63 protein-coding genes, 1 tRNA gene and 2 pseudogenes (2 of these 66 only partly in view) are annotated in these 53,317 nt (G+C 57.5%); 26 read left to right on the top strand and 40 right to left on the bottom strand.

Translation table 11 applies throughout. The annotated features are described in order from the left end of the window. Window positions 1–640 carry the 3' portion of a prolyl aminopeptidase gene (gene pip / locus AC1DNI_RS04725; protein ID WP_477691014.1) on the top strand. 311 nt of this gene lie to the left of the window's left edge, so only the last 640 of its 951 coding nucleotides appear in the window; its start codon lies beyond the left edge, outside the window; it ends in the stop codon at window positions 638–640. 35 nt (window positions 641–675) lie between these two features. Here the strand turns inward: pip and AC1DNI_RS04720 are convergent, their stop codons facing one another. Both AC1DNI_RS04720 and AC1DNI_RS04715 read right to left on the bottom strand, forming a co-directional pair. Next, the gene (locus tag AC1DNI_RS04720; RefSeq protein WP_477691013.1) at window positions 676–1,119 is read right to left on the bottom strand and encodes a VOC family protein; all 444 of its coding nucleotides are present in this window, start codon (window positions 1,117–1,119) and stop codon (window positions 676–678) included. 116 nt (window positions 1,120–1,235) lie between these two features. Beyond that, a complete protein-coding gene (locus tag AC1DNI_RS04715; RefSeq protein ID WP_153668172.1) occupies window positions 1,236–1,676 on the bottom strand; it encodes a hypothetical protein in 441 nt (146 codons plus the stop codon). A 133-nt stretch (window positions 1,677–1,809) separates the two neighbouring features. Here AC1DNI_RS04715 and AC1DNI_RS04710 point away from each other — a divergent pair, with 133 nt between their 5' ends. Both AC1DNI_RS04710 and AC1DNI_RS04705 read left to right on the top strand, forming a co-directional pair. Then, window positions 1,810–2,154: a DUF952 domain-containing protein gene (locus tag AC1DNI_RS04710; protein WP_477691012.1), complete on the top strand. Its 345-nt coding sequence runs from the start codon at window positions 1,810–1,812 to the stop codon at window positions 2,152–2,154. Continuing rightward, complete coding sequence (locus tag AC1DNI_RS04705) at window positions 2,151–3,239, top strand: quinone-dependent dihydroorotate dehydrogenase (RefSeq protein WP_477691011.1); 1,089 nt, start codon at window positions 2,151–2,153, stop codon at window positions 3,237–3,239. Before AC1DNI_RS04710 ends, AC1DNI_RS04705 begins: the two co-directional genes overlap by 4 nt. Before the next feature lie 14 nt (window positions 3,240–3,253). Here AC1DNI_RS04705 and AC1DNI_RS04700 read toward each other — a convergent pair whose 3' ends face one another. The 3 genes from AC1DNI_RS04700 to AC1DNI_RS04690 all read right to left on the bottom strand — a co-directional run bounded on the left by AC1DNI_RS04700 (window position 3,254) and on the right by AC1DNI_RS04690 (window position 5,567). Further along, a complete protein-coding gene (locus AC1DNI_RS04700; protein ID WP_477691010.1) occupies window positions 3,254–4,609 on the bottom strand; it encodes an MATE family efflux transporter in 1,356 nt (451 codons plus the stop codon). A 104-nt stretch (window positions 4,610–4,713) separates the two neighbouring features. Further along, a complete protein-coding gene (locus AC1DNI_RS04695) occupies window positions 4,714–5,211 on the bottom strand; it encodes a CAP domain-containing protein (RefSeq protein ID WP_477691009.1) in 498 nt (165 codons plus the stop codon). Window positions 5,212–5,300: 89 nt separating this feature from the next. Next, window positions 5,301–5,567 (bottom strand): DUF6460 domain-containing protein, encoded by a 267-nt coding sequence (locus tag AC1DNI_RS04690; protein ID WP_477691008.1) that lies wholly within the window; start codon window positions 5,565–5,567, stop codon window positions 5,301–5,303. 230 nt (window positions 5,568–5,797) lie between these two features. Between AC1DNI_RS04690 and AC1DNI_RS04685 the strand changes: the two genes are divergently transcribed. From AC1DNI_RS04685 to AC1DNI_RS04670, 4 genes and pseudogenes are all read left to right on the top strand, one after another. Further along, entirely contained in the window at window positions 5,798–7,462 is a 1,665-nt protein-coding gene (locus AC1DNI_RS04685; protein ID WP_477691480.1) for an arylsulfatase, read from the top strand. Window positions 7,463–7,649: 187 nt separating this feature from the next. Then, window positions 7,650–7,844 (top strand): annotated as a pseudogene (locus AC1DNI_RS04680) (ABC transporter permease); the annotation flags it as partial. Then, window positions 7,841–8,866, top strand: a complete 1,026-nt coding sequence (locus tag AC1DNI_RS04675) for a LacI family DNA-binding transcriptional regulator (protein ID WP_477691007.1) — start codon at window positions 7,841–7,843, stop codon at window positions 8,864–8,866. The pseudogene AC1DNI_RS04680 and the gene AC1DNI_RS04675, both read left to right, overlap by 4 nt. A gap of 265 nt (window positions 8,867–9,131) precedes the next feature. Beyond that, the gene (locus AC1DNI_RS04670; RefSeq protein ID WP_477691006.1) at window positions 9,132–10,697 is read left to right on the top strand and encodes an EAL domain-containing protein; all 1,566 of its coding nucleotides are present in this window, start codon (window positions 9,132–9,134) and stop codon (window positions 10,695–10,697) included. A 106-nt stretch (window positions 10,698–10,803) separates the two neighbouring features. Here AC1DNI_RS04670 and AC1DNI_RS04665 read toward each other — a convergent pair. Further along, a tRNA-OTHER gene (locus tag AC1DNI_RS04665) sits at window positions 10,804–10,894 on the bottom strand. 122 nt (window positions 10,895–11,016) lie between these two features. Here AC1DNI_RS04665 and AC1DNI_RS04660 point away from each other — a divergent pair. Then, the gene (locus AC1DNI_RS04660) at window positions 11,017–11,400 is read left to right on the top strand and encodes a hypothetical protein (protein ID WP_477691005.1); all 384 of its coding nucleotides are present in this window, start codon (window positions 11,017–11,019) and stop codon (window positions 11,398–11,400) included. After that, window positions 11,397–11,648, top strand: a complete 252-nt coding sequence (locus AC1DNI_RS04655) for a hypothetical protein (RefSeq protein ID WP_477691004.1) — start codon at window positions 11,397–11,399, stop codon at window positions 11,646–11,648. The genes AC1DNI_RS04660 and AC1DNI_RS04655 overlap by 4 nt, the downstream gene beginning before the upstream one ends. A 188-nt stretch (window positions 11,649–11,836) precedes the next feature. Here AC1DNI_RS04655 and msrB read toward each other — a convergent pair whose 3' ends face one another. Together msrB and AC1DNI_RS04645 are read right to left on the bottom strand one after the other, a co-directional pair. Further along, window positions 11,837–12,355, bottom strand: coding sequence for a peptide-methionine (R)-S-oxide reductase MsrB (gene msrB, locus AC1DNI_RS04650; RefSeq protein ID WP_477691003.1), 519 nt, complete (start codon window positions 12,353–12,355; stop codon window positions 11,837–11,839). Window positions 12,356–12,418: 63 nt separating this feature from the next. Beyond that, the gene (locus AC1DNI_RS04645) at window positions 12,419–13,609 is read right to left on the bottom strand and encodes an epoxide hydrolase family protein (protein WP_477691002.1); all 1,191 of its coding nucleotides are present in this window, start codon (window positions 13,607–13,609) and stop codon (window positions 12,419–12,421) included. A 413-nt stretch (window positions 13,610–14,022) separates the two neighbouring features. Here AC1DNI_RS04645 and AC1DNI_RS04640 point away from each other — a divergent pair, with 413 nt between their 5' ends. Then, a complete protein-coding gene (locus AC1DNI_RS04640; RefSeq protein WP_477691001.1) occupies window positions 14,023–14,286 on the top strand; it encodes a hypothetical protein in 264 nt (87 codons plus the stop codon). A gap of 213 nt (window positions 14,287–14,499) precedes the next feature. Here AC1DNI_RS04640 and AC1DNI_RS04635 read toward each other — a convergent pair whose 3' ends face one another. Further along, a complete protein-coding gene (locus tag AC1DNI_RS04635) occupies window positions 14,500–14,658 on the bottom strand; it encodes a hypothetical protein (protein ID WP_477691000.1) in 159 nt (52 codons plus the stop codon). A 93-nt stretch (window positions 14,659–14,751) separates the two neighbouring features. Beyond that, a complete protein-coding gene (locus AC1DNI_RS04630; protein ID WP_477690999.1) occupies window positions 14,752–15,471 on the bottom strand; it encodes a Crp/Fnr family transcriptional regulator in 720 nt (239 codons plus the stop codon). 258 nt (window positions 15,472–15,729) lie between these two features. Between AC1DNI_RS04630 and AC1DNI_RS04625 the strand changes: the two genes are divergently transcribed. From AC1DNI_RS04625 to AC1DNI_RS04580, 10 genes and pseudogenes are all read left to right on the top strand, one after another. Continuing rightward, entirely contained in the window at window positions 15,730–15,912 is a 183-nt protein-coding gene (locus AC1DNI_RS04625) for a hypothetical protein (RefSeq protein WP_477690998.1), read from the top strand. Beyond that, a complete protein-coding gene (locus AC1DNI_RS04620; protein WP_477690997.1) occupies window positions 15,894–16,118 on the top strand; it encodes a hypothetical protein in 225 nt (74 codons plus the stop codon). Before AC1DNI_RS04625 ends, AC1DNI_RS04620 begins: the two co-directional genes overlap by 19 nt. A 767-nt stretch (window positions 16,119–16,885) precedes the next feature. Then, window positions 16,886–17,555, top strand: a pseudogene (locus tag AC1DNI_RS04615) (SOS response-associated peptidase). A 461-nt stretch (window positions 17,556–18,016) separates the two neighbouring features. Beyond that, window positions 18,017–20,413: an FdhF/YdeP family oxidoreductase gene (locus AC1DNI_RS04610; protein ID WP_477690996.1), complete on the top strand. Its 2,397-nt coding sequence runs from the start codon at window positions 18,017–18,019 to the stop codon at window positions 20,411–20,413. Between the two features lie 21 nt (window positions 20,414–20,434). Next, window positions 20,435–21,031 (top strand): c-type cytochrome, encoded by a 597-nt coding sequence (locus tag AC1DNI_RS04605; protein WP_477690995.1) that lies wholly within the window; start codon window positions 20,435–20,437, stop codon window positions 21,029–21,031. Continuing rightward, window positions 21,028–22,017 (top strand): cytochrome c oxidase subunit II, encoded by a 990-nt coding sequence (coxB, locus tag AC1DNI_RS04600; RefSeq protein WP_477690994.1) that lies wholly within the window; start codon window positions 21,028–21,030, stop codon window positions 22,015–22,017. The genes AC1DNI_RS04605 and coxB overlap by 4 nt, the downstream gene beginning before the upstream one ends. Then, window positions 22,014–23,927 carry a cytochrome c oxidase subunit I gene (ctaD, locus tag AC1DNI_RS04595; RefSeq protein WP_477690993.1) on the top strand — a complete coding sequence of 638 codons (1,914 nt, stop codon included), beginning with the start codon at window positions 22,014–22,016 and terminating at the stop codon, window positions 23,925–23,927. The genes coxB and ctaD overlap by 4 nt, the downstream gene beginning before the upstream one ends. Then, on the top strand, window positions 23,924–24,526 hold the full coding sequence (locus tag AC1DNI_RS04590; protein ID WP_477690992.1) for a cytochrome c oxidase subunit 3: 603 nt from the start codon (window positions 23,924–23,926) through the stop codon (window positions 24,524–24,526). Before ctaD ends, AC1DNI_RS04590 begins: the two co-directional genes overlap by 4 nt. A gap of 313 nt (window positions 24,527–24,839) precedes the next feature. Next, window positions 24,840–25,697 (top strand): cytochrome c oxidase assembly protein, encoded by an 858-nt coding sequence (locus tag AC1DNI_RS04585; RefSeq protein ID WP_477690991.1) that lies wholly within the window; start codon window positions 24,840–24,842, stop codon window positions 25,695–25,697. Beyond that, window positions 25,690–26,106 (top strand): c-type cytochrome, encoded by a 417-nt coding sequence (locus tag AC1DNI_RS04580; RefSeq protein WP_477690990.1) that lies wholly within the window; start codon window positions 25,690–25,692, stop codon window positions 26,104–26,106. Before AC1DNI_RS04585 ends, AC1DNI_RS04580 begins: the two co-directional genes overlap by 8 nt. Before the next feature lie 2 nt (window positions 26,107–26,108). Here AC1DNI_RS04580 and AC1DNI_RS04575 read toward each other — a convergent pair whose 3' ends face one another. The 4 genes from AC1DNI_RS04575 to AC1DNI_RS04560 all read right to left on the bottom strand — a co-directional run bounded on the left by AC1DNI_RS04575 (window position 26,109) and on the right by AC1DNI_RS04560 (window position 28,480). Continuing rightward, window positions 26,109–27,020, bottom strand: coding sequence for a c-type cytochrome (locus AC1DNI_RS04575; protein WP_174207991.1), 912 nt, complete (start codon window positions 27,018–27,020; stop codon window positions 26,109–26,111). Between the two features lie 53 nt (window positions 27,021–27,073). Continuing rightward, a complete protein-coding gene (locus tag AC1DNI_RS04570; protein ID WP_174207992.1) occupies window positions 27,074–27,211 on the bottom strand; it encodes a hypothetical protein in 138 nt (45 codons plus the stop codon). 122 nt (window positions 27,212–27,333) lie between these two features. Further along, complete coding sequence (locus tag AC1DNI_RS04565) at window positions 27,334–27,906, bottom strand: sigma-70 family RNA polymerase sigma factor (protein WP_477690989.1); 573 nt, start codon at window positions 27,904–27,906, stop codon at window positions 27,334–27,336. 79 nt (window positions 27,907–27,985) lie between these two features. After that, window positions 27,986–28,480 carry a DUF892 family protein gene (locus AC1DNI_RS04560; protein WP_174207994.1) on the bottom strand — a complete coding sequence of 165 codons (495 nt, stop codon included), beginning with the start codon at window positions 28,478–28,480 and terminating at the stop codon, window positions 27,986–27,988. A 129-nt stretch (window positions 28,481–28,609) separates the two neighbouring features. Between AC1DNI_RS04560 and AC1DNI_RS04555 the strand changes: the two genes are divergently transcribed. Both AC1DNI_RS04555 and AC1DNI_RS04550 read left to right on the top strand, forming a co-directional pair. Further along, window positions 28,610–28,990 carry a low affinity iron permease family protein gene (locus tag AC1DNI_RS04555; protein WP_477691479.1) on the top strand — a complete coding sequence of 127 codons (381 nt, stop codon included), beginning with the start codon at window positions 28,610–28,612 and terminating at the stop codon, window positions 28,988–28,990. A 165-nt stretch (window positions 28,991–29,155) separates the two neighbouring features. Continuing rightward, the gene (locus tag AC1DNI_RS04550; protein ID WP_281358731.1) at window positions 29,156–29,281 is read left to right on the top strand and encodes a hypothetical protein; all 126 of its coding nucleotides are present in this window, start codon (window positions 29,156–29,158) and stop codon (window positions 29,279–29,281) included. Window positions 29,282–29,693: 412 nt separating this feature from the next. On the opposite strand, the gene AC1DNI_RS04545 is transcribed toward AC1DNI_RS04550, so the two are convergent. Next, complete coding sequence (locus AC1DNI_RS04545) at window positions 29,694–30,329, bottom strand: cysteine hydrolase family protein (protein ID WP_174207996.1); 636 nt, start codon at window positions 30,327–30,329, stop codon at window positions 29,694–29,696. A gap of 978 nt (window positions 30,330–31,307) precedes the next feature. Here AC1DNI_RS04545 and AC1DNI_RS04540 point away from each other — a divergent pair. The 4 genes from AC1DNI_RS04540 (at window position 31,308) to AC1DNI_RS04525 (ending at window position 33,141) form a co-directional block, all read left to right on the top strand. After that, complete coding sequence (locus AC1DNI_RS04540; protein WP_246272624.1) at window positions 31,308–31,814, top strand: helix-turn-helix domain-containing protein; 507 nt, start codon at window positions 31,308–31,310, stop codon at window positions 31,812–31,814. A 69-nt stretch (window positions 31,815–31,883) separates the two neighbouring features. Further along, window positions 31,884–32,147, top strand: coding sequence for a hypothetical protein (locus tag AC1DNI_RS04535; RefSeq protein WP_477690988.1), 264 nt, complete (start codon window positions 31,884–31,886; stop codon window positions 32,145–32,147). 537 nt (window positions 32,148–32,684) lie between these two features. Further along, a complete protein-coding gene (locus tag AC1DNI_RS04530; protein ID WP_174207998.1) occupies window positions 32,685–32,927 on the top strand; it encodes a hypothetical protein in 243 nt (80 codons plus the stop codon). Further along, window positions 32,917–33,141: a hypothetical protein gene (locus AC1DNI_RS04525; protein ID WP_174207999.1), complete on the top strand. Its 225-nt coding sequence runs from the start codon at window positions 32,917–32,919 to the stop codon at window positions 33,139–33,141. Before AC1DNI_RS04530 ends, AC1DNI_RS04525 begins: the two co-directional genes overlap by 11 nt. A gap of 298 nt (window positions 33,142–33,439) precedes the next feature. Here AC1DNI_RS04525 and AC1DNI_RS04520 read toward each other — a convergent pair whose 3' ends face one another. From AC1DNI_RS04520 to AC1DNI_RS04400, 25 genes are all read right to left on the bottom strand, one after another. Further along, a complete protein-coding gene (locus tag AC1DNI_RS04520; RefSeq protein WP_477690987.1) occupies window positions 33,440–33,808 on the bottom strand; it encodes a DUF1515 family protein in 369 nt (122 codons plus the stop codon). Between the two features lie 222 nt (window positions 33,809–34,030). Beyond that, complete coding sequence (locus tag AC1DNI_RS04515; protein ID WP_477690986.1) at window positions 34,031–34,390, bottom strand: hypothetical protein; 360 nt, start codon at window positions 34,388–34,390, stop codon at window positions 34,031–34,033. Next, the gene (locus tag AC1DNI_RS04510) at window positions 34,387–34,692 is read right to left on the bottom strand and encodes a hypothetical protein (protein WP_477690985.1); all 306 of its coding nucleotides are present in this window, start codon (window positions 34,690–34,692) and stop codon (window positions 34,387–34,389) included. The genes AC1DNI_RS04515 and AC1DNI_RS04510 overlap by 4 nt, the downstream gene beginning before the upstream one ends. A gap of 2 nt (window positions 34,693–34,694) precedes the next feature. Then, a complete protein-coding gene (locus AC1DNI_RS04505) occupies window positions 34,695–35,120 on the bottom strand; it encodes a M15 family metallopeptidase domain-containing protein (RefSeq protein WP_477690984.1) in 426 nt (141 codons plus the stop codon). A gap of 656 nt (window positions 35,121–35,776) precedes the next feature. Beyond that, window positions 35,777–36,232, bottom strand: a complete 456-nt coding sequence (locus tag AC1DNI_RS04500; RefSeq protein WP_477690983.1) for a hypothetical protein — start codon at window positions 36,230–36,232, stop codon at window positions 35,777–35,779. Beyond that, a complete protein-coding gene (locus AC1DNI_RS04495; RefSeq protein WP_477690982.1) occupies window positions 36,232–38,397 on the bottom strand; it encodes a hypothetical protein in 2,166 nt (721 codons plus the stop codon). Before AC1DNI_RS04495 ends, AC1DNI_RS04500 begins: the two co-directional genes overlap by 1 nt. After that, the gene (locus AC1DNI_RS04490; protein WP_477690981.1) at window positions 38,397–38,603 is read right to left on the bottom strand and encodes a hypothetical protein; all 207 of its coding nucleotides are present in this window, start codon (window positions 38,601–38,603) and stop codon (window positions 38,397–38,399) included. Before AC1DNI_RS04490 ends, AC1DNI_RS04495 begins: the two co-directional genes overlap by 1 nt. Before the next feature lie 15 nt (window positions 38,604–38,618). Then, window positions 38,619–41,609, bottom strand: coding sequence for a phage tail protein (locus AC1DNI_RS04485; RefSeq protein WP_477690980.1), 2,991 nt, complete (start codon window positions 41,607–41,609; stop codon window positions 38,619–38,621). Window positions 41,610–41,618: 9 nt separating this feature from the next. After that, window positions 41,619–42,056 (bottom strand): GNAT family N-acetyltransferase, encoded by a 438-nt coding sequence (locus tag AC1DNI_RS04480; protein ID WP_477690979.1) that lies wholly within the window; start codon window positions 42,054–42,056, stop codon window positions 41,619–41,621. Continuing rightward, window positions 42,053–42,730, bottom strand: coding sequence for a hypothetical protein (locus AC1DNI_RS04475; protein WP_477690978.1), 678 nt, complete (start codon window positions 42,728–42,730; stop codon window positions 42,053–42,055). The genes AC1DNI_RS04480 and AC1DNI_RS04475 overlap by 4 nt, the downstream gene beginning before the upstream one ends. After that, window positions 42,730–43,359 carry a hypothetical protein gene (locus tag AC1DNI_RS04470; protein WP_477690977.1) on the bottom strand — a complete coding sequence of 210 codons (630 nt, stop codon included), beginning with the start codon at window positions 43,357–43,359 and terminating at the stop codon, window positions 42,730–42,732. Before AC1DNI_RS04470 ends, AC1DNI_RS04475 begins: the two co-directional genes overlap by 1 nt. Then, the gene (locus tag AC1DNI_RS04465; protein ID WP_477690976.1) at window positions 43,359–45,428 is read right to left on the bottom strand and encodes a tape measure protein; all 2,070 of its coding nucleotides are present in this window, start codon (window positions 45,426–45,428) and stop codon (window positions 43,359–43,361) included. Before AC1DNI_RS04465 ends, AC1DNI_RS04470 begins: the two co-directional genes overlap by 1 nt. Further along, window positions 45,428–45,577, bottom strand: a complete 150-nt coding sequence (locus AC1DNI_RS04460) for a hypothetical protein (protein WP_153666398.1) — start codon at window positions 45,575–45,577, stop codon at window positions 45,428–45,430. Before AC1DNI_RS04460 ends, AC1DNI_RS04465 begins: the two co-directional genes overlap by 1 nt. A 32-nt stretch (window positions 45,578–45,609) precedes the next feature. Then, window positions 45,610–45,993, bottom strand: coding sequence for a gene transfer agent family protein (locus AC1DNI_RS04455; protein ID WP_477690975.1), 384 nt, complete (start codon window positions 45,991–45,993; stop codon window positions 45,610–45,612). Further along, the gene (locus AC1DNI_RS04450) at window positions 45,990–46,430 is read right to left on the bottom strand and encodes a phage tail tube protein (protein WP_477690974.1); all 441 of its coding nucleotides are present in this window, start codon (window positions 46,428–46,430) and stop codon (window positions 45,990–45,992) included. Before AC1DNI_RS04450 ends, AC1DNI_RS04455 begins: the two co-directional genes overlap by 4 nt. Before the next feature lie 22 nt (window positions 46,431–46,452). Next, window positions 46,453–46,857, bottom strand: coding sequence for a DUF3168 domain-containing protein (locus AC1DNI_RS04445; RefSeq protein WP_477690973.1), 405 nt, complete (start codon window positions 46,855–46,857; stop codon window positions 46,453–46,455). Next, window positions 46,854–47,264, bottom strand: coding sequence for an HK97-gp10 family putative phage morphogenesis protein (locus AC1DNI_RS04440; protein WP_477690972.1), 411 nt, complete (start codon window positions 47,262–47,264; stop codon window positions 46,854–46,856). Before AC1DNI_RS04440 ends, AC1DNI_RS04445 begins: the two co-directional genes overlap by 4 nt. Beyond that, window positions 47,264–47,611: a phage head completion protein gene (locus tag AC1DNI_RS04435; RefSeq protein ID WP_477690971.1), complete on the bottom strand. Its 348-nt coding sequence runs from the start codon at window positions 47,609–47,611 to the stop codon at window positions 47,264–47,266. Before AC1DNI_RS04435 ends, AC1DNI_RS04440 begins: the two co-directional genes overlap by 1 nt. Further along, a complete protein-coding gene (locus AC1DNI_RS04430) occupies window positions 47,595–47,777 on the bottom strand; it encodes a hypothetical protein (RefSeq protein ID WP_477690970.1) in 183 nt (60 codons plus the stop codon). Before AC1DNI_RS04430 ends, AC1DNI_RS04435 begins: the two co-directional genes overlap by 17 nt. Before the next feature lie 52 nt (window positions 47,778–47,829). Beyond that, window positions 47,830–48,129 carry a head-tail connector protein gene (locus AC1DNI_RS04425; protein WP_477690969.1) on the bottom strand — a complete coding sequence of 100 codons (300 nt, stop codon included), beginning with the start codon at window positions 48,127–48,129 and terminating at the stop codon, window positions 47,830–47,832. Next, a complete protein-coding gene (locus AC1DNI_RS04420) occupies window positions 48,129–49,205 on the bottom strand; it encodes a collagen-like domain-containing protein (RefSeq protein ID WP_477690968.1) in 1,077 nt (358 codons plus the stop codon). The genes AC1DNI_RS04425 and AC1DNI_RS04420 overlap by 1 nt, the downstream gene beginning before the upstream one ends. After that, window positions 49,205–50,557 carry a phage portal protein gene (locus tag AC1DNI_RS04415; RefSeq protein WP_477690967.1) on the bottom strand — a complete coding sequence of 451 codons (1,353 nt, stop codon included), beginning with the start codon at window positions 50,555–50,557 and terminating at the stop codon, window positions 49,205–49,207. Before AC1DNI_RS04415 ends, AC1DNI_RS04420 begins: the two co-directional genes overlap by 1 nt. 3 nt (window positions 50,558–50,560) lie before the next feature. Further along, window positions 50,561–50,851 carry a hypothetical protein gene (locus AC1DNI_RS04410; protein ID WP_477690966.1) on the bottom strand — a complete coding sequence of 97 codons (291 nt, stop codon included), beginning with the start codon at window positions 50,849–50,851 and terminating at the stop codon, window positions 50,561–50,563. 70 nt (window positions 50,852–50,921) lie between these two features. Continuing rightward, on the bottom strand, window positions 50,922–52,886 hold the full coding sequence (locus AC1DNI_RS04405) for a phage major capsid protein (protein WP_477690965.1): 1,965 nt from the start codon (window positions 52,884–52,886) through the stop codon (window positions 50,922–50,924). Window positions 52,887–52,898: 12 nt separating this feature from the next. Beyond that, window positions 52,899–53,317 carry the end of a terminase large subunit gene (locus tag AC1DNI_RS04400; RefSeq protein WP_477690964.1) on the bottom strand. 1,255 nt of this gene lie beyond the right edge of the window, so only the last 419 of its 1,674 coding nucleotides appear in the window; its start codon lies beyond the right edge, outside the window; its stop codon occupies window positions 52,899–52,901.

Raw genomic sequence — 53,317 nt, 5'->3', positions numbered from 1 at the left:
CAAATGGCAGGTCTTCGGCGGTTCGTGGGGTTCGACACTCGGCCTCGCCTACGCTCAGACACATCCGGACCGCGTCAGCGAATTGATATTGCGCGGTATTTTCATGATCCGCCGTTTCGAGATCGAATGGTTCTATTCGAACGGCGCGAGCATAATTTACCCCGATCGTTTCGAGGCCTACCAGGCGCATATACCGGAAGACGAGCGAGATGACATGATCGCTGCCTACTACCGGCGCCTGACCGATGCCGACCCGGCCGTTCAGTTGCAGGCAGCCAAACTATGGGCGCGCTGGGAGGGATCGGCCCTATCGCTGCTTCCGGATCCTGCGCGTGAAGAGGCGTTTTCCAACGATCATTTTGCCATCGCTTTCGCCCGTATCGAATGCCACTATTTCCAGAATCGCGGCTTTTTCGAAACGGACGATCATTTGCTGCGCAACGCACATCTGATCCGCGATATTCCGGGCGTCATCGTGCATGGGCGCTATGACATGTGCACGCCGCTGCTCAACGCCTGGCACCTGAAAAAGGTTTGGCCGGAAGCGGATTTGCGTATTGTCGAGGATGCAGGCCATGCCGTCAGCGAGCCCGGCATCGTCCACGAACTCATCCACGCGACGAAGCGGTTTGCTGCCTAGCTAACGACGGCCGGCCCCGCCATGGGGCCGGCACTTCAGGCGGCAAGGTGCTTCTGCCGCGATTTCAGCACCCACAAATGCCCGAACGGATCAACCAGCACGCCCGCCCGATCACCGCCATCGAGCGTTTCGGCGGCGTTGCGTATCCTGCCACCCTCGGCGAGGGCGTGGTGCAGCACGCGGTCCACATCATCGACATGAATATCGAGCATGACCGGCGTCGCTCCGATAGCATGGACCGAGCGCGGACCGCCGAGCGATGCGTCGGCATCGCGCTTCGGGTTGGCACCGACGATCATGAGGAACGATGCGCCCATGCGCATTTCCGCAGCGATAAGTTCGCCATTGTGCAGATAAGGCCGTCCGACAATTTTGGCGCCGAAGACGTTCTCATAGAAATCGAGCGCCTTCTGCTGGTCCCCATGACGTACAAAGAGCCTGATCGATACCTCTCCAATCAGTGTTGGCACTGCAGTCATCTCATCGCTCCCGGAAGAATAGTTGTGAGCGGGCAGTGTCCGACAAAAGCTTGAACATATCAAGAACGGCACCTGCCAAAAACCGGCCACTCCTGACAGATGGTTGTCAGGATGATTCAGGTTTTTTCCAAGGTGTCCGGCGCCGGCTTGTTGTCTTCGGGGCTGTAGCCGAACTCCTTGGCGATACCCATGAAACGGCGCATGAATTTTTCCATGTAGCCGAGGCTCTTTTCGAACTGCTCGTCCGAAGGCAGCGCGTCGCGCACAATCGGCGGAATCTTGCCCATGGCGGCCACAGTATCCTCAAGTTTGGCGACGCGGCCCTTCAAATCGGCTATGTCCTCTTCATAGGCCGTACGTTCCTCCGCAGCGACCTTGCAAACGAGTTGTGCCGATTGCTGTTGGCAGATCGACATCTCACCCGTCTTGTTGTTCATGCGCACGAAGCCGTCGGCAGTCTTCTCCAGCGTATAGCCCGGGCTCTCCTCGGCACGTGCCGGCTGGCCGACCAGCGGAGCAAGTGCAAGAACAATGAGCATTGTGCGAAAGGGTGCCATGACGGACCTCCATGTTTGCATGCAGCAAACCTATCGCAATAATACGCCGAAAATCTGAACCAGGCACAGAATTCGCTCAAACGTTCGACTCCGGACTTTGCGCGGACGGGTTTTGCGACTACTAAGAATTTCCATGACTCACCTGATATACAAGATTGCGCCGCGCACCCTTTGGCAGGCCGCCGAAGCAAAGGGTGTCTTTGACGGCGCGCCCATCGATCATGCGGACGGTTTCATTCATTTCTCGACAGCCGCCCAGGCCGTGGAGACGGCGACAAAGCATTTCGCCGGCCAGGACGACCTTCTGCTCATTGCGGTTGCGACCGACCGGCTTGGCGATGCGCTCAAGTACGAGGTTTCGCGCGGAGGCGATCTCTTTCCGCACCTTTATGCATCGCTGCCGCTCGACGCGGTCGAATGGGTAAAGCCTTTGCCCCTCGGGCCTGACGGGCATCAATTTCCGGAGATGCAACAATGAACAGGCTGTTCCAGGCGATCGGCAGGAAGGTCCTGTTCTCTTTCGATCCGGAAGATGCTCACGGGCTTTCGATCAAAGCGTTGAAAAGCGGCATCGTCCCCGGTTGCGCGCCTTTGAACGATCCGGCGCTGCGGGTCACCGTGGCAGGTCTCAGCTTTCCCAATCCTCTCGGCATGGCGGCAGGCTATGACAAGAATGCCGAAGTGCCGGACGCCCTGTTAAAGCTCGGATTCGGGTTCGCCGAGGTCGGAACGCTGACCCCCCTGCCGCAGTCCGGCAATCCCAAGCCGCGGATTTTCCGCCTTATCGAAGACCGCGCGGTGATAAACCGCCTCGGATTCAACAATGAAGGCCACGACCCGGCTTTCCAGCGGCTTACCGAACGGCGCAAGCATGCCGGCATTGTCGGCGTCAACATAGGCGCCAACAAGGATTCAACGGACCGGATTGCCGACTACGTTGCCGGGATCCGCAAGTTTCAGTCAGTCGCGAGCTATTTCACCGTCAACATTTCTTCGCCGAACACGCCGGGACTGCGCGATCTGCAGGCGCGCGAAAGCTTGCGCGAATTGCTTGGCAAGGTGCTCGAAGCGCGCGACGCGCAAAAGGGTGTGCACCGACCGGTCTTTCTGAAGATCGCGCCCGATCTTCCAGAGGCGAGCCTCGACGATATCGCGGCCGAGATCGCGCTTCACCCGCTCGACGGCTTGATAATTTCGAATACTACGCTGTCGCGAAGCGGCCTCGAAGGGACGAAAAATGCGCGCGAGACCGGAGGACTTTCTGGCGCTCCACTGTTCAATCGCTCGACGATCGTCCTTGCCAAGATGCGCCAGCGTGTCGGGTCCGATTTGCCGTTGATCGGCGTTGGCGGTGTTGACAGCGCGGCGACGGCGATTGCGAAAATACGTGCCGGCGCGGATCTCGTTCAGCTTTATACGAGCATGATTTATGCGGGGCCAGGACTTGCCGGGTACATCGTCAAGGACCTTTCGGCAAGATTGAAGCGTGACCGCATCACCACCATCGCTGCACTGCGCGATTGCGACGTCAACGAATGGGCAGGCGAACCGCTGCCGGCCTAGAGCGTGTCGCTAGCTTATTCGGCAAATTGCAGGCGCGCCCGGCTCGGCAGAATCGACAGGAGCGAGATGCCGCGCAGGCCAAGGAAAAGGTGGAGCGCTAGCCAGAGGCCATGATTGCCCAAGTAAACCGGCAAGACGTAGTAGGCGGCAAAATAGCCCGCGAGCGACAGTATCATCATGTTGCGCATATCGCGTGACCAGGTCGCCCCGATGAAGACGCCGTCCATGTGGAAGGCGAGAAGGCCGGTGACGGGCGCAAGGGCGGCCCAGGGCATATAGATCGCGGCCATCGATTGAACCTCTTCGGACTTGATCAGGAAAGCGACGATACTGTCGCCAAAGATCAGGAAAAAGAGTGCCATGACCGATGCGAGGATCATTCCCCAGAGGAACGAGAGCTTTACGCCCCGGTCGAAAGCGGGACGGTAATTCGCGCCGACGGCACGGCCGGAGATTTGTTCGGCAGCGGTGGTGACGCCGTCGATCAGATAGCCTGAAATCAGAAGGAAATTCATCAGTACCGCATTGGTCGCTAGCGTCACGGCGCCGGCCTGGGTGCCCGCCCGGGTGAAATAGGCGTAGGCGATCAGCAGGAAGAACGAGCGCAGCATGATGTCGCGATTGACCGCGAACATGCGGCGGATTTCATGCGCATCCAGAACGCGCTTGCGCGATGGATTGGCAATGCTTCGGAACTGCATGTAGATCATCGAAAGGCCGACGATCAGCGCCGACGTCTCGCCAAGAACCGTCCCCCAGGCGATGCCCTTGACGCCCCAACCCATGATAAGACCGAGCCAGATGGTCATAACGACATTGACGCCATTCAGCAGCAATTGCAGATAAAGGCCCTGCATGGCCTTGCCCTGCCCGAGCAGCAGTCCCAATACGACGAAGTTGCCGAGTGCCATGGGCGACGACAGGAGACGGATCGACACATAGGTCGACATGGCTTCGCTGACAGCCGGATCGGGATTCATGAAGCTGACGGTCGCCTGCAGGATCAGCGGGGTGGCCGCGATGAAGATCAAGCCGGCGACAACGGCAATGCCGAGAGCACGCCAGAATACCGCCTGCTGCTCGACATCGTCGTGGCGGCCCATGGCCTGCGCAACAAGGCCTGTCGTGCCAGCGCGCAGGAAGTTCATCGTCGAGAACAGGAAGTCGAAGACCAGGGCGCCAATGGCAAGGCCGCCAAGCAGATGCGGATTGCCGACCTGGCCGATGACGGCGGTATCGACGAGACCAAGCAGCGGCGTCGTCAACGATGCGAGCATGACCGGAATCGTGATTGCAAGCATCAACCGGTTCGTCACCTCGAAGGGGCGGACGACCTTGGAACCGGCAGACGAAGGCACATCGATATTCATGAAGGCACCGAGATTGCGAGCCTGAAAGGCTGTCCAAGCTCTATGCCACTGGTTCGCGGCGTTTACCAGTCATATCAAGGATGATGCATTCCAGCGCCCGTGGACTACACGCCGAGGACCAGCGCCCAATACCTTTCTGCACCCGATTCAGCGTAGGCAAGTCCGAAATGGCTGAATTGCGGGTCGAGCATATTGCGACGGTGCGGCGGTGAATTCATCCACTGCGCGAAGACCTGGTCCATATCCATCCGGCCCCTAGCGATATTTTCCGCAGCGGGACCGTGAATGCCCGCGCCGCGGATGCGCGAAGCAAAGTCCCGGTTCCAGCTCGTCGTGTGGCTCATGCGTCCGGCGCTCGCCATATAGCCCGCCTGCTGCAAGGCCGCCTGCTCCAATGCAGAAGACGGAGCAAGCGGACCGAGCCCCCTTGACGACCGTATTGCCCGCAGATTGGCGCTGCCTGAAGCCGAAACGCCCGCGCGCTTGCCGGTCAACCGCGGTTGCGGTGGCGTCGATTGGCACGCGGCAAGCGGCAGAAGCGCAGCGCCGGCGGCAAGGCCGAGAAAATGACGACGCGGCATTAGCAATTTTGTTTCGTCCATGGAGCTTTCCTCACGACGGGTTTAGCCGATATCGGTGAAATGTGGCTCCTTTGCGCCCCGGAAAGGCTCAACCACACTGTTTTGCAGTTTTAGCGACGATAGCTCAAAAGCCGCAACAGGATGAAGCACGGAATGACGACGACTGCGCCAAGCAGGAAATAGCCTGCGAAGCGTTCGATCGCGCCGAAGCCCAGATTCCAGATGCGGCGGAAGAAATTCTCGATGCCGTAGAGAATATCCATCGGAGACCAGTTGAATGCGCTCATGACCACACCGACGACAAGCGAAACGATGATGAGCTTTATGAGAACACGGGCGGGCGTATCGCCCAGGAAACGGTTCACTCCATCCGACATTTTTTCTCCGGTCTATCCTTGTCTGCGCTGGCAATGACATACGGCGATACGGGATAGCGTTCAAGGTGGTGAATAACCCGCGCTCTGCATCGCGTGTCGCGGTACGCAACCATAAGCATCCATCGGTTGTAACCGTTACGTACTTGGATTGCACCAGCCCGTGCGTCACGAATGTCCCGTCGAATTTCCGCATGTCCAGAACGAACATCCTCGAACAGGGAGCTACGGCGATGAGTAAACTCGGCGAGATCGACAATACCCCACCAGTCACAGACACAAGTCCCAACAATGTCAGCCGCCGCAATCTGCTCTTGGGAGGCACAGTCCTCGCGGCAACGTCCGTGCTGGCACCAGGAGGGTCTGTCTACCCGGCCCGTGCCCAGCAGGCTGCGGCGCCAAGCGGCAAGACCCCGAACATTCTTGTCATATTCGGCGACGATATCGGCATTCCGCAGATCAGCGCCTACACGATGGGCCTCATGGGCTACCGCACGCCCAACATCGACCGCATCGCTGCCGAGGGCGCGATCTTCACGGATTCGTACGGCCAGCAGAGCTGTACTGCCGGACGTGCGTCCTTCATCCTTGGCCAGGAACCCTTCCGCACCGGACTGTTGACAATAGGCATGCCGGGCGATCCCCATGGCATACAGGATTGGATGCCGACTATTGCCGACGTGCTGAAGACGCAAGGCTATGCAACGGGCCAATTTGGGAAGAACCATCTCGGCGACCACGACGAGCATTTGCCGACCAATCATGGCTTCGATGAGTTCTTCGGCAATCTCTACCACCTGAATGCCGAAGAGGAGCCGGAAGGCTATTTCTATCCAAAGGATCCGGAATTTCGCAAGAAATACGGTCCGCGCGGCGTGATCCACTCCTACGCCGACGGCAAGATCGAAGATACCGGCGCCCTGAACACGAAGCGCATGGAGACGATCGACGAGGAGTTCCTGTCGGCGGCCAAGGATTTCATCGACCGGCAGCACAAGGCCGACAAGCCGTTCTTCGTCTGGTTCAATTCCACGCGGATGCATGTCTTCACCCATCTCAAGAAAGAGTCGCTGGGCAAGACGGGAAAGGGCATTCATGCGGACGGCATGGTCGAGCATGACGGCATGGTCGGCGAATTGCTGCAGCAACTCGACGATCTCGGCATAACCGATAATACGATTGTCCTCTATACGACCGACAACGGCGCCGAAATCGCGCTATGGCCGGACGGCGCCATGACGCCGTTCCACGGCGAAAAGGGAACGACCTGGGAAGGCGGCTTCCGCATCCCCATGATGGTGCGCTGGCCGGGCGTCGTTAAGCCGGGAACGCAGGTCAACGATATAGTGACCTTGATGGACTGGATGCCGACATTGGCCGCGGCTGGCGGCATTCCCGACATCAAGGACAAAATGAAGGCCGGCTTCCAGGCTGGCTCGAAGAACTTCAAGGTGCATCTTGACGGCTACGACCTCACATCGCTGCTCAAGGGCGAGGCCAAGGAGCCTCCGCGTGATACCGTTTACTACTTCGACCAGGGCGGCAATCTCAACGCCATCCGCTGGAACGACTGGAAGCTCAGCTTTGCCATCGCCAGTCACGGCAATATCGCAACGGCCACGCGCGAAGTGCCGGCTTGGGCTCTCATCGCCAATCTGCGCATGGACCCCTACGAACGCGGGATGGATGAAGGCGGCGGCGCCACGGATTTCCTCGCGCGCAATATCTGGCTCCTCGTGCCCATCCAAGGGAAGATCAAGGAGTTCTTTGCCGATTTCGATCAGTTTCCGTCGCAACAGGGCAGTTCACTAAACGCAGGAGCGATCAACTACGGAACGCTCCGACAACAGGCGGCATTGCAACGCCTGAAGGAACTGGAAAGCTTGACGCCGCAATAGCAAGCAAAATGAGAAACGGGTTGTGCGATTGCGATGCGGCCGTGCAACCCGTCTTTTTCCAACTCTTCTCACCCAAGACATAAAATTTTGCTCTGCAGCAATGAAACGTTTCATATTGACAAGCTTGACGCGATATGGCCCATTTCCGTACAGAAATCGTTTTGCCGAGAATCCGGTGAAACGTTCCATCGGCGGGACGAGCCTCAGCGGCGGGCGCGGCAGCGTCGTTGGAACGCTGCTTGGCGCCTGCATTATCGGCGTTCTCGCCAATGGGCTTATTCTGCTTGGCCTCAGTGATTTTATGCGACAGATGATAACCGGATTTGTGATAATCCTCGCTGTGATACTGGACAAATACCGCGAAAGACTGACCAAAGCATGAGTGCACCCGACGCGCCCGACAGGACCAGACACAAGACGCATGCGAAAGTGGTGAACATCAAGGACGTTGCGGCACGCGCCAATGTTTCGGTCGGCACGGTGTCGCGCGTTCTTGCCAATAACGAGACCGTCGGCACGGCCCTGCGCGAGAAGGTCACCGAAGCTATTCGCGAACTCAACTTTCGACCGAGCGGCGTTGCGCGCGGCCTGCGCCGCAGCCGCACCGATATGATCGGCTTGGTCATCCCCGATATTACCAACCCGTTCTTTGCCGAGCTTGCCAAGCATGTCGAGGCGATCGCGTCCCGTTCGGGATTTTCGGTGCTGCTGTCGATTACCAATGAAGACCCCAGGATCGAGCTGAACCAGATCGAAAGCTTGTTGAAGAGCTATCCGACCGGGCTGATAGTGGTTCCGACCCAGTTTGGCGCTTCGGAGGGCTGGAAGAGCAATGTGGCAACTGTTGCGGTGGACCGGCGCTTTGCGGGCTATCCGCTGATCTCGGTCGATCATGCGGCCGGCGCCGGCCTTGCCGCTCGGCATCTTCTTGCCCTCGGCCACCGGCGCATCGCCTATATTGCCGGACCTCCAGAAGCGCCCGTTTCACGCGAGCGGCGCAACGGCTTCGTCGACGCCCTTGCCGCCGAGGGGGTGACGCCTGAAATTCTCGAGGGCTATTTCGACTATGCATCCGGCGAAACACTGGGCCGCATGCTGCTCGACCGGGCACCGGGCGAGCGCCCAACCGCCATTGCAACGGCCAGCGACCAGCAGGCGATCGGCCTGATGCGCGCCGCCAACGATCTCGACCTGAAAGTCCCGCAGGATATTTCCGTCGTCGGCTTCGACGATATTCCGCTGGCCGAACTCATCACGCCGCGCCTGACAACGATCCGCCAGCCCGTCGAACAGATTGCCGCGCGCGCCGTGGCCCTGACAACCGGCACCAGCCCGCTTCCCATCGACGACGAATTGCTGGAAGCATCACTGGTGGTGCGCAATTCGACGGCGGCGCGCGACTGACCGGCTATTCAGGATTGTTGGAGCGAGTGAAGGGAATCGAACCCTCCTATTAGCGGGCTAGTGGCGGCGGCATTCAGGAGAACGCTCAGTGAAGTGTGGAGCCCCCCTCCCGAAGAGCGTTGGGAACTGCTGGTTACCGGGAAGTGATAGGCGTATTAGTCTATCTCGGTCCTGACCGAGTAGATATGTCTCTCTACGGCGGCAAGCTAAATGGCTGGCGTGGTAGAGTGTTCACAAGATTGCTCAGCACTGTGATCGGATGGGCATGAAGTACATAGTTCGACTTCTTGACAAATCAGCCATCACCGCGTGCTTGCTTGCGGGCGCTGCGACAACCGCACTCGCGATGATGGGAGCGCGAAGTATCGCGCTTTCCCTCGCCCAATCCGATGTCGCCGAATATGCCGGCAATTTGCTCAAGAGGGCTGAGGGGATCGCCCTTGAGACAAACAACGCGCTTGCCGAAGCAAACCATGTTGAAGGTGAGCCATGCGGGTCAACTGACCTCGATAATATGAGAAGAATCGCTTTCACCGCACGCTATATCAAGGATGTCGGGAGGGTGAACGATCAGAAGCTTATGTGCTCGAGCTATCTGGGCGTCGTGACGCCGCCCTTCGTCAACCCGCCACCGGATATCATCACTGAGGATGGTCACAAAATTTGGGGGAACGCATCGCTCCGATTGGCAGATGGGGTTACTGCATTGGTGATCGAGGCCGGCAATGCAAATGTGGTGACCGATCCTTCCGCATTTTTGGATTTGGTTCGCTACCCCTTTCGCTACTCCGTCGCCATCATCGATCCCGAGAAGGGCCATGTATTCCGATCATGGGGCCAGCCCGTGGTCGATGAGAGTATCTTGGTGGCGCGTAAGGATACTTCTACTGACACTGCTACGGATATCATCCATATTGATTGTTCGAAGGTATACTTTCTTTGCAGTGTGGCGGCGTTAAACAAGCGCGAAGCCGTAGCGCGGCAATCAACGTTCATTCTTGGCTTTGGTGCTCTCGGATTTCTGCTCGGTGGATTTTTAACTCTGGTGGGTTTCCTGCTCTACCGAACGCAAAAGCCCTTGGCAGCGCGATTGAAGGATGCGTTGCGCTCGAATGAATTATCTTTGATGTTTCAACCCATTGTGGATTTACGGTCAGGGCGCATGGTTTCCGCTGAGGCGCTGGTGCGTTGGACAGATCGTCAGGGCAACAACATTCCACCCGACATTTTTGTGGCCGAAGCGGAGGCTCACGGAACGGCAGGCGAAATTACCACCTATGTACTTAGGGAGGTAGGCAGGACTGCCAAGCTTTTGCTCAGCGAGCATCGGGATTTCGTCATCACAGTCAACATCGTTGCGTCGGATCTGAGCGATCCCAACTTCTACGCGACACTCGACCAGACCATTAGCCTGTTTGGCATTCATCGAAATCAAATCGGACTGGAGTTGACCGAACGTTCCACCGCACACCTGGATATCGCCGTTCCAGCCATCGCACGGCTGCAACAATTGGGTCATCCTGTTTACCTCGATGATTTTGGTACCGGCTATTCCAGCCTCGCACACCTCCAGGAGCTCAAGGTCAATGTCATAAAGCTGGATCGAGCCTTTACGAACAGCGTAGGCACAGAGTCTGTGAAGGTCTCGATCGTTCCGCAAATCCTCGGAATGGCAAATTCACTAGGACTTGGAGTTGTCGTCGAGGGGATCGAAACTGAGGCGCAGTATAGCTTTTTTGCATCTGCGAGCCCCCGCTGTTGTGGACAAGGCTGGCTTATCTCCCGTCCAATGCCTTTCGACCGCTTGATTTCCTTCAAGGCCGATCATTGAACAGGGTTCAGAACAGGTACTCACTACCGCGATGGAGTGTCTTGCGGTCGGCTACCAGCGTAGAAACGGCATCGTAAAATATCAGTTAAGTCATTGAAAAGATTGGTGGAGCGGGTGAAGGGAATCGAACCCTCGTATTCAGCTTGGGAAGCTGGACCGGTATGTGCATATTCAACAACTTATACTGTAAAACCCGCCCGAACTGCCCATAATCACATCAACGACTTAGCGGACCAGCGTAAAACTTTTTGGTCGGCTATAAGGCTTATTGCGGACGTCGAACATTTGCAATTCCTAGTGCCGCGATTAGGCTAGCAGAATGCACATCACTTGGAAACGTACGGTCATCGGTGGTGATGAGTTGAACCACGACTTTTGCGCTGTAGTCGATGGTAACATCACTATCGCGCGCATCTTTCGAAGCCAGGATTCGAGCAGCCAGCCGGTTTGGTCTGCCAATATGCAGATTGGCAACGCCTCGAGCGAGGCTTGTTTGAGTCGCCAGGACGCAATCGGATGGGTCGAGCAGCGCTTCGCTCACTTTCTGACAACCGAAAAGGGCAAGACCGATCCGCAGGAGTGGCCGAGCGATCAACGTTCGATGCACCTGGGGTTTCTGCGCCAAAATAATCCGCAGGAATATGTAGTACTCCTCGAGGACCTTCGCAGCGGGCGGGTCGAGCGCATTCGCAGGAAGACATGAGCAAAAGTACCGACGAAAAAGAGGCCCTTCGCAAAGCGAAGAACGCCGAGAAGATGAGGGAGTGGCGTGCCAAAAATCCTCTCTCCGCCGAGCAGAGAGCGAAGGAAGCAGAGCGAGTAAAACAATGGCGGAAAGCTAACCCAGAGAAATATCGGGAGCAGCAAGACGCCTGGTATGCTAAGAATCGGGAGCGGGAATTGGCCCAGCAGCGTGCGAGAAGACGCCGTCCCCTGACGGATGCGCACTGACCCGATTTGCGGGCCAGTGCGCTTGTATGAAGCTAAGTATCGGTTCCACTTGCCGGTTAGCGCTTCCGTTTTTGGGCTGTACAGACGCATGGTCAGGTTGAAACCACCCGTAGGGGAGTTCGAAGCGCACCTTCGCTGCCTATCAAGCGCACCGGCTCAATCCGGACGTGCAAGCGAACGTTACATGATCAGCGTCGGTTTGAGTTGCCCAAGGCGATTTCAAGGATATCGGTCGGTTCACCTTCGGGAGCACCTCGGCTGAGTTTGTCGGGGAGCGGTTCCCCATTTGGGGTAAATTCAAGCGATCCTGAATTGATGCAAAACCGCTCGCCTGTCGGAGGCGGACCGTCCGGAAAGACATGCCCTTGGTGCGCTCCGCAACGGGCGCATACAATCTCCGTTCTGACCATGCCATAGCTAGTATCGCGAATGCGCCGGAGATGGTCTTGTGCGACCGGCGCCGTAAAACTGGGCCAGCCAGTACCACTTTCAAACTTCGCCACGGCTTTGAATAATGGTAGTCCGCACAAACGGCAGGTATACAGCCCCCCACGCTTCTCGTTGAGGAAAACACCGCAGAACGGGGACTCTTCACCATGTTCAAGCAGCAATTGCCGCTCTTCCTCGCTGAGATCTGCCGCTAACCCTCGCGCCTGCTCTTCAGTGGGAGGAGTCAAATCGAACCGCAGTTCGAGCGTGTCACGCATTTCATAGCTCCTTGCCGGTACTAATTGGACGACGCTCATGCAGCGTCGCCCAAAGACTAGATTTCAGCGCAGCGAACGGAACGCGGTCCAAAGGTCTTTCGTCAACAGCGTTGGCTGTTCCCAAGCGGCAAAGTGACCGCCCTTGTCGACCTTGTTGTAGTGGATCAGATTAGGATAAGCCTTTTCTGCCCAGCTGCGCGGCGTTTGGTAAAGTTCATCCGGGAATGCGGTCACGGCGACGGGCACCTTGACGCCCTTGGGGGTGAAGAACGGAAGTTTGTTCTCCCAATAGAGGCGAGCCGATGACACGCCGGTATTTGTCAGCCAGAACAATGTGCAGTTGTCGAGAACATCGTCAGGCGCAAGACCCTCGGACTTTCCGTCGAACGAGCGTGCAATCATCTCCAGACTGCGGGCATCGTGGTCGAGTAAAAACGTTGCCAGACCGATAGGCGAGTCCGCAAATGCGACCCCTGTTTGCGGCCGAGTTGCCATCCAAAATGCGTAGTAGACCTTTTTGTAGAAGGAAACGAGCTGTTCGTATGTGCTTTTCTCTTCGTCGGTAAGACCCGCTGGCGCCGGGGCCCCGCCGAAAGCTGCCCCGTTTATATCCTCAGGGACTGCACCGGGCATGTTGACATGGATGCCGACTAATTCCGGGGGAGCTCGCACACCGACCATTTCAGTGACGACTGCTCCCCAATCACCACCCTGCGCCACAAACTTTTTGTAGCCGAGACGCTTCATTAAAGTGATCCAAGCATCAGCGATCCGCTCTGGTCCCCAGCCGGTCGTAGTCGGCTTGCCGGAAAAGCCATAACCGGGCATTGACGGAATAACCACGTGGAAGGCATCCTCAGCACGCCCGCCGTATGCGGTTGGATCTGTCAGCGGCCCGATGATCTTCAATTGCTCCATGATGGATCCTGGCCATCCATGCGTCACAATTATAGGAAGGGCATTTTCGTGCTTGGAGCGAACATGGATGAAATGAATATCTAGCCCGTCGATCTCGGTGATATAGTTTGGCACAGCATTGAGCCGGGCCTCAGCCTTGCGCCAGTCATACTTGTCCCGCCAGTGTGCTAACAGCTGCTGGACGGTCTTGAGCGGCACACCTTGAGAAAAGTCGTTGACGGTTTCCTTCTCCGGTAGGCGAGCTTTGGATAAGCGATTACGTAAATCCGCGAGTGCCTCATCCGGAAAATTAACCTCAAACGGGCGAAGAGCTTCAACTACTGCTTGGTCTGCCATCGGTATGCTCCTGTTTGGTTAGGCCAAGACAAAGAGACATGTTCCTCACATACTGACCCCCGTAGCATCTCCTGTGCTCAGTGGACTTGGCCGTGAAGGTGCGCGCCGTGATGCTGAAGTCCGGTCTGAGCGGCGTAGGCGCCGCACTCTGGGCCCGAACAGGGGAAAGAGCAAATGAATTGTCTTCCAGCGGACATGCTTTAAGCTCAAACGCGATTGGCGGAGGTTTTTCAGCGAGCCAGGGTCGCTGGTCTGGGGTTTTAGCGCGTCCTCCGAATTAAGCCCCATTGTCCCTTGGCGGACAGAGCCTTGACGGAAATTGGCGATAGTATTTTCATTCTTTGGTCACCGGAGTTTTCAATAGGCGAGCCTGCTTTGAACGCTGTCGCCTTAAGAGCGCGGGAGGACATCATATGCGTCGTCTCAGGAAACTTTTCTATTCAAGCGAAGACTGGAATTTGATGCAGCGTGCCCACATGAAGGCGTCGAGCCGATTGAAACGCTGTCCAAGATCGCATCAGGATGCCAACCGTCTGGCTCGCCGAGTTATGACCCTGTTTGATGAGGGGCTGCGGGATGAGGATGCGATTGCGTCAGCGGCGGCATTTCAGGAGGGCTTGGTCACAGACATCCTGACCAATAGAGCGAAGGGCAGTTATCATGTCCCGTCGGTTTGATAACAAGCTCGAATGTCCAAGCTGTAAGACCATTTATCTCTTGCTTCCTGACATCAGGGATCGCAGTACGCCAATCCATTGCAGCTCCTGTGGACTGTTTCTGGCGACTTGGGGGGAACTTGAAAACGATTTTGCCCGTCAGGGTGGACAAGATGGTATATTTTATATGCGAGACGGCGAAATCATTCGCATCGAGACGCCAGCCAATCGAAATCAACCTTCGGAGGAATCGACAGGTGGCTCGGCCTGATCCTGGTGCTGATGCTCAGCTTCGGCCACATCCAATTGTTCGAGCAGCGACGCAAAATCTGCATTCGATTGAAGTGTAAACCGCGTGACCATTGCTGCTTGGAAGGTTGGCTTTTCCAGCATTTCGCGAAGGTCCGCATGCTCATGCCTCCGCGCAGTCATTCAAAAAATCCTTCCTCAATGTCTGCTAACAGACAATAAAGGAAGATGTTCCGACTATTCGGACCTTGGATCCACAAAAATGCGCTTGTAAGCTGCCTCCGGCCCGCCATAATAACCTTCGGATTGCTGGGTGAGACCATGCCTGTCGGTAATCGTCACCTTACCTCTCGAAACACGAATGTAGCCTTTGCCTTCGAGCACATGAAGAATCTCGGTCACCCAGGGACGCCGCACCCCTAGCATGACGGCCATGAATTCGTGCGTTAGATAAAGGTCATGGCCGGTGCTGCGATCGTGGACCATCAGCAACCAACGCGCCAGTTTGGTTTCAGCATTCGCTTGAGCGTTGACAAGCGAGGTCGCTGCCGCTTGTACAATGAAACACTCTACGAACCTCAGGAGATGCGCTCTTAACGTCGGCCGCTTCGCCATAGCTTCCTGAAGAAAATCGGCTGATATAGCGTAGCCAGAACCTGGAAGCTGCATATAGGTCCAGTGTGCCGCCACCTTGAGGCCGAGCAGGAGGGACGTGCCTGTCACGCCCTCAAAGCCGGTCAGACCGATTTCGATATCGCGCCCTTTGGGGCTCTTTGCTACAGTTGAGGCAATCCCAGTTTCAAGAAACACCGCCTCCTTGATGGGTTTGCCCGCCTTCTCGAGCTCCTCCCGCAATTCAAAATCGCGGAGCGTGAAATGCGGCAGAAGCGAATGGAAGTCGTCCGGCGACAGACTGTTGAGCAGCTTATTGCGCAGCGCCATTTGAACGACGGTCATACTGTTCCTTCCTGCGCGGAACAAATGGCTCGTCCATCGCTTTTGAGAGAACAATCAATAACCGATTGGCAGGCAACGACAATGCATTGTCCTCCAGCAGACAAACCGGTAGAAATAGCCGACAATGTCTTGGTTTAAGAGCCTGCGCGCAGAGACGACAGTATGGAAGCTACAGCAAGATTTCGCAGGCTTTCCAGTTGGGATAGTATACCCAATGATGCGGTGCGTATACGCGTTTTAACGAATGGCGACGGAAGGGTGGCCGAGGTAGAGTGGCCGGAAAATGATCTGACCGTGGCGGGCGATTATTTTTACCCGACTTATGTTCCTTTGGCGATTGAACGGGCAGTTGACGTGAAGGAGCATTACGGCTTCAGCGAGATCGTCGTCATTGTCGATGATCTGCAACTCTGGGACGAGGAGTGGGGCGAGCTTACGTAGCCGAGGTTTTCCGACTACCAAGTTTTCTACGACTATTCACCACGCTTCTTAAGCGCGATCGCGAGGCGGCGCTGGCGCTGACCGATCCGATATTGCGCGACCAAGCACTCGATGATGCCGTGACGACGTTGGAAGCAAATTTCGGTCGAACGCTGACAGACGATCAGGTTGATGAGGTCAACGCACTTTTGGATGCAAGGCGCTAGCGCCCCTGGCCCGTGCACTGGGTGGAATACGAAGGTTCCGAGTCACCCCAAGATCACGCCGAACCTAGTATATCGATTATACTGACCGCTACCCCCAAAAGCCGGCGGTCGGCCTTCCTCGGAGGAGAACGAAACGGCAGCCCTTCGGCGTTTCCCTCCTCCTCTTTTTGAGCGTCTGGTTAGCGGTTGGTTGGAACGGGAAAAATCACAGCGAGACCCGTTCGGACAATGGCAGATCGGCCGCATAACGCTTCATAAATAATTCTATTGAAACGGAATCCGCAATTTGGCGCCTATATTTCCGTCCATGGCTTACGAGGATTACAAGACATTCCAGTGAGTTCAGTGTTCGCGCAGCAATAGGCCCACAAGGCATACCGGTTGTGGATCATCGCGCCGATCGTGTCGTTATCGCTCTTCACTCCTTCACCGGTCGCCAGATGATCCGCTTTTGATCTGTGCTTGACTGATCTTCGTAGGGCATCACTTCGCAGTCGCTGGAATCGCAGTCGCGACAGCGAAAGGTCAGATTCCGGAACGTCTTCCCGTGGCCGTGTACGGCGGCTAGGTCTGAGGAAGTGAAGGTCGCAACCTTATCGCATTTCCGGCAGGTCACTCGCACGAACATGCCGTGACGGGCCGCCTGCCCTAGATTCTTGATTGTCCTTGTCATGAGAACGAAATGAGAACATATTCCCACTGCAAGTCAAGGACGATGCAGCCTTACCCCACTTGCACACCGCGGTTTGTCAACTATCTTGGATCAAATGTGCAATCTCTATAACGCCACGACGACGTTCGAAGCCATGCGGCAACTCTTCCTGCCCATCCACGACCTTACCAACCGCTTGACGCCGCAGATCGATATTTTCCCCGACTACCACGCGCCGATCGGCCGCACGAACGCCGACGGTAAGCGCGAGCTTGCCCTCGCCCGTTGGGGTATGCCGACGCCCCGGCAATACCTGAAATCCGAGGTCGATAGCGGGGTGACCAACATTCGCAACCCGACGTCCTCACACTGGCGCCGGTGGATTGGTCCCGAAAACCGTTGCGTCGTTCCGGCGACCAGCTTTTCGGAATATGGCGAGGTCGCCGATCCCGCTACCAAGAAAAAGCCTGTTCATTGGTTTGCGCTCAACGAGGAAAGCCGCTCTTCTGGTTCGCCGGCATCTGGACGAGCTGGTACAGCGTCCGCAAGAAGAAGGAAGGCCCGGTACAGGCCGATATCTTTGCTTTCCTGACTACGGATGCCAACAGCGTCGTTGCCCATTCACCCAAAGGCAATGCCGGTTATTCTCACCACCACTGATGAAATCGACGTCTGGATGAATGCTCCCGCCGAGGAGGCGCTTACTGCAGCGTCCGCTGCCCGACGAGCAGTTGATCCTGCTGCCCCAACCGGCTGCCGAAGCAGCGCAGCCGTCATTGCTGTAATTGCAGGACCTGGAAGCCCAAATGTTCCCCATCGGTTAGAATTTAGCTGTGTGACCACCCTGCTTGCCTTTACAAAACGGCTTTCGTCGTAGTGCGAAAACATCACGGTTGCTCGAGAATTGCGACTTCGCATAGGGAAGCTCACCGCCCTTTTCCCACACCCGGTAGAGACTTGGCTGCCCCGTCTCCCCGACTGGTGGGAACATTCTAACCTGAACATGGTTCTCAATCGACTGACGTCTGATCGTCAGCAGGGGCTCGACCGGACCAAACGGGTAGGCAGCCGCTCGAGCCCCAATTATGACGAGCGGTATGAACGAGGGCGAGTTCGATGATAGAGCATCTCCTCATACCAGCGTCATTCCTGGCGCGGGTTGGAACATGTTGCGACATTGAAGGTTATCGTGTGCCGAGGAGCCGCCAGCGGGATGGTTCACCTCGTCGTATCGCGTGAGGCATCCATGACATCAAAGAGGCGTTCTGCCAAAATCAAAGCTTATTCTGGCCCCGCCGGTGGATGGGGCTCTGCGAAATCCGTCGCCGAGATCACCCTGAAAGAGCATGTCGCTCTGCGCGGGCCTAAGCTACTGTCGACGCAAAACAAGCCGGAAGGCTATATGTGTGTGAGTTGCGCCTGGGCAAAACCTGCGAAAACCCATCCGCTTGAATTCTGCGAGAATGGCGCGAAGGCCACGGCCTGGGAAGTGACAACGCGACGTGCGGATCGAGAATTCTTCGACAAATATACACTTAAAGCACTCGAACGCTGGTCGGATCACGACCTTGAGGAACGGGGTCGGTTGACTCATCCGATGCGCTGGGACGAGGCCATGGATAAATATGTCCCGGTGGCCTGGGCCGAAGCGTTCGCAGAGATCGGTCGGGAACTGCGCGCCCTCGACCCGCATCAAGTCGATTTCTACACGTCCGGCCGAGCATCGCTCGAAACCAGTTACATGTATCAGCTATTCGCCCGTATGTACGGCAGCAATAATTTGCCCGACAGTTCGAACATGTGTCACGAGAGCTCTTCGGTGGCGTTGCCTGAAAGCATCGGCGCGTCGGTCGGCACCGCCGTTCTGTCGGACTTCCAGAATACCGACTGCATCTTCTACATCGCTCAGAATGTCGGAACGTCGTCGCCGCGCCTTCTCCACGATCTGCAGGACGCAGTCGATCGCGGCGTCAAGATCGTAACCTTCAATCTGTTGCGGGAACGCGGCCTCGAACGCTTCGTCAACCCGCAGTCGCCGGCGCAGATGGTCACCGGCAAGGAAACCTTGATCTCCTCCGAATATTATCAGGTCAAAAACGGCGGTGATATCGCGGCCCTATTCGGCGTCTGCAAGGGGCTCATCGAAGCCGACGATGCCTTGAAAGCCTCTCATCAAAGCCGTGTCGCTGGCGACGATGGGAGCCCAAAAGATCCGGAAAACGCTGCGATGGTCGCCTTTGCCGCCTCGATGGCCGCGGCCGACAAGAAGCATGTTCTCGATCACGACTTCATCAAGGAGCACACCACCAGTTTCGAGGAATTCGCCGACGCCGCACGCGGCCATCGGTGGGAGGAACTGGAGCGAATTTCGGGCCTCAGCCGGGATCAGATGACGCAAGCAGCGGCCACCTACGCGAAATCCGATGCTGTCATGATGGTCTATGGCATGGGCCTGACGCAACAGCTCATGGGCGTCCAAAACGTCCACATGGTCTGCAATCTGGCACTGTTGCGCGGCAATATCGGCAAACCGGGCGCCAACATCTGTGCCGTCCGCGGTCACTCCAACGTCCAGGGACAGCGGACCGTCGGCATCACCGAGAAGCCAGGCCTGGCGCCCCTCGACAAGCTCTCTGAACTCTATGGCTTCGAACCGCCCCGATGGACGGGCCGCTCAACGGTCGAGACGTGTGAGGCGATCATGAGCGGGCAATCGCGAGCCTTCATCAGTCTCGGCGGCAACTTCCTGAGAGCCGTCCCCGACACCACCGCTATGGAAGACGGGTGGCGCAAGATGCGCCTGAGCGTGCAGATCGCCACCAAGCTCAATCGCAGCCATGTCGTCCATGGCGAAATTGCCTATCTGCTGCCCTGTCTTGGCCGCATCGAAGTGGATGAGCAGGCAAGCGGTCCGCAGGCCGTGTCGATTGAGAGTTCCATCGCCCATTTCCATGGCTCCCAGGGCAAAACGAAACCGGCAAGCCCGGAGCTTCTATCCGAGCCGGCAATCGTCGCCGGCATCGCAAAGGCGACGCTCGGCGAAACGAAGGTGCCCTGGGATAGTTGGGTGGGGAACTACGCGGAGATCCGTGATGCGATCGAGCAAACCTATCCGGAGACGTTCAAGGATTTCAACAAGCGCTTGTTTACGCCGGGCGGATTTGTCAGGCCGCTTCCGGCGCGTGAACGTAAGTGGGTGACGAAGAGCGGCAAGGCGAATTTCCTGACGCCGGAAAAACTGTTTCCCGAATTTTCGACAGCGAAGAGCACTGACGTCCTCCATTTGGCGACGCTGCGATCCAACGACCAATTCAACACCACGATCTATGGGTACAGCGATCGCTTTCGCGGAGTGGAGGGTGCGCGGAAGATCGTCTTCATGAACCCGGAAGATATCGGCCGATTGGGCTTCGCAGATGGTGAGAGCGTCGATCTAACCACCGCAATCGATGCGCACAAAGTTCGCAAAGTCACGGCCTTGAGGATCGTCCAATACGATATTCCCAAGGGCTGCTGCGGCGCGTATTATCCGGAGACGAACCCGCTGTTTCCGCTGGCTCACCATGATCCTAAGTCAAAAACGCCATCTTATAAGCTCCTCCCGGTACGTCTCAGCCGATCGGTAGAAATTCCGCGTGAGTGAAGGGGGCCGAATGAGCGCATGATGTTCGAAGGGATAAACGATGCAAAATGGCCGCTTCTGGCAACCTTTGTTCTGCTCGTTGTAGCGGGCGCGTTTCTTGGCTGGGCTCGGCAGCCGCGGGCACTCCGCACCGATCCACCTATTGCGGCCGATCTTGACCGGTTTCGGCTGATGCCCAATGGCATCAGCGGAGCGCCGCCTGAAAGCTATTTTGCTGAAGGGAAACTCTACGAAAGCGATGCTTATAATCTTAGCCAGGGCCAGCGCCTCTATGACTGGTTTGGATGTCCGTCGTGTCACAGAGACGGACGTGGCAACGTAGGTCCTTCCTTCCTCGATGGCTGGTGGCTTTACGGCCCTGAGATGGTGTCCATTGTCGCGTCAATCCGCGACGGTCGCCCGCACGGCATGCCGGCCTTTCGTGACCGGATGACGATCGAGCAGATCTGGCAACTGGCCGGCTATGTCCAGACCATCGGCGCCTATTCGGCCAAGGTAGGGGCGACGGGTCGCAAGGACGACCGTCAGACGCGACCGGCTGAGAACCGGGCGCCAGCAAGAATCCTATTCGATGAAGGACCGGTCGGCGTCCACCCGGACCAGGGGCCCTCCCCTTGAGAACCGCGCTCGCTCTTCTGCTGTCGATCAGCGCTACCGCCGCGGGCGGCAGCGGCAACCAGTCGGCACTGAATTCCCAGGGCGCTCCCGCCATCCATGTCGAGCATCTGATCATCGGCATAACCGTCGTTTGCGCTGTCGTGTGGCTGCTGGTTATGATCGTGCTCGGCTGGGCACTCTTGCGAAAACGGTCCAGCGACAGCGGCCGGCCCCGTGACCGGCCCTTGACGACCATCGTGTCCAGTGCCGTCGCAGCAACGGTTGTCATCATCGCAGCTCTGACGATCGCGAGCTTTTACACCACCCGCAGCATCGGCCTGCCGGGAAACACCGCACTGACGATCACCGTCAGAGGGCAGCAATGGTGGTGGCAGGTTATCTACGCCGACGCCAATCCGGCGTTCAGCTTCCAGACCGCCAACGAAATCCATATCCCGGTCGGTCAGGATGTTCAGATCCAGCTCGAAAGCGCCGATGTCGTGCATTCGTTCTGGGTGCCGAGCCTTGCCGGCAAACAGGACCTCGTCCCGGGGCGCAGCAACAGTCTGCTCCTAAGGGCGGAACGCCCCGGCACCTATCGCGGTCAATGCGCCGAATTTTGCGGACTTCAGCATACCCATATGGCAATGATGGTCATCGCCGATGAGCCTGCGGACTATCAGCGGTGGATTGCGGCACAACGCGAAAACAGCGTGATGCCGACCTACGCGGACGCTGCCGCCGGAAAGGCTGCCTTCCTGTCAAAGCCGTGCGCTGCCTGCCACACGGTTCGCGGAACGTCTGCCGCGGGGACTACCGGCCCCGATCTGACCCATATCGGAAGCCGTCAGACGATCGCGGCCGGACTTCTCGAAACCACACGCGGATCGCTTGCGGCGTGGATTGCCGATCCGCAGACACTCAAGCCCGGCAACAACATGCCGATGGTTCCCCTCACCAGCGTCGAGCTGCGGGATATCTCCGCCTATATGGAGAGCCTCAAATGATCGTCAGGGATGAAGTCGAGGATCTGCGCGATACGGCACTGGACGAGGTGCAACTCGACCGCCGTCTTTCAGAGACCTGGTCGACGCGTACGGGGTTATGGGGTGCACTTTCGACCGTCGACCATAAAATCATTGGACGTCGCTACATCTATACGGCCTTCATATTTCTGGCGCTCGGCGGGATCCTGGCGCTGGCGATGCGGCTGCAACTGTCCGAGCCCGAAGCCCGGTTCATTGGCCCCGATCGTTACAACCAGATCTTCACCATGCACGGCACGAACATGATGTTCCTGTTTGCCGTGCCCGTGATGGAGGCGATGGCCGTCTACCTCGTGCCGCTGATGGTTGGCACCCGCAACATCGCGTTCCCGCGACTTAACGCGTTTTCCTACTGGATGTATCTCGCCGGCGGACTGCTGTTGTGGATCGCCTTTGCGGTTGATACCGGGCCGGACGTCGGCTGGTTTGCCTACGTGCCACTGTCGGGGCCGCAATATGCCGCGGGAAAGCGCGCCGACATCTGGGCGCAGATGATCACCTTTACAGAAGTCTCCGCGCTCGCCGTCGCCGTCGAGATCGTTGTTACCGTGCTTAAACAACGGGCGCCGGGCATGTCCCTTGACCGGATCCCGTTGTTTGTCTGGTCGATGCTGGTCACATCGTTTCTGATCATCCTGGCAATGCCGGCAATCATGATCGCAAGCACGGCCCTGATCCTCGACCGACTGGTCGGCACGCACTTCTTCAATCCGGCCGAAGGGGGCGACGTATTGCTGTGGCAGCACCTGTTCTGGTTCTTCGGCCATCCGGAGGTCTACATCATCTTCCTGCCGGCCGTCGGTATGGTCTCTACGATTGTTGCGACCTTCACCCGACGCCCTGTCTTCGGCTATCTTGCCATGGTGATGGCCTTGGTTACGACAGGGGTCTTGGCGTTCGGGCTCTGGGTGCATCATATGTTCGTCGCCGGTCTTCCCCGCTTGGGCGAAAGCTTTTTCACCGCGTCGAGCATGGCAATCGCGATTCCCGCTGGTCTGCAGATATTCTGCTGGTTGGCAACGATGTGGGCCGGCAGACCGGTGTTCAAGACGCCATTCCTGTTCGTCATCGGCTTCATGGTGATATTCGTCATCGGCGGGATGACAGGCGTGATGGTGGCGTCCGTGCCGTTCGACACGCAGGTTCACGACACCTATTTCGTGGTTGCTCACTTCCATTACGTGCTGGTGGGCGGCGCGGTCTTTCCGCTTCTCGGGGCGATCTATTACTGGTTTCCGAAAATTACCGGCCGGATGATGAGCGAGACGCTCGGTCGCTGGACATTCGGCCTGATCTTTACCGGCTTCAATCTGACTTTCTTTCCGATGCATATCCTCGGGCTGCAGGGCATGCCCCGCCGCATCTATACTTATCAGCCAGAAATGCCGTGGTCGGGACTCAACATGTTCGTCAGCCTGAGCGCCGTCATCTTAGCGGCCGGTTTCCTGCTGTTTTTTATCGACGCCATTCGCAGCGCGGCCTCAGGGCCGGCCGCGCCGGATAATCCCTGGGGCGCGTCGACACTCGAATGGGCGACATCGTCACCGCCACTGCCGTATAATTTCGCGCGACTGCCGGTGGTCGGCAGCCTTGAACCGTTGTCCAATAATTCCGAAACGCTTTCGGTTGCCGCTGGCCTGTCTGTCGACCGCCGCGAAGTGATCGTCAGCAGCATCGTCGAAGCGCTTCCGGAGGCGCGCGAGTCATCACCTGGAAATTCGATCTGGCCGCTCTGGTCGGCGCTCGCAACCGCGGTTTTGCTGATCTGGTCGATCTTCACGCCGTGGGCAGTGGTGTGGGGATCGATCCCTGTGTCGATTGCCCTGATCGGCTGGTTCTGGCCGAAAGGCACTCCGGAGGACGACGCATGAAACGATCCGTCGTGCTTGATCTGTCGAAGCTTCCCCCGCACGGGCTTGGCACCGCAAGCCTGACCTGGTGGGGAACGCTCGCCTTCATGCTGATCGAGGGCACCGGCTTCGCGCTTTCGATCGTCGTCTACCTCTACCTCATGAGCCTGGCACCGCACTGGCCGTTGGATGCCCCGCCACCTGATTTGCTGCCGGGATCAGGTCTGACGGCATTGCTCATAGTCAGCCTGGTTCCCAACTTGCTGATTGCCCGCTGGGCACGTCAGCAGAATTTGGCGAAGGTTCGCATCGGCCTGATCATTATGTCCCTGCTGGGAGTTGCGCCGCTGTTTCTGCGTGTCCTCGAATTTCCAGCAATGCATATCTCGTGGGACCAAAATGCCTATGGTTCGATCGTCTGGGTGATGCTTGGGCTTCATACGACGCATATTCTGACCGACCTGGTCGACACGCTGGTGCTGACGTGCCTGATGTTTACCAGGCATGGCGACAATCCGCGGCGCTACGGGGATGTCAGCGACAATGCGATGTACTGGAACTTCGTGGTGGCGACTTGGCTGCCAATATATATCTGCCTTTATTGGATACCACGCCTATGACCAAAACTTTAATGCGACATGGCGGACTTGCCGTCCCACCGCTGGCCTGGACCGTCGGAATGCAGCTGGGGCAGATCACCCCCTATATCGATTGCCGACAACAGGTGGCTTGGACGCCCGCCTTTTGTGCAGCACTCTTGTTCGTTTCGATTGCGGGGGTGGCTGTATCTCGTCTGTCTCCTAAGCCCATCGGCAGGACGGAGCGATTTATCGTCGATTCGGGATTTCTGATCGCATCAACATTCCTGTTTGCGCTGATACTCCAGGGAGCGGCTTCAATGCTGCTGGATCCATGTCAACGGTGATCAGCGCCATGATCTTTCTGATAATAGCGGCGCCGGCAATGGCGCATGGTGATGATGCTCATGAGGCAACCTTGGGCTGGACGTTCGATCCGTGGATCGTGTGGCCGATTATCGTGATCAGTCTCCTCTATGTCACAGGACGCATCAGGCTTTCTCGCCGGGCACACCGCTCCTTTCCGATGCACTGGCAGGACCTGTTCTTCTGCGGCGGAATCCTGACTTTGGCGGGTGCTCTCATCACTCCGCTCCACTGGCTTGGAGAGCACCTTTTTACCTTTCATATGATCGAGCATGAGATCCTCATGGCCGTCTCGGCACCGTTGATCGTGCTTGCGAGGCCGGTCGGGTTCCTTCTATGGGGATTGCCGAGGCCGGCGCGTCGCGACTTGGGCGCTGCCATGCAATCTCCTCTCATCCGGCGGTCGTGGGCCTGGTGCACGGGACCGATCAACGCGACCGTAATTCACGGCGTCGCCATATGGGGTTGGCATTACCCCTTGCTGTTCGATGCAGCCGTGACCAATACTGCTATGCATCGCCTCCAGCACCTCAGCTTTTTCGCAACAGCAATTCTCTTCTGGTGGGCAGTCGTCTGGAAAAGCAATCACGGCGCGGCGACCTGGCACCTTTTTCTGACGATGATTCATACCAGCATTCTCGGGGCCTTGATGGCACTGGCGCCGCGCGTTCTCTATATCGCTCAGACACAAACCGCGTCTGCTTGGGGGCTGACTCCTCTGGAGGATCAGCAATTGGCAGGCATGATCATGTGGGTGCCGGCCGGCACCATCTATGCAGCCGCGGCAATGACGATGCTGGCACTCTGGATTCACCGCTCAAGCGAGAAAGGAGCGCAAAATGCCTGAGGCTCTCGCTCCGGCCTTTCACCAGGCCGCCGGGGTAGCCGCCGCCGTCATCGCTGGGATGGCCGCGCTCATCATAACCAATATGGTGCGTGATCACGAGACAAAGGCGGCCGCCGCTGTCGCGCTGACCGGTGGCGACCCAGCGCGCGCCCCTGCACTTTTTCGTCGCTATGGCTGTACAGGTTGCCACAGGATACCGGGAATACCCGGTGCCGACGGCCAGACCGGCGCCCCGTTAGCGGGGTTATCTAAGCAAATCTATGTCGCTGGCGTGCTCCAAAACCGCCCCGACAACCTCGTTGCATGGATCGTTTCGCCGCAGAGCTTTTCGCCGCAGACGGCGATGCCAAACACTGGCATTTCAGAGCAGGAAGCCAGGGACCTCGCTGCCTATCTCTACAGCCATTGAGATCAGGGATGTGCAGTCGGTATTGGCGCAAGTGCTTTGATATAATGTGCGATCGCCTGGCGGTCGCTCTCAGCCAACATGGCAGTGTTGGTTACGACATCGGCCATTGATGACCCGACACGGCCATGGTCAGGCGTAGTGCCAGTTTTTAGCATCGTTGCAATGTCTTGCTCGTTCCACTCAGCAAGGCCCAGCTGCGTGATGTTCGGCACGAATCCCGTACCCTGGGGATCGACACCCCCGGCGAACCGGGTGTCGGATTTGATGGCGCCCAACACATTCCGGCTCGAGTGGCATTCGGCGCAGTGAGAGATGCTCTCAACAAGATAAGCGCCCCGATCGTAGACCGGGTCGCCGCTCAGTGGTGCAACTGACTGGCCCTCGCGAAAAAACAGGAGCTTCCAAAACCCGACGAATCGGCGGATGCGAAACAGGATCGACGGGTCATGCGGCGGCACGCGTCCTGAGACTTTAGGGAGGGTCATGAGATAGGCATAGAGATCCTTGATGTCGGCGATCGTCATGCCAGTGAAGCTCGTGTAGGGAAAAGCGGGATAATAGTGCTCATGCTGCGGCGACACCCCCCCGACGAGCGCGTTCGCCATATCAACCACCGTCCATCTACCGATGCCGTCCACCGTATCCGGAGAAATATTGGGCGGCCGAAAGGTCCCGAATGGCGAGGCAAGCGCCACGCCGCCGCCGAGTTTCAGCCGATCGGATTGCCCCGGTGTTGCGTGGCAGGAAGCGCAATCGCCGGCCGCGAAAATTAGCTGCCCGCGCGCGACGTCTCCGCTGCCCTTGAACTGCCAATCGCCTTCTGAGAACGGCGGCCGGGCTGCAGTTACATACCACGCGGTAGTGATCGCGGCGCCCGCGCAGAAAATGATTACGAGAGCAATTTTCCCTGGCATGGGGAGTATGCCATTTTCAGCCCGAGGTCGCGAAGTTCCTGATTGTGACAAGATCAGGCGTCTTTGGTCGTGAAAACATCAGAAACCCTTTTAGCCTCCGGGTCGCTGTTGCTTTCGCCGTTGGCATCAAAGTCCTTGGATGGCGATTGATCCGGGCCCTTAACGCCGTGCTTTGATGAATTTAAAACCATGCTCACTTCCTCCTTTGATCAAAGCTAACTGAGGCCAGAAATGATAGTTCCGCCATCGCGCGTCGGCAACGCCTCGGAGTTGCGCCCCCGTCTTTTCCGAGCCCATTTTCTTTCCGGGCATGCTAGGCAAAGGCATTGATGGCTGCTGCAGTCGAAGAACGATAATCGGTTTCGAGGACTGATAGCCGGCTCTCCTCGCCGAGTAATGCCAAAAGAGTCAGTTTACCCCGACTGATCCGGCTTTTGATGGTCCCGATTTCACAGGCGCATATATCCGCCACTTCTTGATAACTGTGACCGAGGACGCAGCATAGAACGATGGCTATGCGCTGTTCTGTTGGAAGGCTATGGAGGGCCGTTTGCACGTCGCGGGCTCGGAGTTTCCACTCCTGCGGCGCAGCTTGTGCGCCTTGATACTCGGCAATATCTGTCGTAAATCCCGTCGTCTCCCGGGCGCGTATTCTATAATCGGTAATGAAGACGTTGCGCATGATGGTGAAAAGCCATGCGTTCATGCTGGTTCCGGGCTGGTATCGATCGAGCGCATGCCAGGCGCGCACCAATGTCTCCTGAACCAGATCGTCGGCGGCCGGCTGTGATTTGTGAAAAGTACGGGAAAATCGGCGCAACGCCGGAATAGCAGCGAGCATTTCCTTTTTGGAGGTCGGAAAGTTTTCCGGCGCAGCGTGGTCCATGTCCTTCTCCCAATCGGTGCGATGGATTTCGCTCCGCTGCGATCTGACTGTTAGGTGCAGTCAAGATCGCAATTTCTAACTATGCTGCTCTGGCGGCAGCGTTGAGGCTGCTTTCGGCAAGGGCCGTCAGGGCCTGATCGGTGGCTTCTTCTTCTTCGAGCGTTGCCACCAGGAGCGCTTGGGCATCGGCCAGCCCCAGCTCTTCCGCCCATCTCGCCAAAGTCCCGTAGCGGGCAATTTCGTAGTGTTCAACGGCCTGGGCGGCCGAAGCCAAGCCTGCATCAAGGGCTGGTTGACCCTTGAATTCTTCCATTATCTCTTCGCCTTCGGCGATAATGCCTTCAATGGCCTCGCAGGTTTTACCCTGCGGGCGTTTGCCAAGAGCTTCAAATACCCCCTGCAACCGTTCCACTTGGCCTTCGGTTTCTTCGCGATGTTTTTCGAACGCAGCTCTGAGCTCGGGAGAAGATGCGGCCTTCGCCATTTTTGGCAAAGCCTTCAGAATTTTTCGTTCAGCGTAGTAGATGTCTTTCAGCGTTTCATGAAACAGCGTTTCCAGGGTCTTGTCAGCCACGGCGAAATCTCCTCTTTGTTAATTACCGCAAGTTGCAGTCCCTTAAGGTGCACAAGCCCATAAGGTTCCACCGGGACCAAATTCCTCAGAAGGTCGTTGCTACAGGGCTTTCAATTGAATGGAGCTTGCATCTTGGATAAATGGTTCAACAAGGCCGCCACTTTAGTGGCGCATGTGTCCGGCCGACCCCTTACTTTTATTACGTGTCTGTTTCTAGTCTTGGTCTGGGCAATCAGCGGGCCTTTTTTTGACTTCTCTGAAACTTGGCAGCTCATCATCAATACCAGCACCACCATCATCACCTTTCTCATGGTGTTTCTGATTCAAAACACCCAGAACCGCGACGGTGCCGCCATTCAAGCAAAACTCGATGAAATTTTGCGGACGAGCGATGCTCTCAATTCGTTCATCGGGATTGAACATTTGACGGAAGACGAAGTCTACCGATTTCGGGATCAATGCGAAGCCGCCGCAAGAAAAGCAGATGCGGATGAGAAGCTCGCAGCGTAAACCGCCCTCATTCGAGCGGGCCGGCGGCTACATGCCAGCGCGCGACACTCGTCCGCTTCAGCACGGAACAATAAAATCTATGTTTCGTTGTCGCTAATCACCCAGAGCGAGAGCTCGCTCGAAACCCTGGGGAACTTGGCTCGTGCTAAAGGAGGACTTATCGCCATGCCAAAAGCCTATGACGAATATAACGCGAAGCGACCCGCTCCTGATTTTCGAACATCCTTGATGTACGGCGCGTTGTTTTTCGCTGGTGTGGCCATCGCGGCCGGCATTGCATATTTTCTATGAAACTGATCGACGCAGTGGTCAATATCAGATGGAAAGCGGTGCATTCGGACGAGCGCGGTAGACCCGACGACTTTATAGCAGTCGCATGTGGCATGGCCGTGGGACGGGTCTATCGGATTTATGGTGGGCCTCGGCACGGAGACTGGTATTTCAATTTCCAGCTCGGGCATTCGCCCTTTCGCACGAGTGCAATGAATGGGGTCGTAGCCAAGCGCAAAGTCGCTGAGCAACAGGTAATACATGCATTCGTCGATTATCTGGCAACGCCATCTGATCTGGGCGGCGGGAAGCCTGGAGCGAGGCTCCTGTAGAAGTACGGAATGGCCAACTTCGATCAACATCCAGGCGAGAAAATCGGTATCCTCGCAACCTCACGCACGGCTCGCCTGAATCATAGCCTGTTGCCAAACGATCAAACCGGGGACTGAGGACAACCACTCCAACAATCCAGGATTTCCTCCGTTTCTGCGGTCTCAACTTGCTGCGAGAGGCGTTGACTGTAAAACAACTGCATGGCGTCATGAGCCGCATCCGACGAACTGCAAACCGCGTCGCTCGCCACAATCACTCGAAAGCCTAGATCAATTGCGCCAAGCACCGAAGCGAGGACACAGACATCTGTTTCGCCGCCACTTACGATAAGGGTGCGGACCGCTCCGCGATTGAGGTGCAAAAACAGTTCGCCGGATTGCCAAGGCGAATACACAACCTTGTCAAAGGTCCGCGCGGGCGGAACATGCCGCGCAAGCTCAGGAACGATATCAACCTGGCCGGCGCCAAGTTTATCAAGGGTCATGTTATTCCAGCGTTGATAATAGCGCAGCCAAGTTCCACCTGCATCTTGTACATTGCGCGGAGGAACAAACCGGGTGAACACTGTCCGCGTGGGGTCTTTGCCTACCAAGGCTTCAATGTGCGGTAAGACCCGGTCGAACCATGGCATGGCCCATGGACTGTGACCTCGGAAAATGCCCTGCATGTCGACACAAAGGTGAACTGTCACTGCATCGATGGGGCCAAATCTTAATCCGCTCGCCACGGTCGCCATCCCACTAGAGAAGCATTTTTAACCAGCATGCGGAGGGCGGCAGCAGCCATGAATATGGGTGCGAACCAGCCAAAACAAGGGCTTCCAATCTCAATGGTTTCCTTAACCATTATCCTTGTGGTCTGCGTCATCAGCTTCCACGGCCTCCATTAGCATCGTCACCTCCATAACGGGAACCGCTACTAGATCATTAATGACGGCGCTCCTGCGGTCTAGCGCCGCGGCTTCGGGTTCTCGAAGGGTAAAAGTGAAATTTACCGCATAACCGCCTAACACCCTGATGGTTCCACCGCCGTGGTGGAACTTGTGCGCGCGACGTTAGGAGGTCGGTAAACCAAAATTGGAAAATCCCATGGTACTGGACGAGATCGAGGGAGGATGTCGGTGCGGCTCCGTACCCATCGAGAAGAAATGAAATGCCCCCATCGAGCAGACTATCGCAATCGCGGTTTCCGCACCTGCTCCTACCTCACCGAAAATGGCGAACCGTACACAGATCCGGAGGAGCTCGGCAAAAGCGATTTGGATGCGGGTATTCTTCCAAGACGCAATGACGCCAAGTCTCCTTCGTTAGTGGGAACATTATTTCCTAAACGCAGCTCCAGATTCACTGACATGCTATCGTCAGCCGGGGCTCGACAGGCAACTTGGTCGGCTGCTGATCGAGCCCACAAGTTCCCATCCTTGCCGTCAACTACTTGGTAAATTCCCGGTTGGAAACAGTCGTCGAAGATTCAACATACGTGCGTGTGAAGCAGCAGCTAGAGCACGTCCACTTTATCAGGGATCATATCCGCATGCCGCGAAGGAGTTTGCACCTTCCTGCGGTTTGAAGAGCGCGATAGCCTTACCGACAGCCTCCCAGGGCCCCGTCGGTTGACGTGAAAGTCGCTACCTTTCGCATTTTCCGCAGCCGACCCGCACGAACATGCCGTAACGGCCGCTTGCCGCAGATTCTATTCATGACCGAGATCCCTGATGGATAAAGGCCTGCGGAATGCGAAGAGTGCTGAAAGGATGAGCGGCGCGGGACCATCATTCCTGAAAAACCCAAGCTGCCGAAGTACGCACAAATGGCGCGAGGATATCGTGAGAGCGGTTCCAGCATGGATGCTGGAAAGAAACTGGCGTAATATTCAAGTGACAATAAAGGCAGCGCTTACAGCGCAAATCGGCAGACGACTAAGCATGCATCACGACCTCATCGACCAAGAACTTGGACAGAAGTTAAAAGCTCTGCGATTAGCCGGCGGTATGAGCCAACAGCGCCTCGGCGGCGCCATCGGCGTTTCGGCTACGCAAATTCAAAAGTACGAGCGGGGCGCAAACCGCATAAGCGTTTCGACGTTGATTGCGCTTTGCCACGCGCTCAAGCGCGATCCGATGGCATTGTTGGGGCGGTATTTCGACGACAATGCCCACACAATCGAAGGGCCAGAGCGACAGGTGGAACCGTGTTTTAACGTACCCACGCCTAGAAAATGATCTGCAACTAGCGGTAGCGATAAGCTCTTGATAATAGTAAAAAAAAGTCCTTTGACGGATGAGAAAGACATGAGCAGCAGCGTCATCGAACAAGACCTACGCAAAGCGAAAAATGCCGAAAAGATGAGGAGCTGGCGTGCCAAGAACCCAGCTTCCCCCGAAAAGAAAGCCAAGGAAGCCGAGCGAGCAAAACAGTGGCGGGATGCAAATCCGGAGAAATATCGGGAGCAGCAAAACGCGTGGTTTGCCAAAAATCGCGAGCGGATACTTGCCAAAGAGCGCGAGAGACGCCGCGCTCGGAATCAGCTTGGCCCATTGCCTCCGCAGGTATAAAATGAAACTGCGAGTTCGCCCAATATGCTTGCAACCCCCGGGAGCCCGCCATTGAATGTTCAATGACGGGCTTTCCAGTTTAGTAGCCAACATTATTGTCCGCTTTTGGACTGGGAACCCCATCCCTTTTACATGGTTTCTGTAGGCTGGCGTCCATCCACGTCAGTAAAGTCCGTGCTCATGGCCACCCGAGGCCCGGGCTTATTCTGGGCGGTGGGCTTCTGGCATGTGGTTCATCGCCCTTTTCATATCAGCTTCCCGGAACAACTCCCTACCTGCCTTGTTTCATCTATTCGGGGAGTGACATCACCGAAAAAGAGGCTCGGCACTACGGCGTACAACCTGGTGTCGGGCCTCACCCTATAATGCCTCAATTGCCTTTGCACTGCCCCAACCGCACCTACAAATGACTCGCCAATGCCCGAATTGAGCGTAGACTATTGGCGTCGCCAGGCATGTAATGGCCGCTGGTGCTAGAGAGATGCGATGTGCTCCCGCCTAACCCGGCAAAGTGGAGTCCGTCTCATACCCCACAGAATGCGAAAACTCTATTATACCGCTGACGAATGGCGCCTGATGCAGGCAGCACATCTTGCCGCCTCTGAAGCACTCGGACGCAGTCCTTCTTCACACGAAAATGCGGACCGCCTCGCCCGGCGCGTCATACTGTTCTTTGATCGCGGACTGCGTGACGAGGCCGCCTTGGCATATGCGGCCGCCAGCGTGGAACGGCTGGCCTCGGCGATCGTCGCCCGTCGGGAGGGGCGCTATGAGCAGTAATCCCAAATACCTGGATCATGAATTGACGTGCCCGAATTGCGGCACCATTTACCTTCGCATCCCGCATGACGTCGATAGTTTCACGCTGATCCGCTGCAGCCGTTGCGACGCGCTCCTCGGCACATGGAGCGAGCTTGTCTCATCGTTCGACGGTCAGGGCGGGCAGAATGGCGTGTTCGAAATGAGCGATGGCCAGATCGTGCGCAAGGACTGATGCAACATCGCCTGGATCAAAATGGCAAATTAGAGCCCCCAAAAGACCGAACCAACATAATGCTTGGCTTGGGTCTTCTCTTGGGCGTCGCCGTCGTAATGGGCCTTCGATGGTACTTCGGGTAAAGGAAAGCCCCGGTGCAGCTCAGCGATCGTAAATGAAGAATAAGCATCCAACTGCATCGGAATCATTGCAACGTTACAAACGGCATCCTACCAAGGAGGTTCCGCGTGCAGGCTGGCGCTACGACTTCTGCAACCATCTTTCGATCGCACAGACGGCACCTCCCGCACGCGCGTTATCTATGGAATAACCTCGACACCCACTCAAACGAATTGGCGATGCTGACGCCGAGAGCGGTGCCCCCGATGCCAACGACGCCAAGCGCGCCGAGGCCCATCAATTTCCATTTACGAACCTCGTCGGTCACAACCTTGCTGTCCTTTACCTGTTCGGTGATCGCGGCGATATCGGTTTTGATGTCGCCGACCTCGCTGACCATTTCATCGATCCGGCGATGAACGATGGCACGCTTTTCGTCGGCTTCGCGGTTTTCAAGCGCAGCGCGTCGCTCTGAAGCTTCCATATCGCGGCGCAGGCCTTGAACCTCTGCGGTCAGGATGCCGATGGACTTATAGATGTCATTCAGATTGAGCTCGCCCATCATCGCGGCTTTCCCGCCAAACCGTCATAGAACCCCGCACAGCGCCCTACCCGCGCATTTGCCCTGTCGAGTGCATGCCGTTCTCTCTTCCAGCCCGAGAGGGCTTCTCCGCCGACAACCACCGGCGCATGAGGTTCGATATTGCGGCAATCATCCGGCCACACCGGGAGATTGCGATCGGCTTGGGCTTCACCTTGCGTCGTCGCTGCCTCGTGCAGCTGCTTGTTAAGGCTTGAGCAACCAGTCGCGATCAGCATCGTCAACAAGACAGGAACGGCCAGCGGCCTTAAGTTTCGCCTCATAATCCGCAATCTCCGTTTCATGCTGTTCGACCTTCTCCGCCTCGGCGGCACGCGCGTTCTTCAATTGGACCTGGTAGGCGTCGATAACGATCTGATCGGCCTTGCGCTCGCGCTCGATCTTGTCGGCCTTGGCTTCGGCAGCAGTTGCTCGGGCCTCGGCCACATAGCCGCGCCGGGCGTCATTTCGTTCGATGGGAATGATGACGAGCGAATAGAACGCCGCGGTTACTGCTCCCCCGGCGAGCGCATAGAGGGCAGCCTTAATTGTTTCGAGGATTGTCATGGCCCCTCCTCCGCGATCGGAGCCACGGGATTGACCGGTGCCGCTGGAGTGACCTCCTCGACGCGCGTTTCAACCCGGCGTCCGCCTGCGCCGAAGCGCCGCTTGTTCTGATCATCCCAAATTGCGCCGAAGACATAGGAGCCGAGCGTGCTGCCGGCGAGCGTGAGCGCACCGACGGCGACGGTCTCGCGAAGCGAACTCTCTCCGCCGGCAAGCGTGATGAATGTGACAATGCCACCGCACCAAAGAATGGTGCCGATGACCAGGCTGCGCCGAACACGCCATGCGTCAGGATCGATCATGATCAACCCTCGTACAGCTTCGACTTCTTGGCCCAATCGCGCCAAGGGTTCAGTTCGTAATGCGGAGCGTCCCATCCGTCGGCGAAGTTGCCGTCACCGTTCCAGTCGAGACCGCTGCGCAACGGGATATTCTTTGCCTTGGCGATCCGCATCATCACCCGGTAAAGATCGATGAACGCTTGTTTATTGTTCCAGTCGTAGGGAGCCGGGAACAAATCGAAGGCGATGGCCGGAACATAGTTGTGGGCCGACTGTCCGAACCGGGCCTTGCTCTTGCCGCCGGCAAAGGCCCGCTCCTGCTCGACCCGGCCGCGCGTGGCATCAAGCACCATGAAGTCGATTTCCTTGATCGCTTCATTGGCTATATCTTGCAAAAGCGGATGGCACTTAGCCAGGGCCGCTTTGGATTTTGATCCAAAGGAGGGCATTTCAGTTTCCTTGATTGGTGGGGTGATTCAGTGGCGCGATGGGCGCGTTAGATCGGGCTGATGCGCCATGGTTGCGCAGAACAGCCAGCCGGTGGCGACTAGGACACGGGGACCGAAACAACGGCGGGGCTTAGCCAAGCAACACCACACGTCTCGGCATCAGGCTGCATCCGTAACAATTTCGTGAATTCTGCAATCAAACGTTGCCGTCCGAGACAGCGACGAGCTTAACTCGTATCGCCGTCAGGGCGGCCCCAACGACGCCCGTAGCGGCCTCCTGGTCGGGCGTTATGGCTCTGCAGGCGGTTTCGCCCGACCCCTTCTCTTCCCAAGATGATTGACGGCGTTTGGCGACCCGGGAACGATTCTGCGAAAATCGCGTTCCCCCCGTGCTGAGTTTTCCGTCAGCACCAGCTTGTTCTCCCCGTTGCAACCCGGCAGAGAGCCAGCGTAAATCGGGCTCTGAGCTTTGGCCCCCCGTTTCGCTCAGAGCCCGTTTCTATTAGTGCCGCTGATACCGCTTTTGACCTATTGGCAACGCCGGCAACTTTCACGATATTTTAACCATGGCAGCGCAGGCTTCCATTGGTTGATAGGCCAACATCAGCCGGCCCGACCTGCCCATGTACCGCGTAACAGGCAGGTTGGGCCATTCGTCAAAGCGCAGCCGCTTCAGTGAAAAACTCATCCACCTGCTCGGTTGTAAACCCGAGCGCCGCAAATCCCGATTGCAACATTTCATCGCTGCGCAGAAATGTGCCACTGTCGGCATAGGCAGCCTGCGTGCGCTCGTCCTGTGCCGCGATCCACCCTTCGACCGTTGAAAGTAGACCGGCATCAATGAGCTGCAAGCGGAATTGCCGGCGTGACACGCGATCTGGAATGACCACCGACGCCACGTAGGGCACGATGGCGTTGCCCTCCGCTTCCCAATCGAGCACCATTTGCCGCTGGCGATTGGCGCTAACTCGAATCGTTTCGCCTGTCAGCTCTTCGGTTTCTGGATCCCGCACTTGCTGTTCGGTCACATCGTCAGGGAAGGAACATTCCATTCCATCAATGATCGCGAAAATCTGACGGGTTTCGGTATACCGTGCAAGTTCGACGCCCATTATATAATCTCCGAAAGGAAGTATAGGAATGTACCGGTCGTGTTGTTCGCCTGAAGTGCTGCGGCACCACCGGACAGTCCTGAAAGTAAACCGCCAGACATATTCAAACGCGACATATCCCGACCCGGAACGTCCTGTGTGAGAGTGCCACCAGCAAACGAAGCCGCTCCGCCGCTGAAAAATGTAGGGGGTGCACGCAATTTCACAGGATGGGAAATTTGATACACCGCGTTTGTAGTGGATAGAAATACACCCATACCGAAGTTTTTGAATGCATTTTCCGAACTATCCATCCAGTGCGTGTAACGCTGATTGATGAGCGCTTCGATACCAAGGGTGCGGATTTCAAACGGTCCGTCTTCGTCGGTGGCGTCACCCTCGACCAATTCAACCGAAGAAATGTCAAATGTACCGGACTGCAAACCAACGATCCCGGTAACACCGGTATAGCTCGACCCGGCGTCAAACCAAAAATCGAGTAACAAAGCGTCGTTGCCGTTCGTGCCGAGAATTTTACCGCTGACGCTTGGAACGTTCACAGTGAACGCGAATTTTTGCCATGCTGTTATGAGATTGATTGCTCGCAAATCAACACTTAACAGTGCGGAAGGTGAACCACCCGTACCGAAATATTGCGACAACTGAAAAGCCATAACTTTAGGTGCATCAGCTTTTGCATAGAATTTTACAGTTACTTTCTTACCGGAACACGTAAAAACGTTTTCTATTGCCTGACGTTTCATACCATACGAACCGGCCGCGTTGCCTGTTACTCGTATATTACGAGAAAAAAACTTAGGGTTTCCCGGCACGTCGGTTTGACCGATAGGAAACGCTTGTCGACTTACAGTCTTTGAACCCAACCCATGATCGTTATTCCATGCATTGTCAGCAAAGAACCCGACCGCTGTTGTCGAGACACCAACTTCCCAAAGGTCAAAGAAACCGTTGCGGATTTTGTTGCGCCAACCACCGCTTATCGAAGCGAAGTTGTAGCCCGCATCCTTCAGCACCTTACCCGACGGGTCTGCGAACTTGGCAGGGTTGTACTGGATCGAGGACGCCGGTCCATTTGTATCGCCGGTACCTTTGACGGCAACCGCTTGCCACTGCGTATTCGACGTGGCCGGAAGCGTCGGCGGCGGATTGCCCGTCGTCGCGATCTTCGCCACCCACGATGAATTCTGGTCGAAAACAACATCGCCCGCCTGGTAGGCGGTTACGCCGGAATATGCTCCCTTGAACGTGCCAGCGCCCTGCGCAATCAATTGCCAGTTGGCGTTGCTCGTCGTGGGGAGCGCAGGGGGCGCATTGCCGGTGGTGGCTTGAAGCGCAATCCACGACGACCCTTGATCAACGACCACATCATCCTTGACGTAAGGCGTTGCGCCTGAATAAGCCCCGCGGAACGTAAAGCCATTGCCAGCAGCGGCCAGCAGGAACCATTGCGTGTTCGAGGTAGTCGGCAACGTCGGCGGCGGGTTTCCCGTTGTGATGACACGCGCAATCCACGACGATCCGTTCTGCAGGACGACATCGCCGATCTGATAGGTTGTGGCGCCGCTATAGCTGCCTTTCGACTGGAACGTGCCGTTCGGGCCGGTGAGGTAGGCCGGCGTCGACCAATCGCCCGACGCCGACGTAAGCTTGAAAAAGATTGCAGCGCGTCCGTCGCCAACATCGTTGACCAGCACCGAAAAGCCGGTGGGCGATGCATCGTAAGCGGCTCTGCCCGCCAGGTTTGCAACCTTAGCGTCGGTTTGTACGCCCTCAATCAGATCATTCTTGGCAATGAGGGTCAGCGCGCCCGGTCCGGTAAAAATCGGGATCATATCGAACGCGCCGGCCAGTGCAGCGAGCGCCTGCAGATTGCCGTTGCCGAGCATTTCGATCAGTTCTTGGAGCTTGGCCGTCAGGCTGGAGCCGTCGGGCTGGTAACGGATGGCGTAGGTTGCGCCCGCGAGCGCGCCGCCCGTCCATGGCTCCGTCAGCGTGACTTGAGTGTTGCTATCGACGGACGCAATGATCGCGTCGAGGTTCTTGGTCTTGAAGGTCGCGCCTGGCTTGAGCCCGGCGGCGGCCCAAATGGTGCCGACGCCAGTTAGCACTGTGCCGTTGGCCGCGATCGAGACGGTACCGGCCGTATAGTCGGGACGGATAGCCATCAGTGCGCCTTTCCGGCCGCGCCGCTTTCAGCATCGGCGGCTTCCGCTGGCCGCAACTGCTGGATCGTGGCCTGCGCCTGTTCAAGAGCAGCCGTCAGCTCGTGCACCTGGTTGGCAAGCACAAGCGTCCGGTTCTTGTAAAATTCCACAAGCGCCAACTGTTCATTGAGCGCAGCCATGGGCGCGATCTGAATACGGTCTGACATGAATTTCCCTTTATATTATCGCTTCCACCAGAGCGCGATCAGCGATCCGGTGAGGCCTGTCGTGTTCATCGAACCAGAAAGTTGGAACGTGGCGGTGAATGAGTTCACGCCAGCCGCGTTCTGGCCGAAGAAGAATTCGGTCTCATCGATGTTGAGCGAATTGCCGGAATTGACACTGAAGCTCTTGGAGTAAACCGTGGCTCCAGTGGTGTTGTTGACGACAGAGAACGTCGCCAACCGTGTCACCCCTGACGATCCGGGATTACTCACGCTCACGCTGTACTTGAATTGGAGCAGCGACCTGTTGGCGCTTGGCATGTCGGCCGTGAGGCTGAAGGGAGGCGCAGCAGGCCCGGCAGAACCGGTTGATGTAACTGAGTCAATGCCGAGGTTTGAGGTGCCGACAATCAGCGAGCCGATAATGGCCGAGCTTATGTCGACGGCACCGAGCGTTGCTGAAAGAGCGGATAGTGACGTTACCCGCACATCATCAAGGTAGAGCACACCTCCGGTAAAGACGAACGGTCGCCGCTTGTTGGCGCCGTTCACCATGTAGATGCGGTCGGCAACCATGCCGATTTCGCTGAGACCGCCCGTCAACGCACTGAGGAACAAGGCAGCTTGCGAGGTTGCTCCCGGCCCTGTCGCCGCAACGCTCAAGCCAATTGTGGCAAGTGCGCCCGCTTGAGTTGCCTCGACCGTTGTCCGGAACAGGCCCGACGCCGAGAAATTCCCGACGGTTGCCGTCAGGGCCGTGACACGGTTGGCTGTTGCGACAAGGCCTGTTCCGGGATCGTTGACCGTGACTGAGAGGGTATCGACGGCGCTGGCCGTCGCCGCAAGGCCGGTCACCGGATCGTTGATCACCGCCTCGAGGTCTTCGACGCGAATCACCGCTGCTTTCGTCGCCGCGACTACAACTAGGATATCTTCCTTATATGAAGCGGTGACATTCCCGATCGATTCGCGCAGTTCCTTGCTTTCGCTGGCCGATCGAGCGCCGGTTTCGGCCGCGAGCAGATTGAGGCGGTCAAGTTCGTCGCGGGCATAGTTGGTGCTCTCGGCGATCCATTCGAGGTGCTGTTGCAAATTCTGCAACACCTCATCCACCATGCCCGGCAGGTAGATGTCGTCGGCTCCCAGCAGAATGTTTGGCGTGGTGACGTTGAGCCAGCCCGACCAAAGCGTTGTCCTGGGCGTGCCAGGAATGTAGCGCCCGCGAACACCATAGGTATTGTTGGGCAGCAAGCCGTGACTGATCTTGATGAAGCCGACGCTCGGCTGATCCATTCTGCTTTGGTACTGGGTTTCAAGGGTCGTGGCGTTGCGCACCTCGAACTCGACGCCGATAACGTCGGCTTGGTCACCGTCCCATGATAAACGGATGGCCGGTCGGCGCGCATGCCCGGCATTGTCGTCGACCTCATCAGGCTCTGCGAACCAATCGACGATCGGCTGCGGTTGCGGCCGAACCGGGCCGACCGGACCAAAGACCGGCGGCGTGTAATCGTGCCCCTGATCCCAATCGTAGTCGGATGGATCGACCTCAGTGATATCGAGCATCACATCGAGGTTGGCGCGATCGGACACACCATCGACGCGAAACAGCTTGCCGATGTAGCCGTTGCGCTCGGAATTCCAGGCGATCACGTCGCCGGGCTCCAGCACCCAGGCTGCAGGGCCAAGCACCAGCGTGTGGCGCCGCGCCCGCCGCGCCTCGGCCAATGCCGATTTCATCAGGCGCTGCACCTGCGACGAGCGATACACCATATCGAGTTGGATATCGGCCATCAGCCGGCGATTGCCGTCGAGCGCTTCAAATGCGGCGTTGTGGATTGCCGGCGCCGTCTTGCTATTCCATCCCTCGGCCGGCTCGGGATAGGTCGCGTTTACGCCGTTAATCGTGTCGGCGAGGCCAAAGAACGGCGTGAAGTCCTGCTCCTCGGTCGACAGAATGTCAGAGTCCGCAAAGGCAAAGACCGCCGCATCCGGCTCGCCGACATGGATTTTGTAGACACCGCCGATTTCAGAAAGCTTGCCCTGACAGCCAGTCAGCAATGCCTCGATGGCATCGGCGATCTGCGCGCCGACGTGGATTTCGCCGCCAGTGTAATATTGTGGCTCCGGGCCGACCGGACCGGCAATCAATGCCCGGCATTTGTTGATCTGGGCGATCCAGTCAGCAGGCGGCAGTCGAGCAGCGCTCACACCCTGCAGGCCGTAGAACCACTGCGAGCCGTAGTTGAAGCCGCGCAGAAGGTTATAAATCTGCACCGCTGGCAGATCGTCGCCGTCACCGCCCCATGTGGCCGGATTATCCCAGCGCTGTGCCCCGACACCGCCGACCGAACTATCGCGCGAAGGATCGTAGAGACGCGCGCCCTGCACCTCGAACTTGAACTGAGGGAAGCCGGTAAAGAATTCCGGATCCACCTCGGCCGTAACCACCGCATAAGCAACGCCATAGCCGATGCGGCTCGATTGCCATGGATGCGACGAGGACGAGACCCGATTGACAAGCAGGCTGTCTGCTGCGCTCTGCGTGCCATCGTGGAAGCGTATCCACAGATGGTTGTCGCTGCCCTTGCGGTATTCGGGGATCTGGAAACCCTTGTCGTCCGGATCGAGTGTGCCCGAGATCGTTACGGGCTCGCCGTTCACCCAAAGCTGAATGATGCCGTTGATCGGAATATCCGAAATGGCAATGACCTGGGTGAAATACTCGTTCGGCGTCTTGCCGCCATCGCCCCATGTGTTGGCGTAGACGAGCGATCCGGCCGTGACCGTGTGGCCGAGAATGATCGAGCGGGCAACGTCGCCGCCTGACTGCAACTGGCCGTTGATGCTGAACTGAGGCTTTTCGGACTTGCCGGCGATGGCCTTGGCAATGAGATTGAGGCCGATGCCAACGGCTGCCTTGAGCAGGATGGCGCCAAGACCACCAGACAGAAAGGTGCCGCCCAGCAGGCCGCCAATAGCGGTCGCCAAGCCTGTAAATACAGCCATTGATTTGCCCTAAGACGCGATCGGTTTCATGAAATGGCGCTCGGCGGCGATGTAGCCGCGGCGCTCATAGAACTTCGTGGGGAGCGGATCGGAACCCAGCCCTACCATGTTGACGAAGGAACAGCCCTGCTCCTCGGCCCAAGCCTCATAGGCCGCGAGCATGTGCAGCGCGTCCCTGCCCCGATATTCCGGCTCAATCCACCAAATGACCTCGGTGGCCGCCCGAACCGGCGCGATCGGCAAGAGTCCGACCTGAGCGGCAAGCACACCCTGCACACCGTCCCGCTCCAATACGATGCAAACCTTTTCCGTAGCAGTGAGAAACTGATCGAAGAGGATCGAGGCATAGGCCGGGTTGAACGGAATCGGCAGGCCCGACGCCTCATGGAAGTTCTTGGCGAGCAGGAGAACCCTGAACTTATCCGCCATCGTGGCGCGCCGGATCATGCGCCCCTCAATACGACAGCGCTGGCAAGGCGGGATGAGCCAGTTGTCGTGATCTTCCCCTGTTTTTGGCCCCAGAAAAACTCGGTCTCGCCGACAGTCGTCACGTCCTGATAGAAGTTATCGTTCGCATTGCGCTTCTTCTGGCTATCGTTTGAACGCGTGTCGGGATTGCCGCGCGTCATCTCCTGCGTATGGCTGGCGCAAGTGAGGACAATGGTGCCGGCCTCGTTCTCCTTCGGCGTGTTGATCTCGACGAGATCGACGAACCCGACAAACCGGCAGAACGCCGGGACGAGCAACTGCCGCGAATCCACGTCGAACAGCCCACGGTAAATCTCGACACCGGCCTGTTTCAGATCATAACCGCGCACAATGTTCTCGACGCCGGGATCAAGCTGCGACAGCGATATGGTGACATTGCGCACGGCGATCGTCGTCGTCTCGGGAATGTCGCTGATCTGGATAAGCGAGCCCGAGCCCTCGAAATTGCGCGTGTTGGCAAGCCCCGTGTCGGGATTGAGCACCTGCGCCTGAACATCGCCGACATCGGACCAAAAGCCATAATTGAAAGGTGCGCCGGTAACGAGCGCCCGCGCTTTAAGCCAGAGGAAGTCGCGAGCGACGAGACGCCTTGCCTGCAGCAATGCCAGGTTGCCAGAAGAGATATTGCGCATCAGCGGCTCTCTACACCTTGAAAGGAAATGATGCCCCGACCCGTCGCGATGTCGGCGGTCGAACTGAACGAGCCAGGAACAATCGTCATCAGGCAAGCCGGACGCAGTACCGACACCGCATCATTGATCGCAGTCACCGGCCACAGGTGAGGCCGGATTTCGAACAATGGCGACAGACCCACACCGCTCGCCGTGAAATCCTCGAGCACCTGATGCAAGTTGCCGTTGCCAATCTCGATATAGTCGCCAACCTTGCCGGTATATCCGGCCGGCAGGTTCTTGATCCGAATGGCTTTGCGGCTCGTCGCGATCGTGTCGACCTGCAATCCCGTAACCGTTCCTATGCCGACACCGCCAGGATAAGCGATCGGATAGCATCGCGACTTCGACCACGCCCGAAACTGATTGAGGCCGTTTTCCAGCGCCTTGAAGCGCGCGCGCCAACGATCGAGTTCATTCGGCTTTAGCAAGCGTGACTGGAACACAGCGGTCCAGAGAGGCGAACCCAAATCCTTGACGATCGTTTGCCCACCTGCCGTGCGGCTCTGTTCCTGACGCCACAACAGGTCGAATTCGGTGGACCAGCCGGGGAACTCGGTCAGGAGGTCATAGGGAAATGTGATCGCCATTACAGGTTTCTCGTCTTCTGAGCACGGCGGACGGTATCGACGACCCGAGCCGAGAACTCTTGCTTGTCTTTCAACTGCTCGCGCCGGAACTGCGCCAATTCCTCGCTGGTGCCTTGGAAATTGTTCTGTGGCGCGTAGGTGACATTTACCCCACCATTCCCACCAGCGATGGATTGAAGGTTCGGCATCCTCGGCGCCGACCCGACCAGACCGCCCGAGGCATAGCCTTGAAGCTTGCGAAGGTTGTCGACACCTATGCGCTTGGTCGCTGCCGCATCCATGACGAACTCGCCCTTATGGACGATGCCGGCGGGTTGATATTTCCCGCCCTTGCCGGTGTATCCGCCGCGGTCGAATCCTATCATTTTCCCCAGACCACCAAAGATGCCGCCGAATGCGCCGCCGCTCGAATTGCTTGTCTGCGGTGCAAACAGCGCGTCCAGGGCATTGTTAAACAGCATCTCGCCCAGCTTCTTGAGTATGCCGGAAAGAGCATCGCTGAGGCTTTCAGCGCCGGTGATCGCATCCATGACGCCGCTCTTGAAACTGTCATAGAGCTCGGTCGCGGCCTGCTCGGCGCGGTCCTGCGCTTCCTGCACATTGCGAAGTTCATCCGCCTGGCGCGCGTATGCGGCCGAAATGGCATCAATCTGCGATATCTGTTCCGAGGAAAGCTTGATGTTGTTGAGGTCGGTTTCGCCCTTCTTGCGGGCTTCCTCGCGCAGGTCGGCGAGAGCGCTTTGCTCAAGTTCGAGCGCCATCTTGCGCTTTTCCTGCTCCTCGTACGACTTGCCGACGAGCTCGGTTTCCTGACGCAACGCCTCCGTGCGGTCCCTGATCGACTGAATGTCGTCGTTGAACCGGCTTTCCGCAGTGCGTGGGACGCCTTTGCTCTTCGATCCAGTCTTCTTTTCCTTCGCCGGAACCTTGTAATCGGCAAGCGTTACCGGGCGGATTGTCTTGCCGCCGGTTATGTCGGCCGTCGTGCCGGGCTTGCTTTCGGTCGCCGTGGAGCCAAACGCATTATTGATGCGGTCTTGGATTTGACGCTGCGACCGGTACGGCGAGGCTCCCGTCGAGCGGCCGATTTCATCGAGCCCGGTCGCCGCACCGAATGCAGCCGACATTTCGAGGGCGGCGTCCGTAACCGAACTCACCCACTCATGAAGCGTTTGCAGCGGCCCGATCAGCGTCGTGATGATGGCCGCGGACTCGCTCATCGCCTTGCCCATCTTGTCGATCATCTGGGCAAGCAGGCTTGCAGCATCCGAATTGTTGTCGAATTCACGGGCCGTATCGATGAGGATGTTCTGCAGGCGCGTGAGGCCTTGGGAAACGGTAAGCTGGGATCCTCCGACCTTATCCTCGAGGATGACCGCGCCAGCTTCGAACGCGCGGAAGAAGGCCTCGGACGAGACTTTGCCGTCCTTCACCAGGCGCGTGAGCGCCGATACCGAACCGCCAGCTTCTTTCAGGCCGGCGGCGACTGCCTGCAGCAACGGCTGCGCACCATCGAGGAGGGAGTTATATTCTTCGGCCTGGACAACGCCATTGCCGAGCGCCTGGCTCAACTGGAGGAGAGCGCCGCTCGACTCTTCGGCCGACTTGCCCCCTACACGAAGCGACAGAGCAACATTATCGGTGAATTTGAGGAGTTCGGCCTGGTTGACGCCGAGGTCTTTGGCGGACTGAGCTGCGCGGCCATACAGCGTGACAAGATCCTCGATCGGCGCCGCATTACGCTGGGCGCTGGCAAACAGACTGTCGTAGACCTTATTGAGTTCCTGACCCGATAGGCCGGCAACCTTGAGCGCATTGCTGATGCGCGTCGATGCGTCGATAAGTGACTGCGCGCCTTTCAAAGAACCGGCAGCGGCGAAGGCACCCAAGGCACCTTTGCCAAACCCGCCGGCGAAGGATGCGGAAATGCTCTTGTTTGCACGACGGACGCGGTTCTCTATCGCGCCCATCTGCTTGTTGGTGACACCTACGGCGCGGTTCATCGCGTTTTCGTACTTCTTGATGTCAGCCGAAAGCTGAACAACGAGCCGCTCCAAATCTGTCGCCATCAGCCTGTGATCCAATCAAAAAGTTCGTCTTTTTCAGCGTCAGTCAGTTTGCCGTCGTCTTTCGGCGTGTTGGCTTTGACGTAGCCCTCGACCGCCGCCATGAACTTCCACATTGACATTTTGTCGATTTCATTAGGTGAGAAGCCCATGGCAGCGCCGTTGCCATAGATGGCAGCAAATCTCAGCTTTCCGTTGGGGAGGTCGTCAATTCTCTCTCCGCCGGACTCGCTGCCTCGGTTTTTCCCAAGCTTTCCTCCGGAGCCCCCATAAGCCCGGCCGATAGCACAGCTTGAGCGTAGATGATGGATTCGAGCGGCGGGCGCGCTTCAACGAAGTCTTTGACGAGTTTGAGCGCCTTGACGGGCTCCAGCCCGCCACCGATGAGACCCCAGCGGATCACTTCGCGAATGTCGTTCATCTCCCATGTCTGGGAGTAGAGCCGCTGGAGCACGACATAAGGCCCGGCGTTGCAGGCCTCTTGCACCTTCACCAATTCGCCCCAAGCGAGGCGAAAGGTGTAGGTATCATCGCCGAAATCGAGTTCGATCGATGCGTCACGGCTCATGGAGCGGTTGCCCGAACCATTTCGCCATCGGACTGCAGGGAAACATTGATCGTCGCCCGCTGGCCGTTGTTCGCCCCGACTTCGACGCTCTCAATATGCATCTTGCCGGTCCAAGTGATCGTTTTTGCGGGAAACTCCCACTCGACCTTTACCGGAACGGATTCGATGCTGACGAAGGCTTCAAGCCAGGTGTCAACGCTTTCTGAAGCCAGAACGCCCTCGCCAGTGACGCTCATCGAAAGGCTCGTTGCATCGCGGCCCAGCCAGTCAACCTTGTCAGGATCGGTGCAGTCTGGGATCTGAACCTCTTCGAGGTTCTTGGTCAGCGTGATCGAGCGCTGCGTCAGGCCGCAAGGTGCGGAGTAGACAATCGGGGTCGCGTCATCACCGAGCAGGACTCGGATTTTGCCGCCTTTAATCGTCGTAGCTTGTGCCATTGGTGTCTCCTATCGATGGCAATCAGGGTTGTTCCGCAAAAGCCTGAAAGCTGATGGCGGCATGGCTCGTTAACCCGTCAGGGTCTCGGAAAACGCGAGTGATGTTGTGCCTGAAATAGACGAGCGCATTGTCTGCGATCGTCAAATCCGTGCCGATCAGGGCAGCGCGAACGGCATCGCTGATGCGCTTGACCTCGGGAAAACCCGAGGAGCGCGACCAGCAGTCGATTTGTATGGTGATCTCAAAGCCGGTGACACAATCAACGTCGTCGCTGATTTCATCGGCCGGGCCGAAACTCACATAAGGAAATGTTGGCGTGGCCGGAACAGCATCATAGACGCGTTGCCCGATCAGTGCCGTTACGGTCGCTTCAGCTTTCAAGCGCGCAACAATGGCGCCCTGTAGCTCAAGAATTGGCGATGTCATGATGCGGCGACTTTCCGGGCGGCCTTGGTCGTGGCGCGCGTGATGCGTGATTTGGTGCGCTTTCGCAGCGCCCGATAGGAAACGAAGAAATACGGATGCGCCTGCATTTTCTGCGTCCCGAACTCAAGCCATCGCGCATAGTAGGCCTCGTCGCTGCCGGCAAAAACGACGAGTGAAAGATCGCCGGCGTTCGCCTTTGCCAGAACCATGGAGCCTTTCGGCGCCGCGCCCCACGACCAGCCGATCGAGCGAGCCAAAGCTCCGCTGTCCTTCGGGGCAAGCGATCGAGCCAGCAATACAATCTCGTCGGCACCCTTTGCCAAGGCAGCGCGAATTTCTTCCTTTGCGAATTTCGGCATCAGCTTGAGCTTGCGCACAAGTTTGTCCTGCCCGATTGCCTTGATCATCAGAGCGCTACGCCACTCTCGCAGAGAAGATCGATGAACTGCCGGTCCAATTCCGGTGTCACGTCTCGAACCGCGAAGTAGGTCAGCGAGCGCTTGTCCTGCGCGAACCAATCTGGCGTGATTTTCCTCGTCTGTGAGGTAGAGCGAACGCGAATGACCTGCGTGTGCTTTCCCTCCAGGCGGCTCGCCAGCACGCTCTCGCCGCCGCGAAGGTGAATGTAGGCGGCGCGGGTCGAAAACTCCTCGACGAATGCGCCCCGAGTGTTGCCATATCCGTCCTCGACCTCTTCCCGCTTGCCGAAGGCAACGGAATAGAACAGATCACCGGCATTAGGCTTTTTCGCCATCGATCGGCTCCTTGCGAGGCTTCTCGACTGTCACGGCAGCGCCGGCGGCAATTGCGAGATCGGCGCATTCCTGCCTGACGGTTATTTCCATGCCGGCGAGATAACCGATGGTCGTTCCCTGAACCGGGCGATAATCAAAATTCTTCGTGAATTTCACGCGGGCCATGGGTGTCTCCTATGGATGCATCCGGCGATATAAAGAGGTAACCCGTCCGAAATCATGCGAGCGCCGGATCACGCAAATGATAGATCAGCGCCGTCACCGGATGCGGTAGCGTGCCAAGATCGAATGCTTTATCGGGGTCGCTGTCGGTGTTCTGGTAAAAATGCCCTACGAGCAGAATGGTGGCCAAGGCCACGGCATTCGGGACAGGGTCGGGAATATCTGACTTGATGTAGCCGGCAATGCGTTCGGAGGCTGCCTTGATGAGCAAGGCGAGCAGTGCGTCGTCGTCGGTATTATCCGCGTCGACACGAAGTCCCTGCTTGACCTGTTCCAGCGTCGCAAGATCGGCCATTACCATTTGCTCCCGTCCGGCCCAAGTTGAGTGAGGTCCCGGCCGTCCCGACCATCCTTACCCTTTGGACCATCGCCGCCCTTTTCGCCCTGCTTGCCGTCTCGGCCGCGTTTGGCTGCCAAAGTCCATGCTTTATTGACCTCCGGCTTATCTACCGTCGCTTCATCGCAATGCCAGAGTGAGCCTCCCCATGTCACGGTGTCGCCGCGAACATAGGTTTGCCCGTCCTTGAAAACGCCGCGATAGATCATCATCGGAACAGCGAACTTGAATTCCTTGACGAGGTCGCCCCGCATGAACTTGAAAGAAAAGCCGCGCTCGTCGTCGTGAACGACTTCCAGATCGTCAAAGCCAAGGCCGTCGGCGCCATCTTTACCATTGGTACCGTCCTTGCCGTCCAAACCCTTTTCACCTGATTGACCGTCTTTCCCGACAACCGGACCAAGGTCGCGGGTGGTTCCATCGGTCAGGGTAACGACTAGGGAGCCGCAACGGTCTATGAGAGCGCCGGCAAGACCGACGCCATCTTTTCCATTGCGGCCGTCGGCACCTCGCTCGCCGTCATTACCGTTAAGTCCCGGAGCACCATCCTTACCATCGACGCCATCGCGGCCGGGCTGTCCGTCTTTGCCGGGCTCTCCGGGCGCACCGTCGACGCCGTCTTTGCCATTTATGCCCGGAGGGCCCTCTTTTCCATCGACCCCGTCACGGCCGGGGTCGCCGTCCCTACCCGGTTCCCCCTGCGCGCCAGCGACACCGTCCTTGCCGTCTTTACCTGGGGCGCCATCCTTGCCATCGATGCCGTCGCGGCCATCTTTACCCGGTTCGCCCGGCGCACCGTTCACACCATCTTTGCCACTCAGGCCCGGCGCACCGTCTTTGCCATCGACACCGTCACGACCATCTTTGCCGGGTTCGCCATCTGCGCCGCGTTCGCCGTCAATGCCACGCTCGCCTTTCAGCGGTTCGCGCTTCTCCAAAGCTTCAATTCGTGCTGAGACGGTGAACACGGCCTTTTCGACATAGCCTTTGACGGTCGCAACAACCTCTTGGCCAAATGCTTTGCCATCAAACATTAGGCGAACCCCTTTATAATCTCTGCCATCGCCTTGGCGGCCTCGGCTTCGTTGTCGTTTTCTGGCGCTGGCGCTCCTGCCGGAGGGGGCTTGGCGAACGGGTCGCCTTGGTCGCGCTTATTCAGCGCTTCGAGGCTGTAGTTTTGCTGCTGCATGTAGATCGTATCGCCACCCTTGACCGGCGGCTGATTCATCCTTTTGAGTGCAGCATTTGGCGTCATTATGGATCCGCCAACCGCCTCGGCGAGCGACTTAATCTGAGTTGCCGTATCCATCCGAAGCAGGTCATCGAGGTCGAACTCGGTACCGAGGGTCTTGCCTTCCTTGGTACGATCGAGACCGAGCCCTTCATCTAGGCAAAGCTCAATGCTTTCGATGTGGATTTGAAGGCACTGCGCATAGTACTGCGCATCAAGCGCTTCCACATTGTTGTTGAGAGGGGCTGCGCCGACGCCAACCTTGTAAGCGGGCACACCGAACACCGAACAGACCGTCTCGGCCGACCACTTGAGCTGTTCGATCAACTGAGAATCGGTGGCTTTCATGGTCATGGCTTCGTATTTGAGGCCATCGCCTAAAACCGCAACCTTGCCCACATTCTTACCGCTGTAGTTTTGGTCCCAGTGGTCTTTCAAACGCTTTGCAGTCTCGTCGCTGATCTCACCGGGAGCGACAAGAATGCCGCCCGGATTAGATCCGTTGCCGAAGAACTGGGCGCTGTTGCTCTGAATGCGGATGCCCTGAATAGCAGCAAGCCCGCAGGCATAGATGGGCGACGTACCGACGAGGGGATGATAGATCGTGTTCCAGCGATCGTGAATGATCTCGGACGCGGGAACCGTCACGTTGTTGGCGTGCTGCGCAGACAGATCGTCGCGCATCAGTTCGTAATAAACCGCGCCATCTTCGGCAACCAAAGGCTTCACGCGGCAGGGATCGAGCACATAAAGGGCAACCACAATCCCGCGCAGGTCGCGTTCCTTGAGCACATATGTGTTGCCATGGATCAGCTTGGATTCCATCCACGATGTATAGAACTGGATCCTGTTCTGAAAGCGGTTCGGCTTGCGCAGCACCGGTGAGAATGCTGGATTGTCCACCTCGTCCCAGATGCCGTTCGCGTCCTTTTGAACAAGGCGCATGCGCATTTTGGCAATGTCGGATGATATAAGCGAGAGGCAGCGAAACACCGTCGAATAAGTGAGGACGGCGTCGAGCTTAACCTCAACGTTCTGCTGCCAGGCGCCGGTGAATGACTCTCGTACAATTCCCCACCAACCGCCTCGATTGTCGACAGGAGATAGCGATCCCGCTGCTTTCTGGCGGGTTATGGTGAGGCCAAGAATTCGCATGGATCAAGCCTTTGCCTGGGCTTTGGCGATCTTCTCGCGCAGTTTTTCGGCATTCCAGCCATTGAATGCAGCTTTGCCCGCAATAGCTTTGTACTCGGCGCGTAATACAGCGAGATCACCAACCGGTTCAGGCATAGGAATGGGGGGAACGGATGTGCCGGCCTTATCATCGACAAGCTTGGCCTTCTTGATCGCAATCAAGAGCCTGGCATCGCGTGGACCAGCTTCGAACTGCTCACCGGCCTGCAGGCGGCGAGTGGCGTAGGTCATGGACTTGGTGGCAATAAGCTTCATCTGAGGCCTCCATTCGAACAATACGAAGAAAGGCCGAGCGAACCCGGCCTTTCGGTCTTCAATGGCTGGATCAGCCGCCGTAGTTGGCGCCTGTGATGTACTGAACGACATCGGCGCGGCGCTTGGCCCAGTTAATGAAGCGCTCGGCGCGAATGCCGACCATGTTGTGCTGCCACAGCGAAACCATAACGGTCGAGGCAGTCGGCGGGCTGGTGGGTGCACTATCCATCTCGAGCGAGGCTTCGCGGGAAACGTCCAGCATTACCTGACCGTCGTCAGCGAGAAGGATCTCGCTTGCCTTGGCAAGGATGATGCGCGAGCCAGCAGGAATTGCAGGCGGGCCCGCAACTTCAGCCTGAGCGGGGATGTTCTCAGAAAGAACAACAGGAAGCCCGAAGAACGTGCCTCCGCTCGTACCGTTGATAGCAAGACCCGGGAATTCCGGCTGACCGAGGGGATTTTGCATGAGCGCCAGACCAAGAGCCTGCGTTTCCGTCATGACAAAGACCGCACCGGCCATGGACATGTTGGCTGCGAGGAACTTGGCAAACAACGCCTTGACGTCCGCACGAACCGCATCAGCATCGGTACCGCTGGCAACGACCGGAGTTACGCCATTGGTGATCGATGCCGGCGACACGCCAACCGATACCGCCTTTGCCGGATCAACGAAGTCCTTGTCCATTGTCTGAACGATCGTGTTGATCAGATCCTGGCGTACCAGCGCCTCAGCTGAAGGATTGGAGAAGCGAACCAGTTCATCGGTCAAAACGACGATACCAGCCAGCTTGGCGAAACCGAGAGTGATCTGGTCGAACGAGAGTTCGCTTACCGGCTTCGGCTTGCCTTCACCCACCCACTGTGCCGCAGCGCCGGCAGTCTGACGGGGTATCTTGATGTTGAACGGAACACGACGAAGCCCCGGAATCCGGCCGATGATGGTCTGCGGACGCAGCAAGTCAACGAACTCGGAAGCCATGTTCTGGTATTCGACGAGCGGCTTGGCCCAATCAGCATCCGTCGTGGTGCCAGCGGCAACAGCAGCCTTCAGAACGGTTTCGACCTCCGGCGTATCGCCCCAAGCCTTGGCAACCTCGGCCGCCTGCATCAGGTTACCCTTACCGCGAGCCAAAGCGATGGCATATCGGGTGAATGCGGTGCCCTTTGGCAGGGCGGACTTGGCAACAGCCGGTACGGCACCGCCGCGAGCATCGGAACCAGACTGCTGGTCTTTGACTTCAACCGGCTTGGCCTTTGCCGCATTAGACTTTTCAAGGGCCGAAAGACGAACGAGGTGAGCGTCAATCGACTTCACTTCTGCTTCAAGGCCATCGTATTCCTCGGTCTGCTCTGCATCGAGGGTCACACCCTCTTCTGCAGCGACATTCATCAGTTCTTCCATGCGCGCCGACTTGGCTACGCGGGTCGCTTCAAACGAAGCGATCTGTTCGGCAATGGTTTTCATTGCTTTCCCTTTCTTCGGGTCTGGTGTGATGACTACTTTTCCCGAAGCGCCGGGCTTTACAGGTCGATCACTGTCCCTGGGCTCATTGCCGGTCGCGGCAAGCACGGGGGCGTCAATCGACTTGATCAGTGAAATGGTGGCGTCGGCGTTTGCCGGGATCGTCACCAAGGAGAGTTCGTAAACCTCCGATTTGACAAAGCGGATACCGCCATCGTCGAGGAATGCGTATTCGATGGCGCGGAAGCCGATTGACACAGCGGCGACCAGGCCAGCTTTGACGGACTGCCAAGCCTCGTCGACACGGTCTTTCAGCGCGCCCGGCTCATCAATGGTCGGAAGCTCCGCCTCGAATGTGATGCCATCCTTGGTTGGCTTGTCGAATTTGACCAAGCCGACTGGCTTGTCAGACTTGTGTTGCCAAAGAAGAGGCATGGGGTTCTTGAAGGCAACGCCAAGGGGTTCAACGATGTCGCCGACCCGGTCAGGGCTGGGTGTGGTGGCAGTGCCGCGTATGACACGACGTTCTTCCTCGACCGCTTTCACGGTCAAGATTGAATAGGCACGGTTCATTTTGGGGTCTCCTTAGCCGACCATCAGCATTTGGTACTTCGGCTCTCGCTTCACTTCCGGATTGCGGCTCATCACCGTCACGGCGTCGAACAACGCCATCACCGGGTCGATCTTCGCATCACCGGCGTTCTGTTTCGTCGCGCGGATCGCGGTTGCGGTCGGCTCGATCTTGAGATTGCCAACGCACCAATTCATCAGCGCTGAGCCGGAATGGCGCAGCGTGCCGTTCGTAAGCTTGCGCTCGGTGGTCTTGATGGCATTCATCATGGCGTAACCCTGCGGTGCGCCAATGATGTTCTTGGCATCGTCGTTGACGCCGATATCGTCGAGAGCGTCGACCAGTTCGCCGAGCCCAGCCGGATCGACTGCCACCGCGGCAAGGAGGTTCCGGTCCTTGATGTCTCGGATGATATCGACGATCTCTGACAGGT

Source organism: Phyllobacterium sp. 01N428 (assembly GCF_056399405.1).
Note: the sequence above shows the minus strand (reverse complement) of the source record. Positions and strands in the feature narration are given on the sequence as shown.

What these genes read in the sequence shown, in the direction of transcription:
- AC1DNI_RS04720 (WP_477691013.1), bottom strand. Translation starts at nt 1,119, where the DNA reads ATGACTGCAGTGCCAACACTGATTGGAGAGGTATCGATCAGGCTCTTT.
- AC1DNI_RS04715 (WP_153668172.1), bottom strand. Translation starts at nt 1,676, where the DNA reads ATGGCACCCTTTCGCACAATGCTCATTGTTCTTGCACTTGCTCCGCTG.
- AC1DNI_RS04710 (WP_477691012.1), top strand. Translation starts at nt 1,810, where the DNA reads ATGACTCACCTGATATACAAGATTGCGCCGCGCACCCTTTGGCAGGCC.
- AC1DNI_RS04705 (WP_477691011.1), top strand. Translation starts at nt 2,151, where the DNA reads ATGAACAGGCTGTTCCAGGCGATCGGCAGGAAGGTCCTGTTCTCTTTC.
- AC1DNI_RS04700 (WP_477691010.1), bottom strand. Translation starts at nt 4,609, where the DNA reads ATGAATATCGATGTGCCTTCGTCTGCCGGTTCCAAGGTCGTCCGCCCC.
- AC1DNI_RS04695 (WP_477691009.1), bottom strand. Translation starts at nt 5,211, where the DNA reads ATGGACGAAACAAAATTGCTAATGCCGCGTCGTCATTTTCTCGGCCTT.
- AC1DNI_RS04690 (WP_477691008.1), bottom strand. Translation starts at nt 5,567, where the DNA reads ATGTCGGATGGAGTGAACCGTTTCCTGGGCGATACGCCCGCCCGTGTT.
- AC1DNI_RS04685 (WP_477691480.1), top strand. Translation starts at nt 5,798, where the DNA reads ATGAGTAAACTCGGCGAGATCGACAATACCCCACCAGTCACAGACACA.
- AC1DNI_RS04675 (WP_477691007.1), top strand. Translation starts at nt 7,841, where the DNA reads ATGAGTGCACCCGACGCGCCCGACAGGACCAGACACAAGACGCATGCG.
- AC1DNI_RS04670 (WP_477691006.1), top strand. Translation starts at nt 9,132, where the DNA reads ATGAAGTACATAGTTCGACTTCTTGACAAATCAGCCATCACCGCGTGC.
- AC1DNI_RS04660 (WP_477691005.1), top strand. Translation starts at nt 11,017, where the DNA reads ATGCACATCACTTGGAAACGTACGGTCATCGGTGGTGATGAGTTGAAC.
- AC1DNI_RS04655 (WP_477691004.1), top strand. Translation starts at nt 11,397, where the DNA reads ATGAGCAAAAGTACCGACGAAAAAGAGGCCCTTCGCAAAGCGAAGAAC.
- msrB (WP_477691003.1), bottom strand. Translation starts at nt 12,355, where the DNA reads ATGCGTGACACGCTCGAACTGCGGTTCGATTTGACTCCTCCCACTGAA.
- AC1DNI_RS04645 (WP_477691002.1), bottom strand. Translation starts at nt 13,609, where the DNA reads ATGGCAGACCAAGCAGTAGTTGAAGCTCTTCGCCCGTTTGAGGTTAAT.
- AC1DNI_RS04640 (WP_477691001.1), top strand. Translation starts at nt 14,023, where the DNA reads ATGCGTCGTCTCAGGAAACTTTTCTATTCAAGCGAAGACTGGAATTTG.
- AC1DNI_RS04635 (WP_477691000.1), bottom strand. Translation starts at nt 14,658, where the DNA reads ATGCTGGAAAAGCCAACCTTCCAAGCAGCAATGGTCACGCGGTTTACA.
- AC1DNI_RS04630 (WP_477690999.1), bottom strand. Translation starts at nt 15,471, where the DNA reads ATGACCGTCGTTCAAATGGCGCTGCGCAATAAGCTGCTCAACAGTCTG.
- AC1DNI_RS04610 (WP_477690996.1), top strand. Translation starts at nt 18,017, where the DNA reads ATGACATCAAAGAGGCGTTCTGCCAAAATCAAAGCTTATTCTGGCCCC.
- AC1DNI_RS04605 (WP_477690995.1), top strand. Translation starts at nt 20,435, where the DNA reads ATGTTCGAAGGGATAAACGATGCAAAATGGCCGCTTCTGGCAACCTTT.
- ctaD (WP_477690993.1), top strand. Translation starts at nt 22,014, where the DNA reads ATGATCGTCAGGGATGAAGTCGAGGATCTGCGCGATACGGCACTGGAC.
- AC1DNI_RS04590 (WP_477690992.1), top strand. Translation starts at nt 23,924, where the DNA reads ATGAAACGATCCGTCGTGCTTGATCTGTCGAAGCTTCCCCCGCACGGG.
- AC1DNI_RS04585 (WP_477690991.1), top strand. Translation starts at nt 24,840, where the DNA reads ATGATCTTTCTGATAATAGCGGCGCCGGCAATGGCGCATGGTGATGAT.
- AC1DNI_RS04580 (WP_477690990.1), top strand. Translation starts at nt 25,690, where the DNA reads ATGCCTGAGGCTCTCGCTCCGGCCTTTCACCAGGCCGCCGGGGTAGCC.
- AC1DNI_RS04575 (WP_174207991.1), bottom strand. Translation starts at nt 27,020, where the DNA reads ATGCCAGGGAAAATTGCTCTCGTAATCATTTTCTGCGCGGGCGCCGCG.
- AC1DNI_RS04570 (WP_174207992.1), bottom strand. Translation starts at nt 27,211, where the DNA reads ATGGTTTTAAATTCATCAAAGCACGGCGTTAAGGGCCCGGATCAATCG.
- AC1DNI_RS04565 (WP_477690989.1), bottom strand. Translation starts at nt 27,906, where the DNA reads ATGGACCACGCTGCGCCGGAAAACTTTCCGACCTCCAAAAAGGAAATG.
- AC1DNI_RS04550 (WP_281358731.1), top strand. Translation starts at nt 29,156, where the DNA reads ATGCCAAAAGCCTATGACGAATATAACGCGAAGCGACCCGCTCCTGAT.
- AC1DNI_RS04545 (WP_174207996.1), bottom strand. Translation starts at nt 30,329, where the DNA reads ATGGCGACCGTGGCGAGCGGATTAAGATTTGGCCCCATCGATGCAGTG.
- AC1DNI_RS04540 (WP_246272624.1), top strand. Translation starts at nt 31,308, where the DNA reads ATGGATAAAGGCCTGCGGAATGCGAAGAGTGCTGAAAGGATGAGCGGC.
- AC1DNI_RS04535 (WP_477690988.1), top strand. Translation starts at nt 31,884, where the DNA reads ATGAGCAGCAGCGTCATCGAACAAGACCTACGCAAAGCGAAAAATGCC.
- AC1DNI_RS04530 (WP_174207998.1), top strand. Translation starts at nt 32,685, where the DNA reads ATGCGAAAACTCTATTATACCGCTGACGAATGGCGCCTGATGCAGGCA.
- AC1DNI_RS04525 (WP_174207999.1), top strand. Translation starts at nt 32,917, where the DNA reads ATGAGCAGTAATCCCAAATACCTGGATCATGAATTGACGTGCCCGAAT.
- AC1DNI_RS04520 (WP_477690987.1), bottom strand. Translation starts at nt 33,808, where the DNA reads ATGATGGGCGAGCTCAATCTGAATGACATCTATAAGTCCATCGGCATC.
- AC1DNI_RS04515 (WP_477690986.1), bottom strand. Translation starts at nt 34,390, where the DNA reads ATGACAATCCTCGAAACAATTAAGGCTGCCCTCTATGCGCTCGCCGGG.
- AC1DNI_RS04510 (WP_477690985.1), bottom strand. Translation starts at nt 34,692, where the DNA reads ATGATCGATCCTGACGCATGGCGTGTTCGGCGCAGCCTGGTCATCGGC.
- AC1DNI_RS04505 (WP_477690984.1), bottom strand. Translation starts at nt 35,120, where the DNA reads ATGCCCTCCTTTGGATCAAAATCCAAAGCGGCCCTGGCTAAGTGCCAT.
- AC1DNI_RS04500 (WP_477690983.1), bottom strand. Translation starts at nt 36,232, where the DNA reads ATGGGCGTCGAACTTGCACGGTATACCGAAACCCGTCAGATTTTCGCG.
- AC1DNI_RS04495 (WP_477690982.1), bottom strand. Translation starts at nt 38,397, where the DNA reads ATGGCTATCCGTCCCGACTATACGGCCGGTACCGTCTCGATCGCGGCC.
- AC1DNI_RS04490 (WP_477690981.1), bottom strand. Translation starts at nt 38,603, where the DNA reads ATGTCAGACCGTATTCAGATCGCGCCCATGGCTGCGCTCAATGAACAG.
- AC1DNI_RS04485 (WP_477690980.1), bottom strand. Translation starts at nt 41,609, where the DNA reads ATGGCTGTATTTACAGGCTTGGCGACCGCTATTGGCGGCCTGCTGGGC.
- AC1DNI_RS04480 (WP_477690979.1), bottom strand. Translation starts at nt 42,056, where the DNA reads ATGATCCGGCGCGCCACGATGGCGGATAAGTTCAGGGTTCTCCTGCTC.
- AC1DNI_RS04475 (WP_477690978.1), bottom strand. Translation starts at nt 42,730, where the DNA reads ATGCGCAATATCTCTTCTGGCAACCTGGCATTGCTGCAGGCAAGGCGT.
- AC1DNI_RS04470 (WP_477690977.1), bottom strand. Translation starts at nt 43,359, where the DNA reads ATGGCGATCACATTTCCCTATGACCTCCTGACCGAGTTCCCCGGCTGG.
- AC1DNI_RS04465 (WP_477690976.1), bottom strand. Translation starts at nt 45,428, where the DNA reads ATGGCGACAGATTTGGAGCGGCTCGTTGTTCAGCTTTCGGCTGACATC.
- AC1DNI_RS04460 (WP_153666398.1), bottom strand. Translation starts at nt 45,577, where the DNA reads ATGGGCTTCTCACCTAATGAAATCGACAAAATGTCAATGTGGAAGTTC.
- AC1DNI_RS04455 (WP_477690975.1), bottom strand. Translation starts at nt 45,993, where the DNA reads ATGAGCCGTGACGCATCGATCGAACTCGATTTCGGCGATGATACCTAC.
- AC1DNI_RS04450 (WP_477690974.1), bottom strand. Translation starts at nt 46,430, where the DNA reads ATGGCACAAGCTACGACGATTAAAGGCGGCAAAATCCGAGTCCTGCTC.
- AC1DNI_RS04445 (WP_477690973.1), bottom strand. Translation starts at nt 46,857, where the DNA reads ATGACATCGCCAATTCTTGAGCTACAGGGCGCCATTGTTGCGCGCTTG.
- AC1DNI_RS04440 (WP_477690972.1), bottom strand. Translation starts at nt 47,264, where the DNA reads ATGATCAAGGCAATCGGGCAGGACAAACTTGTGCGCAAGCTCAAGCTG.
- AC1DNI_RS04435 (WP_477690971.1), bottom strand. Translation starts at nt 47,611, where the DNA reads ATGGCGAAAAAGCCTAATGCCGGTGATCTGTTCTATTCCGTTGCCTTC.
- AC1DNI_RS04430 (WP_477690970.1), bottom strand. Translation starts at nt 47,777, where the DNA reads ATGGCCCGCGTGAAATTCACGAAGAATTTTGATTATCGCCCGGTTCAG.
- AC1DNI_RS04425 (WP_477690969.1), bottom strand. Translation starts at nt 48,129, where the DNA reads ATGGCCGATCTTGCGACGCTGGAACAGGTCAAGCAGGGACTTCGTGTC.
- AC1DNI_RS04420 (WP_477690968.1), bottom strand. Translation starts at nt 49,205, where the DNA reads ATGTTTGATGGCAAAGCATTTGGCCAAGAGGTTGTTGCGACCGTCAAA.
- AC1DNI_RS04415 (WP_477690967.1), bottom strand. Translation starts at nt 50,557, where the DNA reads ATGCGAATTCTTGGCCTCACCATAACCCGCCAGAAAGCAGCGGGATCG.
- AC1DNI_RS04410 (WP_477690966.1), bottom strand. Translation starts at nt 50,851, where the DNA reads ATGAAGCTTATTGCCACCAAGTCCATGACCTACGCCACTCGCCGCCTG.
- AC1DNI_RS04405 (WP_477690965.1), bottom strand. Translation starts at nt 52,886, where the DNA reads ATGAACCGTGCCTATTCAATCTTGACCGTGAAAGCGGTCGAGGAAGAA.